This is a genomic window from Methylobacterium sp. FF17, from assembly GCF_025813715.1.
Classification (GTDB): domain Bacteria; phylum Pseudomonadota; class Alphaproteobacteria; order Rhizobiales; family Beijerinckiaceae; genus Methylobacterium; species Methylobacterium flocculans.
Map to the genome: position 1 here is coordinate 2,543,506 of NZ_CP107532.1, position 56,093 is coordinate 2,599,598.

A 56,093-nucleotide genomic window follows, 5' to 3' on the forward strand; every position below is an offset into this window, starting at 1 on the left:
CGACCGCCTGCGCGCCAACGCGGTGGAGGCGGCCGAACAATGCGGCATCCTGAGTCTTCCGGACTTCCCCGAACCGGCCAAGCTCCCGGCGGCCCTGGCCGAGCTCAACCCGTTGCGTCTGCTGGTGTTCTGCGACGAGGACGCGCCCATCGCCGATCCCGTTCTCGCCCTGCGACGCGCGGCCGGCGAGGCCACGCCGCCGCTGGCGGTGCTGGTGGGGCCGGAGGGCGGTTTCGCGCCGGAGGAGCGCGCGCTGATCCTCGCCCGCCCGAACACCGTGGCCCTGTCGCTCGGCCCCCGCATCCTGCGCGCCGATACGGCGGCCGTGGCCGTGCTGGCCCTGGTGCAGGCGGTGCTTGGGGACGCCCGGTGAGGCGACGGAACCCCGCGTTGTTCGCGCACGTCCCCTGGCCTATGAGGCTCCACATCCCGAAAGGGGCCACGCCGCTGCGGTCCGGTGCGCCTCTCCGCTGAACGACCTTCGATACGAGGCAGCGCATGGCGCGCGATACGTCCGACACGACGCCCCTGACGACGCGAGACGAACTCATCGCGTGGTTCGCGGAAGGCGAGAAGCCGCGCGAGCGCTTCGCGATCGGCACCGAACACGAGAAGGTGCCCTTCTACCGGGACGGGCACCGCCCTGTCCCGTATGCCGGGCCGAACGGCATCCGGGCCCTGCTCGAGGGCGTGGCGCGGGAGACCGGGTGGGAACCGATCGAGGATGCGGGTCACCTCATCGGGCTCGCCGGTTCCGAGGGCGGGGCGATCTCCCTGGAGCCCGGCGGACAGTTCGAACTCTCCGGCGCACCTCTGCCAAACGTCCACGCGACCGCCGACGAACTGCGCGCGCATCTGGAGGCCACGGCGCGGGTCGCCGACGCCCTCGGTATCGGCTTCCTCGACCTCGGCATGAGTCCGAAATGGACCCAGGCCGAGACGCCCGTGATGCCGAAGAGCCGCTACAAGATCATGGCCGGCTACATGCCGAAGGTCGGCACCCTCGGCCTCGACATGATGCTGCGCACTGCCACGGTACAGGTGAACCTGGATTTCTCCTCCGAGGCCGACATGGCCGCCAAGATGCGCGTCGCGCTGGCGCTGCAGCCGGTCGCCACCGCGCTCTTCGCCAACTCGCCCTTCACGGATGGACGGCCGAACGGGTTTCTCTCCCGGCGCTCCGAGATCTGGCGCGACACCGATGGGGACCGCACCGGCATGCTGCCGCGCGCCTTTGAGCCGGGCTTCGGCTACGAGGCCTACGTCGACTGGCTGCTCGACATGCCGATGTACTTCGTCAAGCGTGGCGAGACCTACCACGACGTCTCCGGTGCCTCGTTCCGGGACCTCATGGCGGGGCGCCTCGCCGCCCTGCCGGGCGAGCGGGCCACGGTCTCGGACTGGGCGAACCACGCCTCGACCGCCTTCCCGGAGGTGCGGCTCAAGCGCTTCATCGAGATGCGCGGCTCCGATGTCGGCGGGCCGGCGATGATCGCCGCGCAGGCCGCCTTCTGGGTCGGTCTCCTCTACGATCCCGCGTCCCTCGATGCGGCCTGGGACATCGTGAAGGGCTGGAATACCTGCGACCGCGAGAGCCTGCGCGCTACCGTGCCGCGCCTCGGCCTCGCCGCGCGCATCGCCGGCCGCCCCCTCGGCGCCGTGGCCGCCGAAGCCCTCACCATTGCCCGCGCGGGGCTTGCCGCCCGCGCACGGCGCGACGCCCAGGGGCGGGACGAGACGCGGTTCCTGCAGCCGCTGGAAGCCATCGTGGCCGCCGGCCGATCCCTCGCGGAGGAGCGCCTCGCCGATTACGAGGGGCCCTGGAAGCGTTCGGTGGAGCCGGCCTTCACGCACTGCATCTTCTAGGCTCTTGCGGCGCCGGCCCTCCCTCGGATCTCCGGGGACAAGGCGCCCCGTCACCGCCGAATGTGCTTGATCGCACCCGTTCTCCAGGCTTGACTGTGGCGGCTCTGGAACGGATCGCCACCTCCGCCGTTTCCAGGGATATCGCAACCCTGTGACGGAGAACGCTCGCATGACGCGCATCTTGTCCCTCGCCCTCGCGGGCGTCACCGCCGTCGGCCTCTCGGCCGGTTCCTTCACCGCGGCGCAGGCCGCGCCGCTGCCGGCCCTGGGCGCCGCGCAGGTGAGCGGCGGCAACGCGAACGTCGAGAACGTCCGCTATCGCGGCGGCTACGGCTACGGCCGGGGCTACTACGGCGGTTACCGCCGTGGTCCCGGCATCGGCGGTGCGCTGGCGGCCGGCGCGGCCCTCGGCATCATCGGCGGCGCCATCGCGGCCAGCCAGGCGCCCCGCTACGGCTATTACGACCGTGGCTACGGCTACTACGACCGCGGCTACGCGGGCGTCGGGTATGGCGGCTACGGCGCCCCGGCCTATGGCTACTACAGCGCCCCGGCCTATGGGTACGGCTACCCGGCCTACGGCTACGGATACTGAACCCTATCATCCCGGCGCCGAAGGGCGCCGGGAACTCACCGACAGCCATCCCGTCACCGGTTCACGCCGGGGGCGGGATTTTTCGTTATGGTGGGGGCACGGCGGTGCGAAGCGGGGAGCGGAGGGGGGATGACGGACGAGTCGGAGACGCATCTCGACCTCAGCGGATTGAAATGCCCGCTGCCGACCCTGCGCACGCGCAAGGCTCTGCGCGTCCTGGCACCCGGCGCTCTGCTCACCGTGACCTGCACCGATCCGATGGCGGCCATCGACATCCCCAACCTCGTGCGCGAGGCCGGCGACGAACTGGTGCGCCAGGAGCGCATCGCCGCGACCTTGTCCTTCACAATCCGTAAGGCCGTGGCCGAAATCCCGCACCCCTCGCCTCATTGATGCGACAAGGCGCTGCTAGTGCCCCGCTGTCTTGGCTGCCCTGGTGGTGGCGGCCGCAGGGGGAGAGCAGCATGGCGCCGATCATCCGCGGCACCCGGATCGTGCATGATGGCTGGAGCCGGTTCCTCGTCGCCGAGGTGACGATGACCGACGGAACCCGGCTCGCGCGCGAGATCGAGGATCACGGACGCGCCGTCGCGGTCCTGCCCTACGATCCGGTCCGCCGGGTGGCGCTCCTCGTGGAGCAGTTCCGCACTCCGGCCTTCTACGCCGCCGGCATCACGCAGGTGCTGGAGGTCCCTGCCGGACTCCTCGACGAATCGGAGCCGGAGGACGGTGCGCGCCGCGAAGCCTACGAGGAGACGGGGGTCCGCCTCGGGGCCCTGGAACCCGTGACCTGCGGCTGGAGCATGCCGGGCATCTCCACCGAGCAGATGGACCTCTACCTCGCTCCCTACGCGGCGACGGATCGGACAGGGCCGGGCGGCGGATTGGCCGAGGAGCACGAGGCCATCACCGTGCGGGAGATACCGCTGTCCGAGCTCGCGCGCCTAAGCGACCGGGGCGAACTCACGGACCTGAAGTCCCTGGTCCTCGTCCTCACCCTGCGCCTGCGGCGCCCCGAGCTGTTCATGGCGGCCTGAACCGCCCTCAGGACGAGCCGGGTGTGCCGCGTCGCGGCTCGCCGGTGACCACGGCCTTGCGCCGCCGGTCGCGCAGGGCCCTGAGCGCGATCCCCAACAGACGCCAGGAGCGCAGGAAGTAGCGGCCGAACAGCCGTCGCGGCGCGTGCAGGAACCGGAAGAACCATTCCATTCCGATGCGCTGCATGAAGAGGGGTGCGCGCGGCACGAGGCCGGCGGCGACGTTCAGGGCTTCCCCGACCGCAAGGACCACCGGCCCGCCCAGGGCCGCCCCCTGACGGGTGACCCAGATCTCGGAACGCGGCGCACCGACGCCGAGGACGAGCAGCGTGGTGCCGTGCCGGCGGATGGCCCCGGCGAGTTGCTCTCCGTAAGCCTCGTCTTCCTCGAAGCCGAAGGGCGGTACCGTTACGGCGACGGCGTCGCGCTCGAGGCCCGCCGCGACGAGGCGCTCGACGAAGTAGTCGCCGACCGCCGGGATCGCGCAGACGAGGAAGATCCGCTGTCCCGCGGGCCAGGGGGCGGCCATGGCGGCGGCGATGAGGTCGTGGCCGGTCACGCGCACCACCTCGCGGGCCCCACGCAGGCGCGCGAGCCAGACCAGGGGCATCCCGTCGAGGGTCCGGGCCACCGCCGCGTCATAGGCCTCGCGGAAGGCCGCGTTGTCCGCGAGCGTGACGACGTGGTCGAGGTTGGCGGTGACGATGAGGCGGGGCCGCGTCGGCGGATGCGCCGCGGCGAGGCGCAGGAGGTCGGCCGCGCGTCCCGGCGTGAAGGCGATGTCGAACAGGCGGATGCTCATGCGCGCCTCGCAGGCGAGGCGTTCCCATCCGGTGACATGACGCGGTGCCCTTCCGATCCCATGACGCTCCTGCCGCGGGGAATGACCCCGGTGGTACGGCAAAGGTTCCCTGGCCGATCCCATAGGCAGGGTCGGGTGGCAACACTCCGGGGCGGATTGTCCCGGGGACCGTCAGGCATCGAGGGCCCGGAAGCTGCGCGCGCCTTTTGCGCTGGTGGGGATCGGACGTGCGGGTGCACGCTGGTCGCGCCGGGACCCGAGCAGCAGTGCGAGGCCCGCCCCGAGGGCCAGGCCCACCACCAGGGCGAGAGGCAGGACTACCTTCGGCGACGGCGGCCAGGTCCGCAGGCGCGGCGGCGTCGCCGAGGAGATCACCCGCACGTTGGAGCTGTTCAGGCGCTCCTGCTCGTTGGTCTCGCGCGAGCGCCGCAGGAAGGTCTCGTAGACCGAGCGGCGCGATTCGACCTCGCGCTCGAGTTCGCGCAGGCCGACATTGGCGCGGTCGTTTCCGGCCGTCTCCACCTTGGCGCGGTCCAGGCTGCGCTGCACGGCGGCCTCGCTGGCGACCGCCCGGTCGTAATCCTTCTGCGAGGTCTCGATGATCCGCTCCTTCTCGCGCTGGATCAGGCGCTGGAGGTCGCGCTGCTGGGCGTACTGCTCGGCCATGGCGGGGTGGCGCTCGCCGAGCCGGGCCGCGAGTTCGGCGGTGTTGCGCGAGAGGCCGGCATATTGCTGCCGCAGGTTCTGCATCTCCAGGGATTGCAGCATCTCGGGCAGGGCGGTGCCGGCCTCCCCGGCCCGCATGCGCCGGGCCTGTTCGAGCCGGGACCGTGCCTCGGCGGTGCGCAGGTTGGCGGTGACGAGCTGCTGGTTGAGGTCGCTGAGCTGCTGGTCGCTGAGGAGGCGGCCGCTCGTCGTCACCAGCCGGTTCGTCTCGCGGTACTGCAGCACCTTGCGCTCGGACTCCTCCACCGCCTGGCGCAGGCCGGTGAGGCGGCCGGTCAGGGCGTCCGAGGCGCGCCGCGCCGCCTCACGGCGCGCGCCCGCCTCCTCGGCGAAGTAGGCATCGGCGATGGCGTTGGCGATCCGGGCGGATTTCTCCGGGTCCCAGGTCTGGACGTAGATGTCGATGACGAAGGTGCGCTCCGCCCGGCGCACGCCGAGCTTGAGGCGCAGGGTGTCGAGGGCGAGGTTCACGGGGTCCCGGCTCGCGGGCGGCGTCTCCATGCCGAGGAGGGCCTTCAGCCGGATGACCAGCGGGTTGGTCGAGGGCGGCGCGACGAATTCCTCGTCGGCGCTGAGGTCGAGGCGCTCCACCACCCGGCGCAGGACGCTGTCGGACTGGATCACCCGCGCCTGGCTCTCGGCGATGGAGACCCCGCTATCGGCCTGCGGCTGGCGGTTGCTGAGGTCGTTGGCGATGACGGGCAGGTCCGCCGGATCGACCAGGATCTGGGTGTTCGCCGTATAGGTCGGGCGCGCGAGGTTGAGCAGCACCACCGCGAGGATCACCGCGCCGAGGCCGCCGAGCAGGATGAAGGCGCTGCCCCGCCAGAGGCGCTGCAGGATCAGCCGGGCTTCGAGGCCGTCAGCCGAGCGCCGTTCCACGATGACCGGCTCGCCACTGACCCGGCTTCCGAAGTCGAACATCTGTGTCGTCTCCTGACTTGGCCGCCTTCAGCAATGGCTCATGGCCCTCCTGAATGCATCCGTCCCGATTCGCCTCACCCGCTGTGCCAGTTCAGGACGCGAGATCCCCGGAACGAGAGCGATGTCGTCACCTGCGCGATCTCCGTGCCAGGGACACGACCTGTCGCTGGAGATAGCCCGAATGCTTGAACCTGTCCCGTTCGTACCGGCGCTGATCTTGGCCGGTTCTTTTCCTGGCAGATGCTTTTCCTCGCACGCGCTGATTTTGGCATGACGATCGCGCGAAAGGGTAAATAGCCAGGATGCGGAGTGCTGAGAGGCCGTTTGCCGGCGCAATCGCCTGTGCACGGCGTGCGCGCCCCGCATCGCGCGTGCGGTCAGGTAGCAGCGACGACCGCATTCGGTGCCTCCGTATAAACCAAGGGCCCAATCCGGAGAAAGCGGGCGAAGCGCGCCGCATCGGCCGCCGCGAGATCGTTCCAGCGCCGGACGTTGTCCCGCGAGGCGGCGCGTGCGGCCGCGAAGGCGGGGCTGCCGGCCCAAGCCCGTATCGCGTCCGCTGCGCCGGCGGGATCCACCGGATCGATGAACAGGCCGGAGGCGCCGAGCACCTCCGAGAAGACGGGCCCCGCCGGGGCGACGATGGGCAGGCCGCCATGCTGCGCCTCGAGCAGCGGCAGGCCGAGCCCCTCCGCCTTCGAGGTCGACAGGAGGAGGTGGCAGCGCCCGGCGAGGTGGCGCAGGGCCGCGTCGTCGAGGTAGCCGTGCAGGGTCAGGAAGGGTGGCGGCGCGTCGAGGAAGGCGTGGCGCCCCCAGCCGACCCGCCCGACGATGTGCAGTTCCGCCCGCATTCCGGCGGCGTTGAGGGCCGCCACGATGGCGATGGCGGACGGATAATCCTTGCGCGGCTCGATCGTACCGATGGCGAGCAGGCGCAGGGGCTCCCCCGCCACCGGCGCCGGTGGCGGAGACAATCCGGCGAGGCCGAACACGTCGTGCACCGGCGGCCGCAGCAGGGCGACGAGGGCCTGACGCGCGCAGAGTGCCCGCACCGCGGAGCCGGTGGTGCGGGAATTCACCAGGAAGCGGCGCCCGAAGCGCATCGCGAAGGCGAAGCTCGGCGCCATGTAGAGCCGGGTCTTCCAGCTGAGATCCTCCGGGCGCGTCAGCAGGAAGGTATCGTGGATGTAGGCGATGCAGCGGTCCCGCAGCAGAAGCGTCGCCAGCGGGCCCGGCGGAAAGCCGGGAAAGATCGCCAGCGCCGTCGGATCGGCGAGCGCGCGAAGCGGCAATTCGACCTGCTGGCTCAGCATCAGGCCCGGCAGGTTCGCCGAGCGGATCGCGACGACCGGATGGGGACGCAACGTCTCCGCGCCGAAGAGATCGACCGTTACCCGCTCGATGCCGGTGATGTGGTCGCGCAGGTGGGTGTGGTCGACGTAGAGGCGCACCGGTTCGGCGCGGTGTGCGGCCGTCATCGCGAACCTCGCCGCATCCAGGCCCCGAGACGGACACCGGCATAGAGCCCCCGGCGCAGCCAGAGCGGCATGCCGCGGCCCAGCACGGCCTGCTTGATCCGGCGTGCCGTGCGGATCGCGGCCGGTGAGGGAGCGGGCACGGTGCCGCTGCGGCCGGGCGCTCGCTCCCGCGCCATGGCGAACTGCCCGAGCATCTCGGGCGCGAAGCGGATGCGCCCCGTGCCGGCACTCGGCGGCAGGAGGCCGTCCGCCACGAGGGCATCGTTGAGCCGCATCAGGGCCGCCGCGTGGCTGCTCCGCGCCTCCGCCGCGACCCGGCCGAGGGCGCCGAGGCGGTGCCGCTCGGCGGCGTCGCGGATCAGGGCCCGCAACGCAGTCTCCAGGGCCTCGGGCTCCGGGTCGGTGAGGCGGCCCGAGACGCCGTCGATCACCGCCGTGGTCAGGCCGGTCGAGCGGTAGGCGACGGTCGGCGTGCCGCACAGGGCGGCTTCCACGGGCGTCTGGCCGAGCGTCTCGTTGCGGCTCGCGGTCACGTAGATGTCGCAGGCGCCGTACCAGCGCGCCAGGGTGTCCTCGTCGCCGATCGGCCCGGCCACCACGAGGCCGGCGAGGCCGAAGGCGGCGGGATCGTCCAGGCGGCCGACCGCGACGAACCCGATGCCCGGCCCCGCCACCCGCGCCAGGATCGCGGCGAGATCGGCCGCGCCCTTGCCCGGCGCATCGGCGATGACGGCCGCGAACATCACCAGGACCACATCCTGTGGAAGGCCGAGCGCGCGGCGCAGGGCGGCGCGGTCGCCCGGCCGGAACACGCCGGTCGGGAAGGCGAGGCCGATGCGCCCGATGCGGGCGCTCTCCGGTGCGAGGCGACGCGCGATCGCCTCCGTCCAGGCCGAATTCGCCAGGAGGAGCGGCGCGTGCGGGCCGGTGAGGACCGCGCGCTTGCCCGCATGAGCCGCCGCGATCCGGTCCGGGGCGAGCTGCGGATAGGCGGTGGGAGAGGGGCAGCCGGCATCGCAGCCTCGGGCAATCACCGGGCAATCGCCCGGGAAGGCGCAGCGGCCCGTGAGCGGAAACAGGTCGTGGAGGACGGCCGCGACGGGCGCGTGCCGCCCCAGGCGCTCGAGGATCCCGGTGCTCCGCGTGGCGCCGTGAAGGTTCCCCGCCAGGATCAGGTCGTAGCCCCTCGCCGCGACTGCCGCCTCGGCGCGCGGGACGTGCTCGGTCCATTCGGCCGCCGCCGCCGGGACCTCCGCCCCGAGGGTGAGGTGCGTCACCCGGTGTCCTCCAAGGACGAGGGCGTCGGCGAGGCGACGATGACCGATGCCGGCGCCGCCGGAATAACCCCGGTCCGTCAGCATCGCGACCGAAAGGCCGGGCGGCATCGGCGCGACGGTGTCCTCGAGGGTGTGCTGGAGCAGGACGGGACGCTCGACGCGGGCGAGCCGGGCCCCCCGACGGACGAGGTGCGGCCACAGAGCCGAGACCGGGGACGCGGCTTCGGGATCGAACCCGCCGGCGGCCTGGACGCAGGCGCGCGACAGCAGCATCTCACCCCCGGTGAACGGCGCGAGCGCCCCCTCCGGCGGCGCTTCCTCCCGCAGGAGGCCGGGCGGGGCCGCCGGGGCATCGAGGCCGAGGGGCTCTGCCCCGAAGACGAGGCGCAGGCCCGCGACGATGTCGGCACCGCTCAGCGCCGCCTCCAGCCCCAGGGCGGCGAGCGCGCCCGGCGCGAGCAGGTCGCCTGCCCGCAGGAGCATCACGGCGTCGGTTTCGGGATCGGCGAGGCCGTCCGCGAGCCGTGCGCCCGCATCGGTGTCCCGGTGGACGAGGTCGCAGCGCAGGTCGCGATAGCCCTGGGCCTCGACGGAGGCGCGGGTGGCGGCCAGACCCCGGGTTCGCGGGTCGCCGAGGATGAAGATACGGATGCGGGGCCAGACCCGGTCCCCGGGCAGCGCCCAGGCGTTCGCCACAATGGCCGGCGCCCCGAAGGGCCAATCGGCGACGCCGTGCGCCGCCGGGCCGAAGGCGACGGCCTCCGGCTCCGGATCGGCCATCGCGGGGGAAGCCTCGAGCCGGTTCGTCACGCTGCGTCGATCACCCGCCATGCTCCTCCCGCCGGAACGTGTCCGGGAGTATGGCTGCCGAGGACTGAATCTTCGATGAGTCGGAATCCTCGAATGGGCGCCATGACTGCGAGGGGAACCGCTTCGGTCTCGCGGGCGAGGCCGTCCTCGCGCCGGTCGAGGCCGTCCCGGAAGTGTCCGCGCGCCGCGAGGGGCTCGGCATGCGGGGGGCGCTCCGCCCGAACGCGGACCACCCCCACGACGCGATGATGGCGGGGCGCGCTTACGGAATGATCCGCTCGGCCCGCAGGCGCGTGAACAGGTCGAAGAACGAATCGTCGCTCGCCTGGTAATCGAGGAAGCCGAGGCGCCGGCTCTTGCTCATGTCGGTGACGACCTCGATGGGCCGGCCGAGATCGGCATCCGTGTGCCAGGCCGAGGCGAGGCGTCCGAGGTCGCTCTCCTTCAATGTCTCTCGGGCGGCGATCTCGCTCCAGAGCTGCGCGGCGCCGTCCATCTGCTGCTCCAGGGGCTGGGGCGCGCCATCGAAGGGGGCGGCCTCGATGCCGAACCATTCGGCGATCCGGCCCCACATCCAGCTCCAGCGGAAGACGTCGCCGTTGACGATGTTGAAGGCCTCGTTGCGGGCGGCCGGGGTGGTCGCGGCCCAGGCCAGCTGGCGCGCCAGGATGCGGGCGTCAGTCACGTCGGTCAGCCCGTTCCACTGCGCGGCTGAGCCGGGGAAGCGGAAGGGGCGGCCGGTCTCGCGGCAGAGGGTGGCGTAGGTGGCGAGCGTCACGCCCATGTTCATGGCGTTGCCGAGCGCGTAGCCGATGATGGTGTGGGGCCGGTGCACGCTCCAGCCGAAGCCGTCCCGCGCGGCGGCGGCGAAGACCGCGTCCTCCTGTGCATAGTAGAAGTTCTCGACATCGAGCCGTCCCTGCGATTCGCGGAACGGAGTCTCGGGCAGGGTCCCCTTTCCGTAGGCCTCGAAGGGTCCGAGGTAGTGCTTGAGGCCGGTGACCAGCGCCACGTGCTCGACGCCGCCGTTCGGCCGCAGTGCGTCGAGGAGGTTGCGCACCATCGCGCCATTGACCCGGATGTTCTCGGCCTCGGTCTCCTGGCGCAGCCAGGTGGTGATGAAGACGTGGCTCGGTCGCAGATCCGTCAGGGCGCTCGCGAGGCTCGCCGGATCCAGGAGGTCGGCGGCCACCGGCGTGATGCCGGGCAGGTCGGCCGGAGGACGCCGCGCGAGGCCGGCGACCTCCCAGCCTTCCGAGACGAGGTGCTGCGCCAGGTTGTTGCCGACGATGCCGCTGACGCCGGCGATGAGTGCGGTCCTGCCCATGCGGGCCTCCTTGACTGAGGTTGCGTCGTCTTGATCCGTCGGGGAGCTATGCAGACGGTGGCGGCCCTGCCAGACGGCACCGTTCGGGGACATAGGCACCAAAGGGTAACCGGCATGGAGCGGCATGGGACGGAGGAAGAATGGCGGGAGGATTGCGCCCCGCGCCGGGTGCTCGAACTCTTCGCGACCAAGTGGACCAGCATGGTGCTGCACACCCTGAAGGCCCGCCACGGCGGCAGCGCCCGCACCGGGGTGCTCCAGCGCAGCCTGCCCGGCATCTCGAAGAAGATGCTCACGCAGACCCTGCGCGACATGGAGGCGAGCGGCCTCGTCACCCGGCACGTGGCCGGCACGGTGCCACCGGCGGTGGCCTACCACCTGACCCCGCTCGGCGAGCGCTTCGTCGAGCCAGTGGAGATGCTCTACGGCTGGGGACGCGCGAATGCCGACGCCCTCGACGCCTTGAAATCCCGTCCGACCTCCCGCCGCTGAACAGGGCCTCGCCGCCGGAACGGCGACCCTGCGCGTGCGTCCGGTCAGGCCTCGCTGCCCTGAGGCCGAGGCGGTGCTTCGTAGCCGCCGGTCTCCGGGGGTTTGTCCGATTTCGGGTAGGGGGAGGCCGGCGCGTGGGGGCCCCCGACCGCGGCCTCCATCTCGGCTTTGTCGGCCTGCCGCGCCTGCGGTGTGCCGGCGGGTTCGGGTGTCCGGTTCTGCTCGGTGCTCAAAGCGCCCTCCTGCCTGTTTCATCAGGGGAAGAAGCACCAGTTCTTCCGGTTCCCTTCGTGCGTCCGCTTCCCTTGCGTTCCCCGTTCCCCGGCGGCGCGGGCCGCCGGGACGGATCGATGCCTCAGAAGGTGGGCAGGCAGGCGGACCGGTCGGTGTGAAGCACGATGTCGCCCTGTCGCGGGTTGTTCAGTGCGAACGGCCGGGTCGTCTCGTAGGGCGCGAAGCCGCGCCCCAGTTCGTTGGCGAAGAAATCGTGGCCGAACTCGAAGTAGCAGCGGTCCAGGACCGCCTGGTAGCCGAAGGTTTCCTGTACCACCGGGGCGCCGAGGGCGGCGGGATCGCCGCGCAGGCCGGGCCGTCCGCAATAGCCGGCGAGATTGAGCGTGCCCGGGCGCGAGAGGCGGATCGACCGCGAGCCGCCGGGCCGGACGCTGAAGGACGGGCCGCCATCCTGAGAGGCGACCAGCACCAGCGGCGAGCGGTTGTGGACGGTGCGGACGCAATCGGCGGCGGCACCGGCCGCTCCCATCAGCAGCGAGGCCGCGCAGAGGGCGCCTCCGAACAGCAACCGCGTCGAACCAGACATGCGAATCTCCAAGGCGTCACCGGACGGGCCACGGCATGGGTGTGGCCGGGGCCGGCGGCGCGGATGCGCCGTCCGCTCGGCAACGCCCGACACCCCGATCGGTGCCGGATGCCCGCGACGCTTCCGCCGACGTGATGAATCGCCCCGTCCCGAAGCCGCCGTGGCCCCGTGTCAGGCGCTGTCCCGCCGGCGATCGGGACACGGGGTCGGTCCCGACGCTTCAGGAACATGAGCCGACGGAGCGCTTTGCACCAGGTCGGATGCCGTCTCGGCGTACGGCACCGCGTTCACGACAAAGGCTCGGAACGGCTTCCCATCGCAACGCGCGGGAACGGCTCCAGCCGCCCCTGAACATCGTTCCGGATCGCGCCGCATGCCAGAGACCGCCATTTCCCTCCTCGATGCGCCCCGCTGTCACCTCGGCGAGGGGCCCAGCTACGACCCGGCGACGGATACCGCCTGGTGGGTCGACATCCTGGAGCGGCGCCTGTTCGAGGCGCCCCTGGCGGGGGGCGCCGTCCGGGTGCATGCCCTGCCGGTGATGGCGAGCGCGGTGGCGGCGGTGGACGCGGACCGGCAGTTGCTGGCGGCGGAGGACGGCCTCTACCTGCGCGGCCTCGCGGACGGACAGCTCACGCGGTTCTGTCCACTGGAAGCCGAGGAGGCCGGCACACGCTCCAATGACGGCCGGGTCCATCCGAGCGGCGCCCTCTGGATCAGCACGATGGGGCGGGCGGCCGAGCCGCAGCGCGGCGCGATCTACCACGTCGCCGGAACGCGCGTGACGCGCCTCTACGGTGGCCTGACCATTCCGAACGCGATCTGCTTCGCCCCGGATGGGGCGACCGGGTACTTCGCCGACACCGACAGGGGCCTGCTGAACCGCGTCGCCCTCGATCCCCGCACCGGCCTGCCGACCGGGGAGCCGGCCACCCTCTACGACCATCGCGGAGGGGAGGGCGGCCTCGACGGTGCCACCGTCGATACCGAGGGCCGGATCTGGTGCGCGCGCTGGGGCGCGTCCTGCGTCGACGCCTACGGGCCGGACGGCGCGCGCCTCCGCACCGTGCGGGTGCCGGTGTCGCGCCCGAGCTGCCCGACCTTCGCCGGACCCGGCCTCGACCGCCTCCTCGTCACCAGCGCCTACGAGGGCATGACCCCGGCGGAGCGCGCCGCCGACCCGGAGCACGGGCGCACGCTCCTGGTGGATCTCGGGCGCCTCGTGGATTTCGACGTGCGCGGCCTACGGGCGCCGGCCTTCCGCGTTTCGGCCTGAGCGCCGGAGCCACGGCTCTCCTCACGGGCCGAAACTTCGGCGTCCGGGTCTGATAGGGATCGTACGTCGCGGCCCGGCCCGGTGCCGTCCCACAGGGAGCCGACCCGCATGCCATCCCCCATCCTGCTGGTCACCAGCCTGGAGCCCGCCGAGGAGGCGGCCTGGCGCGCCGCCCTCGTCGAGGCCATGCCCGGGGAAACGCTCCTGGGGGCCACAGAGTCGGGACACGTTGAATCCGGGGCCGCGCCTTCCGCCGAGATCGCGATCGTCGCCAATCCGCCCCCCGGCGCGCTGGCGGGACTGCCGGCCCTGCGCTGGGTCCACAGCCTCTGGGCGGGGGTGGACCGCCTGGTCCTCGACGAAACCCTGCCGCCGGTACCGGTCGTGCGCCTCGTCGATCCGGCACTCGCCGGCGCCATGGCGGAGGCAGTGGCCGCCGCCGTCCTGCACCTGCACCGCGACCTTCCCCGCTACGCCGAGCAGCAGCGCCAGGGCCTGTGGCGCCAGCACGCGGTGCGCCCGGCGCGTGAGCGGCACGTGACCCTCCTGGGGATGGGTGAGATGGGGAGCGCTGCGGCAAAGCTGCTGCAGGCCATCGGTTTCACGGTCCAGGGCTGGAGCCGCTCCGGCACGGCACGGGACGGTGTTCCCGTCCTGTCCGGTCCGGAGAGCTGGGCGCGGGCGCTCGCCTGCACCGACATCCTCGTCAACCTTCTGCCCCTGACCGTCGAGACGCGGGGGCTCCTCGATCGGGAGGCCTTCGCGCGCCTGCCCCGGGGCGCTGCCCTGGTGAATTACGGGCGGGGCGCGCACGTGGTCGAGGGCGACCTGATCGAGGCCCTGGATGCGGGCGTCCTGAGTCACGCCATCCTCGACGTGTTCGAGACCGAGCCCCTGCCGCGCGGCCACCGGCTGTGGTCGCATCCCGGCGTGACGATCCTGCCCCACGTCGCCGCGCCGACGACGCTTGCCTCGGCCGCCGCCATCGTCGCGGCGACCGTGCGCGCGTTCCGCGAGACCGGGCGGGTGCCGGCCGGCATCGACCGCGCGCGGGGATATTAGCCGCGCGTCCCCGACTCGGCCGCCCGCACGAGCGTGTGGAGCACCCGGTTCACCGGAGTCGCCACGCCTGTCGCGGCGCCCTGGCGGAGGATGAACCCGTTCAGGTGGTCGATCTCGCTCGGCTTGCCCCGGGCGAGATCCTGCGCCGTCGAGGAGAACTGCTCCGGCATGGCGGTGGCCAGGGCGAGAACGCGGCTGAGGATGTCGGCGGGGAGCGCGATCCCCGACGCCTCCGCCACCGCGGCGCATTCGGCCACCACGTCCGCCATTACGTCGGCGATGCCCGCCACCCCCAGCATGCGCCCGTAGGGCAGGCGCGTGAGGGCCGAGAGCGCGTTGTAGGCGCAGTTCATGACGAGCTTGCCCCAGAGCGCCTCGAGGGCGTTCGACGACACCGTCGTGGGAATGCCGGCGGCGGTGAAGGCGACGGCGATCCGGTCACTCGCGGGGCCGGGACCGATCACGAGGTCGCCGCGCCCGTGGTGCTTGACGTGGCCCGGTCCCGCCATCTCGGTGGCGACGTAGACCGCCACCGGCACCACCGGCCGGCCGATGACGACGCCCAGACGCTCGGCGTTGTCGACACCGTTTTGGAGGCTCAGCACCGTCGCGTCGGCGTCGAGGTGCGGGGCGATGCCCCGCCCGACCGCCTCGGTGTCCCCCGACTTCACGCAGACCAGCACGCAGGCGGCCCCGGCGACGCCCCCGGCCTCCGTCGTAGCCCCCATCGGCACGAACCCGCTCCACGCCTCGGCCTCGAGGTGCAGGCCCCGGGCGCGCACCGCCGCCACGTGCGCCCCGCGCCCGATCAGGGTGACGGGCAGGCCCGCCCGCGCCAGCAGGGCGCCGTAGTAGCACCCCACCGCGCCGGCTCCCATGATGGCGATCCGCATCCGACCCTGCTCCCCGCGACGGTGTCCCGGGTCATGCGTTAGACCCCGGCCGGCGTCCGTGCCAGCGGTTCCGCCGGACGGAATTCCAAGCCTGTTCCTCCGCGACCGATCCCGTCGCGGGTCCGGTGGTTCGAGCCGCTCGCCTCGGACCCTATAGTGATCAAATGTTAGAAACCGGCGCGCTGGGTACAGTCGTCGGGTCGTCGACGAACAGGCCAAGGCCAAGCTTGACCGGTATTCGGAGGATCAGCTTCGACCTTCGGGCTGCGCCCCCGCAGTGTCTCTGCTTCTCGACAAATCGAACCGGCAGCGGGTCATTGCCTTCGGCAGAACAGCGGCGCACGTGCGACGTATCGAAGACATGGCTGTCAATAAGTCAGATATCGCGATTTCTCTTAAAACTCGAAGATGACGCCTAAGTATTGATAGATGTCATACTTCGGCCTGCCACATTCATGACACATTGTTTTGTGTCTTTTGTATAGTAATCACAGGTCAGAGGAGGATTATATACACAAAATAGAATTCCTAATCATAGGATATCAGTCTGTAAAACCTTCAAATGTTTATGATCATCTTGTGCGATTGGAACACTCGGATTCTCCGGTGATCTGACGGGCTCGGCCGAGCCCGTCACGGTGCTGCGCGAAACGCTCCGTGACCCGCAAGGCCCGATCCAGGCGTCGGAAGGCGCGGCTTCGTCCGAGGCTGTGTCCGTTCCCCCTCGCACCTCCTCCCGCCTCACGTGGACCTGACTTCTCGAGCAACGCAACCGTCGTGCGGAAGACCTGTGCCTGTCGTGCGCCGGTCACCGTCCCCTCTACACAGCATCGTCTCCAAGTCGACGTGACGTCGTAGGCCGCCCATCGCGGCATCGACGGGTGCTGCGTCGTGGAAACTCGGGCCCATGAGATCGCTATCAAGGTCGACTTGAGATCCCGATCAAGGTCGAGCCGCGTCCGTCTTCGTTCGCGGGACGATCCAGCGTTCGGTCAAGACGACGATCCTTCCATCACAGCAGAATAACGATCAAGAAAGTTCAACACGCATGGCTCAATACGGTGTCACCGCTGCGCAGAAGCCCCCGGGCTCCATCGAACTCGCGGTCGGTGCGAATTATCAGCAGATCGTCAACCAGGCTCCGACCGGATCCACGTTCTGGTTCGCCGCCGGCACGCACCGGGAGGTGACAATCCAGCCCAAGGACGGAGACGTGTTCATCGGCGCTCCCGGCGCCGTGCTGAACGGGTCGGAGCTCGTCACGTCCTTCACCAAGTCCGGGTCGGCCTGGGTCATCGGTGGACAGACGCAGGAAGGCGTTCGTAACCTGACGGACCACGCGGCCCCCGGCGCCCAGCGCGGCGGCTACCCGGAGACCGTCTTCTTCGACGACAAGCCCCTGAAGCCGGTCGACGCGCTCTCGAAGCTGACGGCGGGATCGTTCTACTTCGATTATGCAGCCGACAAGATCTATCTCGGCAGTGACCCGACCGGGCACAAGGTCGAGACCGGACAGAGCGCGGTCGCCTTCAACGGCACCGCCAACAACGTGACCATCTCCAATCTCACGGTGGAGAAGTACAACACGCCGGCGCAGTTCTCGGCCATCGACGGTGGCAGCGGCCAGGGCTGGACCATCCAGAACAACGAGATCCGCCTCATCTACGGCGTCGGCGCGAATGTCGGCACCAACGGCAAGATCATCGGCAATTACGTCCACGACAACGGCGAGATGGGGCTCGACGGCGGCGGCGCCAACATCGTCGTCCAGGGCAACGAACTCGCGCGCAACGGGTCCTGGTCGGGGATCGACATGAGCTGGGAGGGCGGCGGCTCCAAGTTCACCGAGACCACCAACCTCCTGGTCAAGGACAATTACTCCCACGACAATGCCGGAAACGGTCTCTGGACGGACATCAACAACTACAAGGCGACCTACGACGGTAACCTCGTGGTGCACAACGCGCTCGGCGGCATCAGCCACGAGATCAGCTACGATGCCGTGATCAAGAACAACGTCCTGATCGGCAACGGCTACAACAGCATCGGCGGCGGCACCCCCGGCAACCCCGCCTGGCTCTGGGGCGGCCAGATCCAGGTCCACAACTCCCCGAACGTCGAGGTCTTCGGCAACTACGTCGATTCCACCAATGCCGGCAACGGGATCAGCCTGATCGAGGAGGATCGCGGCTCGGGCAATCGCGGCGCCTACCTGATCCGGAACGAGAACATCCACGACAACGTCATCGTGAACGGCGCGGGCAACGGCCTGAACGGGGGCGAGAGCAACATCAACAACGCCGCCTACATCAACGGCGGCAGCATCTGGAACAAGAACGCCTTCCACACGGCCGACGGGCATTTCGACTGGGGTGATGCCTCGACCACCTACGCCCAGTTCGAGGCGGCCACCACCGGCACGAACACGATGGGGTCGGCCGGCTCCGCCCCGGCGGCCCCGGACCTCAGCCACTGGATGCCGGGCACCTCAGGCGGCACGCTCCCTGTCCCCACCCCTACTCCGACGCCGACACCCGTGCCCACCACGCCGGTGCCGGTTCCCACGACGCCGGCCCCCGTGCCCGGTGCCGAGATCCGGGGCGACGCCCGCGCCAACACCCTGAACGGCACCGCGAACAGCGAGACGATCTCGGGGCTCGCCGGGAACGACATCCTCGACGGGAAGGGTGGCAACGACACCCTCCTCGGCGGCGACGGCAACGACCGCCTCACCGGAGGAGCCGGGAACGACGTGCTGACGGGCGGTGCCGGAAACGATCAGTTCCTCTTCGGCAACAACTTCGGCAAAGACAAGATCCTGGATTTCTACGCCGAAGGACGAGGAACCAGCCACGACGTGCTGACCTTCAGCCGCGACGTCTTCCAGAGCTATGCCGATGTCATGGCCCACACCGCCACCGTGGGAAATGACACCGTGGTAACGCACGGGGCCGACCAGCTCACCATCGTGGATACGGTCAAGAGCGAGCTCCACACCGACCACTTCCTGTTCGTCTAGGCTCCGCACCGACCAGGCCCCGGGCGCGGCGGGTCGATGGACCCGACGCGCCCGGGACACTCTGATCCACTGGGCGGCACCGATCTCCGGTCAGGCGTCGATCAGGTGGGGCAGGAAGCGCGCCCGGTCCGTGGTGATGAGGCCGTCCGCCTCGCGCAGGCAGAGGCCGGCCGGTGCGTCGCCCACGATCCAGCTGCCCACGAGGGCGCGGCGCCCGTCGAAGCCGGGCAGTTCGGCCAGGGCCTGTCGCACATGCCCCTCCGCGCCGTAGGGGCCTTCGCAGCGTTCCGCCACCGCGCCGTCGCGCACGATGAGGACGTTGGCGCCCTCCCGCGCGTAGAGCGGCTTCTTCACGAAGCTTCGGCCGAGCACGGCCTTGGCGGGGTCGTCCTCGAAGAAGGTCGGCAGGAGGTTCGGGTGGCCCGGCGCCATCGCCCAGAGATGGGCGAGCAACCCCTTGTTGGAGAGCACGGCCTTCCAGGGCGGCTCGAGGAAGCGGGTGGGGGTGGCGCCGACCGCGCGCCCGAACGGATCGGTGAACATCCACTCCCACGGGTAGAGCTTGAACAGGCAGGCGATCGGCTGTCGGGCCTCGTCCACGAAGCGGCCGTCCGGGGCGAGGCCGATCGACTCCACGGGCAGGAAGGGGGCGCGGGCGCTGGCCTGGACGGCGCAATCCTGCAGGTAGGCCAGCGTGCCGCGATCCTCCGGCGCGTCGGCGAAGCCCGCGAAGGTGATGCCCTGCGGCGGGGCGATCTCGGCGAGGCGCGCGATCAGCCGTTCGTGCAGCGCGTTGAACTGGTCGGAGCCCCCCGGCAATCGGCCCCGGGCCAGCCCATCCTCCAGCCACAGCCACTGGAACACTGCGCTCTCGTAGAGGGCGGTCGGGGTATCGGCGTTGTATTCGAGGAGCTTGGCCGGTCCGGTCCCGGTCCCGCCGTAGCTGAGGTCGAGGCGCCCGTAGAGGCTGGGGTCGCGCCGTCGCCAGCTCGCCCGGATCGCGTCCCACGCATGCTCGGGGATGCGCAGCGAAGCGAGGATTCGTTCATCCGCCACCGCCCGGTCGGCGAAGGCGAGGCAGAGCGCGTGGAGCGCCCGGCTCGGCTCCTCGAGGTCGTCCTCGATCTCCGCGAGGCTGAAGGCGTAATAGGCGCTCTCGTCCCAGTAGGGCGCGTCGTCGAAGGTGTGGAAGCGAAAGCCGGCCCGGGCCGCGTGGTCGCCCCAATCGGGCCGCTCGGGAAGGGCGACGCGGCGCATCAGCCGCCTCCGGAGCCGGAATGCCCGCCCGAGAAGGCCGTCGCCCGCCCCGTCCCGCCGAAGCCGCCCCGGCTGATCGTGCCGGCCGCCACCATGCGCGGGGCGGTGGCGGTGGTGCGGGCGACCGAGGACGGAACGGAGACGCGCGAGGCGCCGCCCGCATAGGCGACCCGGCCGCCCGTGCCGGTACAGTAGCCGCCCGCGTGCCCGCCCGCGTATCCTCCCGTGTCGCCTTCCGCCTCGGCCTCCGGGGCGTGTGCGTAGAGCGGCTGAACCGGGATATCCCCGTCCTCCGTCCGCCCCATCATGTAGGCGGCCATCACCGGCAGGTAGTGCCCGCGCGCGGCCTCCGTCACGTCTGCGCCGGGGAGGCATCCGCCCTTCCCGTGGTGGCGCGCGCACGTGGCCTCGGTGTCGTAGCGCGGCGCGGTCGCGGCGTAGCGCTCCCGCGCGGTGCTCTCAGCGTCGGTGCAGGCCGCGATGCTGCGCAGCCCTTCGGCGATGCAGGCCCCGAGCGTCCCGTACACGAGGGCGTCGTCCTCCCGCTGCGCCGGGTCGATGCGTCCGAGGGCGAGGGCGGCGGCGCCCGCTCCCGCCACGAGCACCAGCGAGACGGTGACAGAGCGCTTGGTGCGACGCCGCGGCTGCGCCGCTTCGGGAGGGCTTCCGGCTGGATTGGCCGCGGCAGGATCGGCAGGGGGAGCGGTTCCGGTCAACCGGGCCTCAATAGGTCATCGCGGCGGCGTTCAGGACGCCGCCCGCCAGGGAGGCCGCGCCGAGCAGGATCGCGGCCGCCGCCCGGTCCTCCTCGATCCGCCGCGACAGGTCCGGCACCGCGAGGCGGACCAGCCAATAGATCGCGATCTGCACCACGAGGGCGACGAGGCCCCAGATCAGGCAGTCGAGCAGGGAGCCAGCGTTGTAGATCGCCACGGCGAGCGGCAGGGTGAAGCCGAGCAGGCTGCCGCCGAGCGCGATCGCAGCCGCCGTCACGTCCCGCCGGATCAGCGCGACCTCGTTATGCGCCGTGGCGAGGGTGTAGGTCAGCAGGTACAGGCCGACCAGTCCCGCCGCCGTGCCGAGGTAGATCAGGAAGTCCGGCAGGCCCGCGATCGATGTCATCACGCGGCGTGAACCCATGTGACAAGAGCCGGCGAAACATAAGGCCGGTCTAGCACGGCGAGCCCAGAGGCTCGTGAGGCATTTGCGAGAAGGATCACGCTCAACCGGTAAGTCTACTTCGAATCGGGATGGAGAAAGAATAGCATCGGGCGAGCTTCGTCAAGCTTGCCTGAGCAGAATAAGTTGCTAGCCTGGGCTTCCACCACATTCGATCAACGGACTATCGGGTCGTCCCGACGCATGACTCTGACGAGCGCACAGATCCTCGACCTCGCCCCCGATGCGGCGAGCCGCAAGGCGGGCCAGGACCAGGCCAAGCCGGCGAAGTGGAGCGGCACCGGCCGGGCCGGGACGATGATCTGGGGCGAGATCAAGGGCAGCGGCGCCAGCCCCTACCGCACCGTCGCGGATCCGGCCGGCCCGGCCTCGAAATGCACCTGCCCGAGCCGCAAGTTCCCCTGCAAGCATGCGCTCGGGCTGATGCTGGTCGATGCGGCCGCAACGCTCGCCGAGGCCACGGCCCCCGACTGGGTCGAGGCGTGGGCGAAAGGCCGCGAGAGTCGTGCCACGGCCGCCGAGACCCGGGCGCGCGAGCCGGCCAAGCCCGTCGACGAGCGCGCGCAGGCCAAGCGCCGCCAGGCCCGGGAGGAGAAGGTCGCGGCGGCGCTGGACGAGCTCGACCTCTGGCTGCGCGACCTGATGCGGCGCGGCCTCGCCGGCGCCCGGAGCGAGCCCTACGCGTTCTGGGACCGCATGGCCGGGCGCCTCGTCGACGGGCAGGCGCCGGGCCTTGCCCGCCGGGTCCGGGCCCTGCCGGGCCTCGCGGCGGCGGCCCAGCCCGGCGCGCTCCGGCCCGAGGCGGCCCTCGGGCTTGGCCTCGGGCGCCTCGCCCTCCTGGTCCGGGCCGCGCGCCGCCTCGACCTCCTCGACCCCGAGCAGGCGGCGGGCGTACGCGCCGCGCTCGGCTCCCCCGTCGGCGCCGAGGAGATGGCGGTCCGGCCGGACCAGTCCGATGACTGGGCGGTGCTCGCCCACAGCGTCGAGGAGGAGGACAAGCTCACCGCCCGCTCGGTCTGGCTCGCCGGCCGCACCACGGGCGCCCTGGCCCAGGTGATCGATTACGGCACCGCCGGCGCGCCCCCACCGCCCGGTCCCATGCCCGGTCAGGACTTTCGCGGCGCGCTCGCCTTCCTGCCGGGCGACCCGCCCCTGCGCGCCGCGCTTCGGGAGGGCCGGGCCGAGACGGGTTCGTGGGACGCCCTGCCGGGCGGGGGAACCGTCGCGGCGGCGCGGGACGGCTTCGCGGCGGTCCTGGCCCGTGCGCCCTGGGCCGAGCGCTGGCCGGTGCGGCTCGCCGGTGTGCGCCTCGGTCGCCTCGCGGGGAGCGTCGGGGCGGGGGGCTTCGGAGCAGGGAGCTTCGGGGTGGGGGATGGGACCGGCTGCCTCGCCCTGCGGGCCGATTCCCATCTCCCGACACTGCTCGCGGTCTCCGCCGGCCGACCGGTCGACCTGTTCGGCCTCCATGACGGCCACGCCCTCGTCCCCCTCGCCGTGGTGGCGGGGGGCCAGCTTTTCGCGGTTCCGGCGCATGGTCCGCACGCGATCCTGCGCCGGGTCGCCTGATGACGGAGATCGAAACCCGCCCGACGGACGACGGCTGGGAGCCGGTCCTCGCCGCGGCCCTGCTGGGGGCCGAGCGCGCGCCGCCGGCCGCGCCCGGCCCCGTCGCGGACCTCGTCGCGGAGACCGATTCCGGCGGCGCGCTGCTGGCGCGGCTCGCCGCCCACGGCGCCCTGCACCGCGCCGGGACGGGGCTCGGGGCGGAGGCGCTGGTGCCCCTGCCGCCACGGGAGGTCTTCGGACCCGAATGCCCGCCCGCCGCGGCGACCCGGCTCCACGGCATCCTCGTGGGCGACTACGTCGTGCGCAAGCATCTGGCGGAGTGGTGCGAACTGGCCGCCGAAGCCGGGCTGCGCCCGCCCGCCTGGCTGCTCCCGGCGCTCGCCGCTCAGCGCAACACCCTGCCCGAGGCGATCGACCGGATCGCCGGCCCCGAGCTCGCCTGGCTCGCGCGCGTCTGCGGCGAGGCCCCCGCCACAGCGACCGAGGGGCCCGCCGACTGGACCGAAGGCACCCCGGGTGAGCGCCGCGCCGCTTTCGCGGCCTTCCGGGCCCGCGACCCGGAGCAGGCCCGCGCCGCCCTGGAGACTCGCTTCCGCAAGGAGAAGGCGGATCTGCGCGAAGCCCTGGTGTACGGGCTGGAGATCGGGCTGTCGGAGGCCGACGAGACCTTCCTCGAAGCCTGCCTCGACGACCGTGCCAGCGGCGTGCGCACGGCCGCGCAGCGCCTGCTGCCGCGCCTGCCCGGCTCGCGCTTCGCCGAGCGCATGGCGGAGCGGGCACGCGCGGCGCTCGCCATCGCGGGCGAAGGCGGCCCCGACGGCACGACGCCCACCCTCGTCGTCACCCTGCCGGAGGAAAGCCCCGCGCTCCTGCGCGACGGCGTGGAGGGGAACACCTGGAAGGTCCGGAACGGCGGCGCCCGGTCGGTGCTGCTGGAGGGCATCCTCGCGCGCACGCCGCTATCGGTCTTCGCCGAGCATCCACCCCGTCTCTGGATCGCGCTGGCGCTCGCCAGCGAGTGGTCGGAGCCGGTCCTCGACGGGCTCTCCAGCGCGGTCGGGCGCAGCCTCGACCCGGACTGGACGCAGGCGATGGCCGACGTGCTGGCCGAGGCCTACGCCGAAAAGCTCCCGGGCGTGCGCCGCACCAGCCAGCTCCTCGACCGCTGGGCACAGGCGCTCGATCTCCTGCCCGACGCGGCGTGGGAAGCGCGGGTCGCCGAACTGATCCGGGCCCGCCGGATCGAGGTGGTGACGACCATGCTCGCCCACGGGCCCGAGCGCTTCTCGGAGCCGTTCAGCGCCACGCTCCTCGATTGGCTCGCCCTGGTGAGCCGCGGCTCCGACAGCCTGCGTCAGACCCTGGCGAAGGGCTGGACCGTCGAGCGGCTCGGCGAACGGCTTTGGCCGAGCGCGGATGCGACGGCGGGTGCCGCCGCCATCCTGGCACATCTCGGCGAGGCGGAGGGCACTCGCCTGCGCAACCAGCTCACGGCGCTCGCCGAGACGCTGGCGCTCCGCGTGGCGATGCGCGGGGATTTCGAACCCGAGACCGGAACAGGGGAGGACGCCCGAGCATGACGTCGAGCAACGGACAGGAGACCGCGCGGCTGCGCGAGGCCGCCGAGGATGCCTTCGCGGAGGAGATCACGGCGCTGTCGGCGTCCGACGACCGGCCGCGCCCGCCGAACTGGCGGATGTCGCCGCAGGCCGTCGTCACCTACCTCATGGGCGGCACCCTCGAATCCGGGTTCGCCGTCACCCCGAAATACATCGGAGACCGGCGCCTGATGGAGGTCGCGGTGGCGACGCTGGCTACCGACCGCGCCCTGCTGCTGCTCGGCGTGCCCGGCACCGCCAAGAGCTGGGTCAGCGAGCATCTGGCGGCCGCGATCTGCGGCACCTCGCGGCTCATCGTGCAGGGCACGGCCGGCACCAGCGAGGAGGCGATCCGCTACGGCTGGAACTACGCGCTGCTGCTCGCCAAGGGGCCGAGCCGTGAGGCGGTGGTCGCCTCGCCGATCATGCGGGCCATGGAGGAGGGCCGCATCGCCCGCGTCGAGGAACTCACCCGCATCCCCTCCGAGACGCAGGACAGCTTCATCACCGTCCTGTCGGAGAAGACCCTGCCGATCCCGGAACTGAACGCGGAAGTCTCGGCCCGGAAGGGCTTCAACCTCATCGCGACCGCCAACAACCGGGACCGGGGCGTCAACGAATTGTCGAGCGCCCTCAAGCGCCGCTTCAACACCGTGGTGCTGCCGCCCCCCGCCACCATCGAGGCCGAGATCGCCATCGTCGAGAGCCGGGTGGCGGCCCTCGGGCGCGCCTTCGAGATTCCGGCCGAGCCGCCCGGCGCCGAGGAGATCCGCCGGGTCGTCACGATCTTCCGCGAATTGCGCGAGGGCATCACCGTGGACGGCAAGGCCCGGGTGAAGCAGCCCTCCGGCACGCTCTCGACGGCGGAGGCGATCAGCGTCGTCGGGAGCGGGTTGGCCCTCGCCGCCCATTTCGGCGACGGCCGCCTCAGCGCGCGGGACCTCGTCTCGGGGATCAATGGTGCCGTGGTGAAGGACCCGGTGCAGGACGCCATCGTCTGGCGGGAATACCTGGAGACGGTGGTCAAGGAGCGCGACGGCTGGAAGGACTTCTACAAGGCCGCCCGCGCGGGTGCCTGACGGTCCGCCACGCCCTTCCCGCTTCGTGGCGGGGGGATCGCGGAGCGGCCGGGAGCGGGGAGCGCCGGTGCCGATGCGGGCGCCGTCCTTCCCATCCGGCCAGCCGCGTCCGTCGCCATAGTCCCCCCGTCTCGACGCGGCCCAACCCTCACTTCCGCGCAGGGGGGAGGACGCGGAGGCCCGTCACGTTCCGCACAAACCCTCACGAGGACGCCAGCAGCATGAGTGTTCGCCGCATCGGTCTTCGCCGCACGGCCGCATGGGATCGCGATGCCTGACATCCGCCTCTTCGGCATCCGCCACCACGGACCCGGCTCCGCCCGCTCCCTGGCGGCGGCCCTCGACGCGTTCGCGCCGGATTGCGTGCTGATCGAGGGGCCGCCCGATGCCGATGACCTCATCGGGCTCGCCGCCCATGCGGAGATGACGCCGCCCGTGGCCCTCCTCGTCTACCGGCCGGACAGCCCGCGCACCTGCGCGTTCTTCCCGTTCGCGGCCTTCTCGCCCGAATGGGTGGCGATGCGCCAGGGGATCGCGGCGGGCGCGGCGATCCGCTTCATCGACCTGCCGCACGCGATCCAGCTCGCGGACGGGTTCGGGGTGCCGGACCAGGTTGAGACCCTCGACGGCGCCGAGACTGCTCTGGAGGTCGCGGCAGAAGCCTCACCCGAAGACGGCCCCGCCCCGATCCCCGCCGAGATCCGGCGCGATCCGCTGGGAGAACTCGCCGAGGCCGCCGGCTACCCGGACGGCGAGCGCTGGTGGGACGCCCTGATCGAGAGCCGCACGGCGACGGACGGCGACGTCTTCGCCGCGATCGCCGAGGCGATGTCGGCGCTGCGCGAGCAGGCCGAACCCGACTGCAGCGAGGCGTTCCGCGAGGAGGCCCGCGAGGCGCACATGCGCACCGCGATCCGGAAGGCCGGCAAGGACTTCGCGCGGATCGCGGTGGTCTGCGGCGCCTGGCACGTGCCGGCGCTCGCCCGCCACGACGCGCGCGGTCAGTCGGGCCTCGATGCGGCGACGCTGAAAGGCCTGCCGAAGACGAAGGTCGCCGCCGCCTGGGCGCCGTGGTCCTACGAGCGGCTGGCCACCGCCTCGGGCTACCGCGCCGGGGTGCTCTCGCCCGAATGGTACGACACGCTCTGGCACCACGGCGACCGCGTCGCCGCGCGCTGGCTCGCCCGCGCCGCCGCCCTGCTGCGGGCGGAGGATCTCGACGCCTCGCCGGCCTCTGTGATCGAGGCGGCCCGCCTCGCCGAGGCCCTGGCGGGGTTTCGCGGCCGGGCCCGGCCCGCTCTGGAAGACCTCGACGAGGCCGCGCGGGCGACGCTGTGCTTTGCCGACGATGCCCCGATGGTGCTGATCCGGCGCCGGCTCGTCATCGGCGAGCGCCTCGGCGCGACCCCGCCGGACAGTCCCGGCACGCCGGTCGAGGCCGATTTCGCCGCCCAGTGCAAGCGCCTGCGCCTCAGGCCCGGCGCGGATGCGGGCGAGATCACCCTCGACCTGCGGAAGGAGACGGACCTCGCCCGCAGCCATTTCCTCAACCGGTCGCGCCTCCTCGGCATCCCCTGGGGCGAGCGCCGGCAGGCGCGCGGGCGCGGCACCTTCAAGGAGGCGTGGTTCCTCGCCTGGAAGCCCGAATGGGTGGTGGAACTGGTGGCGGCCTCGGCCGAGGGCGGCACGCTGGCCGAAGCCGCCGCCGGCCGGGTGCGGAACCAGGCCCGCGCCGCCACCCGCGTCGCCGAACTCTCGGGCCTGATCGGCACGCTCCTCGACGCCGACCTCGCCGGGGCGACCGCCGACGTGATCCGGGCGCTGGAGGACCGTGCCGCGGTCTCGGCGGACGTGTTCGACCTCATGGACGCCCTGCCGCCGCTCGCCGAACTCGCCCGCTACGGCTCGGTGCGCGCCGCCGACACCGAGCCGGTGCTGGCGGTGGTGCGCGGGCTGGTGCCACGCGCCGCCGCCGGGCTGGTCGCCGCCTGCCAGAGCCTCGACGACGACGCGGCGGCGGTGGCCAAGGCCCGCATCGTCGCGGTCTCGGGCGCCGTGACCCTGCTGGAGGAGCCGGCGTTGAAGGCTCTCTGGGGGGAGGCGCTGACGGCGCTCGCCGACCAGGAGCACGTCCACGGCCGCGTCGTCGGCCGGGCGGTGCGGCTGCTGTTCGACCAGGGCGCGATGACGGCGGCGGAGGCCGGGGACCGGATGCGCCGCGCCCTGTCCCGGGCCGCTGGGGCGCTGGCCGCCGCCGCCTGGATCGAAGGATTCCTGGAGGACAGCGGCACGGTGCTGATCCACGGCGAGGGCCTGCTCGGCGTGGTGGACGGCTGGCTCTGCGACCTCGCGCCGGAGACCTTCATCGAACTCCTGCCCCTGGTGCGCCGCACCTTCGCGACCCTGCCCGCGCCCGAGCGCCGGACCATCGGCGAGACCCTGGCCCGACCGGGCGGCCCCGCCCTCGACGCCGCGACCGGCCCCGAGACCTTCGATGCCGGCCGCGCCGCACGGGTGCTGCCCCTCCTGCGCCTGCTTCTGGGCCCCGAGCCGGCCCGCACCACCGGAGACCCCGCATGAACGGGACCGAACGCACGACCGAGGCCGAGCGCCTGCGCCGCTGGCGCCTCGTCCTCGGCGGCGGTGCGGCCGAGGGCACGCGCGCCGACCTGTCGGAGCACGACGCGCGACTCGACCGGGCGATGGGCGCCCTCTACGATTCGGATCGCAAGGGGAGTCTCGCCGCCTCCGCCCCCTCCGTGCCGCGCTGGCTCGGCGACATCCGCGACTATTTCCCGGCCTCCGTCGTGCAGGTGATGCAGCGCGACGCCTTCGAACGCCTCGACCTCAAGCGCATGCTGGCCGAGCCCGAGATGCTGGAGGCGGTCCAGCCCGACGTGAATCTCGTCTCGACGCTCATCTCCATGCGGGCTCTGCTGGGCGGCGGCACCAAGGAGACCGCCCGCCTCGTGGTGCGCAGGGTCGTGGACGAACTGATGCGGCGACTGGAGGAGCCCCTGCGGCAGGCGGTGAGCGGGGCGATCGACCGCGCCAGCATCAACCGCCGCCCGCGCCACAGCGAGATCGACTGGAACCGCACGATCCGGGCGAACCTGCGCCACTACCAGGCGGCGTACCGGACCATCATCCCGGAGACCCGCCTCGGCCACGGACGCCGCAGCCGGGGGTCGCTCAAGGACGTGATCCTGTGCATCGACCAGTCGGGCTCGATGGCCAATTCCGTGGTCTATTCGAGCATCTTCGGCGCCGTGATGGCTTCGCTGCCCGCGGTCTCGACCCGGCTCGTGGTGTTCGACACCGCCGTGGTCGACCTCTCCGACCAGATCGACGATCCAGTGGAGGTGCTGTTCTCGGTCCAGCTCGGCGGCGGCACCGACATCAACCGGGCGGTGAGCTACTGCGCCGCACGCATCACGCGCCCCGAGGACACCGTGCTGGTGCTGATCTCCGACCTCTACGAGGGCGGGGTCGAGGCGGGGCTGCTGGCCCAGGCCCAGCGCCTCGTCGCGTCGGGCGTCCAGGTGGTGGCCCTCCTCGCCCTCTCCGACGAGGGCGCGCCGGCCTACGACCGGGCGCTCGCCGGCCGGCTCGCGGCGCTGGGCGTCCCCGCCTTCGCCTGCACGCCGGACCTTTTCCCCGACCTGATGGCGGCGGCGATCCGCAAGCAGGACCTCGCCGCCTGGGCGGCCGGCGCCGGCATCGCGGCGGTGCCGCCGACGACCGCCTGAGGCCCTGAGATGTCCGTCGTCCCCGCTGTCCGACCTTCATCCCCCGAGCCCCGATGAATCGGTCGATGCGACGCGCTCCGAGCCGCGAAGGCCCTCGCCGGGAGGAAAGCCGGTCGCATCGGCGGGATTTGAATCTGCGGCTCCCACGCGCCGAACGGCGTGAGCGTCCGATAGCCTGTCCCGAGTCGACCGGATCGATCGCGCTCCCGGAGGCGGCGCAGCCAGGGGCCGACGGGTTGCCCCCTGGCTCCCGGGCCGGGTAGATATTCTTAATCGGTCACAATGTCGCGGAGTCGCGGATGCGCGTGGGTGATCGGTGCCTGTTTCGCCGCCGCAAGGAGACACGATGTCCGCCATCATCGATCGCCGCGACGCCCGGTCCGGGCTGCCTGCATGAGGGTCATCCGCTCGGCGCGCCTCCACCTGGCGGAGGGAACCTCCGACAAGGTCTACGAGGTCGACCTCGTCGAGAACGACGCCCTCGCCGGCCCCGAGCGGTTCCTCGTCAATATCCGCTACGGCCGACGCGGTGCGATCCTGCGGGAAGGGTCGAAGACGCCACAGCCCGTCGCGCGCGATGCGGCCGAGCGGGTGTTCGACAGCGTCGTCGTGTCGAAGATCAACGGCGGATACAGCCGGAAGGACGTCCCCGGCTCCGGAATCGCTGTGGCGAGCGCCCCGGCCGAGGGCCGCGCCGGTGTGCTCCTGGCGCGCCTCGCCGGCTGCCGGCGCTGGGCCTGGCCGGAGGCGGATCGCGAACGCCTGCTCTGGCGCATCGGACAGCTCCGGCTCCCCGCAGCGGCGCCCGACCTCCTTGCGCTTGCCCGGGAACGCGGACCGTCGGAGGCGAGCTACGCCCTGGTCTGGGCCCTCGCGCGCGCCGTGGGCGCCGAAGCCGCGCCGACCCTCGAGGCCGTGGCGGCCGGCACCCGAAGCGTCGTCATCCGCGATCTCGCCCGGTTCGCCCTCGTCTGCCCGCTGATGGGCTCCGAGCGACGCGTGGCGGGCGCGGATCCCGACCTGCCCGCCATGCTCGCGGGGCCGGCCGGGGCCGGCGACCCGGATGGCCTCGTGGGGGCGCTCCTGGGCCTGGCCGAACAGCATCCGGCCGAGGTCGGGCCGGCGCTGGTGGCGCTCGGCCGGTGCGCACAGGACGACGCCGGGCTGCACGCCGCCCTCTGCGCCGCGCTGCCCCGACTTCCGGCCCGGCCGCCTTTCCTCATCGGCCTGCGCCGGCTCTTCAAGCATGCCGAGATGGCCGACGATGCCGGTCTCTTCGCGGCGACGGCCCGGCGGTTCGAAACCGCGACGGCGATGTATCGCTCCGGCAACAGCCACGTCTACCTGCCGGAGGTGAGGCGGCGCCTCGCGATCCGCGAGGAGCTTGGTACGGCGCAGGCGCGGATCGGCCTGTCCTCGGCGACCCTCCTCTACTTCAAGCGCCGGATCTGGCGGGCCCTGCGCAAGCGCGGCGAGGTTGGTGACCCCGCCTTCGCCGAGTTGGCCGCCGCCGTCCTGCTGAGCCTGCGGCCGGAGGATCTGGGACCGCGCACGGCCTCGGCGACCTGGAAGCGACAGCCGGATGGCAACTGGGGCCGCGTGCCGCGCGTGCGGGGCCCCCTCGCGGGAAACTGGACTGCGAACCACCTCCTGTACCGCCACGCCGCGCAGGCGCGTCCGTGTTCCGGCTCCGCCACGTTCTTCCTCGAGGCCGATCCCGATCCCGACCTCCGCGACGAGGCTTTTCCGGACCTCTGGAGTCCACGCCCGGACCTCGCCTTGCGCCTCGCGGCCGATGCGCGGATCGAACCCGCGGCGATGCTGGGCCTGCGCCTCCTTCGGGCCGACCCGCAGACCTGCGAAGCCCTGGTGGCGGCCGACCTGGGGCGCCTGCTCAGTGCACCCTTTCCGGCCGTTCAATGCCTGGGCCTGGACATCGCCCGCGCCCGGCTGGCGCAGGGGGAGGCGGACCCGGAACTCCTGTCGGCTCTGATCCGGGCGGCCATGCCCGAGGCGCGGAGCCTCGCCCTGCGCCGGATCGAGTCCGAGCCGGGACTGCCCTGGTCGAGCCCGTCGCTGGCCTTCGCGCTGGTGACGAGCCCCGAACCGGAGACGACGGAGGCCGTCGCCCGCCTCGCCCGCGAGCGCCGCCTTCCGGCTGACGTCGCCGGTCCGCTCACCCTTCGGCTGGTCGAGTGGTTGCGCGCGATGCCGCCGGCGCTCGACCCGACGGACAGTGCGGCAATTCGGGCCCTGCGCATGGCGCTTCCCGTCCTTTGGCCGGATCGCGACATGCCGGCGGCGGGCGCGGATGCCGCCGCCCTGATGGCGCATCCCGCCCCCGAGGTCGCCGCGGCGGGCATCGCCCTGCTGGCGCAATCCAGTATCGGGGCTGATGATGTGCCGGCAGAGCGCTGGGACGCCCTGATCGGATCGGACTCCGCAGAGATCCGCGAAGCCGTGCTCGGCCTCATGGCCCGGCTCGACGACGCGCGTCTGGCTGGATATGCCAACCGCATCCTCACCCTCGCGAGCGGTCCGGGGAGCGCCCTGCGCCGGGCGGCGCGCCCCCTCGTGCGGCGCCTTGTCGAGGCCGATTCCAGCAGCGCCCCGGATCTGGCGCAGGCCGTGATCGCGAGCCTGTTCCGCACCGCCCCCGACGATCGTTTCGCCGGCGACATGATCGCCCTCCTGCAGGGGGCGGTGCCGGGCGAACTCGCCGCCCTCGATCCCGGCACCGTGTGGCGCCTGTCGCAAGCGCGGGCGAAGGGCGCGCAGCGCCTCGGCGCGGTGGTCCTGGCCGAGCGGAGCCCCGACCTCTTCAGCGTGCGCCAGATCGCGCGGCTCGGCGGTCATCCGCATCTCTCGGTCAGAACATGGGCGTGCGCCGCCTTCGAGGCCGAGCCGGCCCGCTTTCAGGCGGAGGCGGCGGACGCGGTGCTCCTCGTCGAGAGCGACTGGCCGGACAGCCTCGCCTTCGCGCAGAGCCACTTCGCGACCTGGCCGGAGGAGGCCTGGACACCGGCTGCGCTCGCCGTGGTGACCGACAGCGTGAAGCCGGACGTGCTGGCCTTCGCCCGCCAGCTCCTGCGCACGCGGCTCCGGCCGGAGGATGCCGACGCACAGGTTCTGCGCCTGCTGGAGCATCCCTCGCCCTCCATGCACCTGCTGCTCACCGAACTCCTGACGGAGCGGGCGGTGGCGAGCGAGGATGCCTTCGCGCGCCTGGTCCCGCTCGCGCGCATCGTCCTGCTGCAGGTGCTGACCGGCCGGACCGCCAAGGACCGCATGGCCGCGTTCCTCAGGGCCGAGGCGTTGCGGAGCCGCGCGCGGGCGGAACGCCTGGTGCCCCTCTTCGCCGACCTTTCCTTGAGCGGCACCGCCCGCGACCGGAGCGCCGCGATCCTGACCCTGCGCGATCTCGCGGCGGTCTATCCGGACCTCGCCACGCCGCTCGTCGCCCGCCCGCCCGAGGCGCGGCGGACCTCAGGCGCGCGCGCGGAGGCCACCCCATGAACTTCGTCCATCGCTATCTCGGCGAGAGCCGCGCCGTCACGGAAGGCGGGGCGACCCGGCTCGGCTTCGCCCCCGACACCTTGCGCGAACCGACCTTCTTCACCGGCAGGGTCTCGCGTCATCTGCCGTTCCGGGAGGCGATCTCGGCCCTGCACCACGTCGTGGTCTCGGATCTGCGCTTCAAGCCGAAGGACCAGACCGCTTACTTCGCCTGGTTGCAGGCCAACGAGCAGCAACTCCTGGCCGAAGCGCTCACCGAGAAGGACACGATCCGCGCCGAGATCGAAGCCCTGAGCAAGGAGATCAAGGACATCGATGCGCGCTCCCAGGTCGTGATGCGGCCCTTCTACGACGCGCGCCAACGTTACTTCAATCGTCTCTACAAGGAGGATCTCGACGCCTGGATGGTACTCGACCCGGTCATCACCGTGCATCCGGACGAGATCTTCTTCGAGTGCTTCAGCCTCGACGAATCCACCTACGGGCGCCTGTCCTGCGACCACGACGTGTTCGAGCGCCTGGGCGACATGGCCTTCGGCACCACCAACATCGACTACAGCCACACCCTCTACGACGAATTCCAGAAGATCCGCAGCGACCGGCACACCGAATTGTCCATCGATCCGGACGGGTTCTCGGTGGAGACCACCGGCGAGGCGGCGTTCCGCGAGGACAAGATCGACCTGCCCGAGTCCTGGATGCGGGGCTTCCTCCAAGTCTCGAGCGCCATGGCGCAGCCGGCGCACGTGGTCGACCTGCACCCCGTCGACATGCACGCGATCCTGACACGGCTCGCGGCGCGCCGGGAGCGGCACGGCCCGCGCTCCCTGCGCTTCCTGCTCGAACCCGACCGGCCGGTGAGCGTGGTGATCGAGCCCTGGAACGAGCGCCTGACCTTTCGGCGCTCGATCTATCGCGGTGCCACGGGGGCCGAGATCCGGCTCTGGGGCCGGCGCCGGCTGGCGATCCTTGCCCGCGCCCTGCCGCTGGCCAAGGCCGTGCGCCTGCATCTCCTCGGCACCGGGCTGCCGTCCTTCGCGGTGGTGGATTTCGGGGGCCTGCGCTTCACCCTCGGCCTCTCCGGCTGGACCGCCAACGACTGGTCGCGGGCCGGGCAGTTCGACCTTCTCGCCCCGCGCGCGGATATCGATGCGGACACGGCCGCACGGGTCTTCGCGGCACTGAGCCGCCACCACTTCGCCGATGCCGGCGCCCTGGCCGCCGAGACCGGTCTCGACAGAGGAATCGTGGGAGCAGCCCTGGGGGGCTACGTGCAGGCCGGCCGGGCCATGTTCGACCTCGACAAGCGGGTGTACCGCCTGCGCGAACTGACCCGCACACCGCTGGATGCCGGGGCCCTGCGCTTCGCGTCCGCGCAGGAGGCCAAGGCCGACCGCTTCCTCGGCGCCGGCCTCGTGACCCTCGGCCCCGTCGATCGGGCTGATGGCCGGCGCAGCCTCACCGGAACGGTCCTGGACGACGGCAGGGCCGTGTCCCCCGCCATCGAGATCGACGCGGACGACCGCATGGTCGGCGGCCGCTGCGCCTGCGGTTTCTATATCCGCAACCGGCTGGCGCGCGGCCCGTGCGAGCACATGCTGGCCCTGCGCCGCCAGTTCCACGCTCAGGTCGAGGGCAGATTCGAAGCCGAGAAAGAGCCCATGGGGAGCCAGGCGTGAGTGGACGCAGCCGATTGAAACCCGTGCCAGAATCCCCTACGTTTTCGACCCTGAGGGGCGTCGGCCGGAGCGGACCTTGCACCCTGGGCGGCGCTTCGCCGTCCCTGCACCCTGCCCGGCAAAGCGTCACTGGTCCGTTCTTCACTGGGCCGGCACTGACCTCCCCGGCGCATTTTCGGTTTGGGTTCCTTGAACCCAAATGCGCCGGGGAGGTCGTGCCGGCATCGAGTGGACCGGACCAGTCCCGAGACTTGACGAAGGCTTTCCGGCCGGCGTCCCTCGCTCAAGCCATCGTCGGGGCTTCCCGCCCATGACGGTCCAGCCCGGTTCGCTGACCCGCCAGCAGCTCTACGACCGCATCCGCGAAAGTTCGAAGGACGAGGTCGTCCTCGAAGAGATGATCCGCCTCGGCTACTGGCCGGACGGGGCCGACCAGCCGAACCCGCCCGAAGACCTGAACCGCCGCCGGGGCGAGATCGTGCGTGAGCTGACCGACCTGCACCGCCGCGCAGCCTTGTGGGCAAATCCGGACGCCGCCCTCAAGGCGATGCACAAGCGCCGCAAGACAGAGGCCCTGAAGCGTCGGGGAGAGACCCGGCTGCGCAACGCCCGCGGCCGCCATGAGCGGGCGCTCGCCTGGCATGCGCGCGGCAAGTCCGAGATCCTCTACCTCGGCGAGGGCGTCTCGGCCGGGCTCTCGTCGCGCGAGACGGCCCCCGCCGCGCCGTCGGGCGGTCTCCCGGTGCTGGCGAGCCCCGCCGCGCTGGCGCAGGCCATCGGGATCAGCCTCGGCGAGCTGCGCTTCCTCGCCTATGACCGGGCGCTCACGACGGTGAGCCACTACCAGCGCTTCACCATCCCCAAGAAGACGGGCGGCGTCCGCGCCATCTCGGCGCCGATGCCGCGCCTGAAGCGGGCGCAGTACTGGGTGCTCGATGCCGTCCTTGATCAAGCCCCGGTGCACGACGCGGCCCACGGCTTCGTGCCCGGTCGCTCCATCCTGACGAACGCCGCCCAGCATGTAGGGCGAGACGTGGTGGTCAATCTCGACTTGAAGGACTTCTTCCCGACCCTCGATTATTGCCGGATCAAGGGCAAGTTCCGGGGTCTCGGCTATGCCGAGCCCGTCGCCACCGTGCTCGCGCTCCTCTGCACCGAGCCGGACGTGGACGCGGTCGAGATCGACGGGCAGCGCCTCTACGCGGCGCGCGGCCCCCGGCGCCTGCCGCAGGGGGCGCCGACCAGCCCGGCCCTGACCAACCTCGTCTGCACCCGCCTCGACGCGCGGCTCGCCGGCCTCGCCCGGTCGCTCGGCTTCACCTATACGCGCTACGCCGACGACATGACCTTTTCCGCCTCCGGCGCGGCGGCGGCCAAGACCGGCGCGCTGCTGAAATACGTGCACGAAATCGTCGAAGCGGAAGGCTTCACCGTCCATTCCGACAAGACCCGGGTGATGCGGCGGGGCCGGCACCAGGAGGTCACCGGCCTGACGGTGAACGAGCGGGTCGCGGTGCCGCGCGAGACCCTGCGCCGCTTCCGCGCCCTGCTGCACGGGATCGAGCGGCACGGGCCTGCCGGCCGGCGCTGGGGCCGGAGCGCGGACGCGGCCGTGCTGGGGGCCGCCCTCGGCTTCGCTCGCTTCGTCCGGATGGTAACGCCCGAGGCCGGCGCACCCCTGGTCGCCGAGGCGAGAAGGCTCGTCGAGCGGCACGGGACGGGTCAGCAGATCGCACAGCCCCGGATCACCGCCTTTCGCGCGCGCTCCGCGCAGGGCGTGCCGCCGCGCGAGGGCTGGTGGGTTCCGGCCGAACGGGCCGCGCCGCAGCCCGATCCGGTCCTGATCGCGGCGGAGGCGGCCCAGGACGAGGCGGATCGCCGCGCAGCGAGCACGACCGGCCGCCGCGTCGTCCCGCCGATCGGTCGCCCGCCCGTGCCGGAGCGGCCGGGTTCCGACCAAGTCTTGGAGCCCGGCGACCCGCCCGCCCTGAAGCCCTGGATGGCCTTCCTCGGCGTGTTCGTCCTGTTCCAGGCCGCCGCCCTGCTGCATCCAGGCCTCGGCCTCGTCGTGCTCGCGGCCGCGCTGGTGATCGGCGTTCGTCGCTGGCTCCGCCGGTGATCACCGGCAGTGCGGGGTTTGGAGTACGTTCCGCCGAAGCGGAGGCCGGTCGGGTCGAGGATTGAGCAAGCGGCCATGGATCGGCAGCCATCGGTCCTTGAAGTTCAGCGCCGGGAGCGAGGCCGGAGCCTCGCCCTTCGGGTTGGGCGTTGCGACGGAGGCGGTCGTTCAGGCCGTTGCGGCGTCGGGCCGTGACAGCGTGGCCGCGAAATCGCGGTAGGCGTGCAGCGGGCGGCCCAGGATGGCGGTCAGGCGCTCGCGGTCGCCCTCGGACGGGATCATGCCGTCGCTGACGTAGCGCTGGGCCATCAGGCGCATCTCGTAGGCCATCCACCTGGGCATGAACGACGCCATGGTCGCTTCGAACCCGCTCGGATCATCACCGCCGTAGGCGACCGGGCGGCCGAGGAGGTCGCTCCAGATCGCGGCGATGTCCGCGCCCGTGAGCGTGTCGGGGCCGACGAGGTCGATCGTCTCGATCGGCAGCTTGCCCGGCGCCTGGTCGCGGCGGATCAGCTCGATCGCGGCGATCTCGGCGATGTCGCGCGCGTCCACCATGGCGACGCCCTTGGACCCGATCGGGATCGGGTAGACGCCGTGGTTCACGATCACGTCCCTGATCATCACCTCATTGTCGATGAAGTAGCTCGGGCGCAGGATCGTGGCGCTGAAGCCCATCGCCTCCAGCATGCGCTCGGCACCGAACTTCACCGCGAAGTGCGGCACGTTGACGGCTCGGTCGGCACCGAACACCGACAGGTAGACGACCCGATCGACACCCGCCTCGCGCGCGACGTTGAGGGTGACGATCGCCTGGGTGAACTCGTCGCCCGTCACGGCATTCAGCAGGAACAGCGTGCGGACGCCGGCGAAGGCCGCGCGCAGCGCGTCGATGTCGAGGAGATCGCCCGTCGCCACCGCGACGCCTCCCGAAAAGCCGGCCTTGGCGGGATCGCGGGTCAGCACGCGGACGCTGGCGCCGCGCCGGGTCAACTGTTCGACGACGTTGCGGCCGACGCGGCCGGTGGCACCGGTAACGAGGATGGTCATGGAGGTCGCTCCTTCGGGTTGAGCCGTTTGGCTGACCCCACAATGAGCGATCCGAATTCGCCTCAATAGACGCTATATCGGGACGCTCCGTCTCACGGGTGGAACGATGGATCTGCTTGCCCTCGCCGACTTCACCCTCGTTGCCCGCCATGGCGGGTTCGGGAAGGCTGCCCGCGCGGCCGGGCGCCCGAAGGCGACCCTGTCCCGGCGGGTGGCGGAACTGGAGGCGAGCCTGGGTTTGCGCCTGTTCGAGCGCGGTGCACGGGACCTGAAGCTGACGGAGGAAGGGCGGGCGCTGTTCACGCGGGCCGGCCTGCTGCTCACCGAACTGGAGGAAACCGCCGCCGCGATCGCGTCGGGGAGCGCGCGGCCCCGGGGCCGGCTGCGGATCAGCGCCCCTTTGCTGTTCTCGCAGACCGCGATGGGAAAACTCGCGGCGGGCTTCGCCCTCAAACACCCGGAGGTCCGGCTCGAGGTCACGACCGAGGACCGGGCCGTCGACATGATCGAGGAAGGCTTCGACCTGGTGATCCGGGTCAACCCCAGCCCGGATGAGAGCCTCGTCGGCCGCGCGTTCCTGCGCGACCGTCTGGTGGTCGTGGCGCGCCCCGACCTCGTCCGGCCGCCCGAAGGCATGACGGTCGCGGCCGTCGTGCGCGGCGTCGGCGAGCGCACAGCATGGCCGGTCAGGACGCCGGCCGGCCACGCCACGATCACGGTCGAGCCGGTTCTCTGCCTGGCCTCGCTGATCATGGTTCGCGACGCGGTGCGCGCGGGTGTCGGCGCAGGACGCCTGCCGATCTCGCTCGTCAGCCGCGATCTCGCCGACGGCGGGCTGGTCCACTGGGGCGATGTCGACGCGCCGGACATCGTGCTGTGGACCCTCTACCCCACACGCCGACTGCTCAGCCCACGCGTTTCGGCCTTCCTCGACCACCTGAAACAGGCGTTTCCCAACGGGACGCCGGATGAACTGGCCGCCTACGTTGCGGGATGACGCCCCTCCGGCGCGTGTTCCCGTCCATTGATCGTCGCGACGTGCGCGCTCGGGGCACCCGCCTCCCGGCGCACACGACCGGGCCGGGTCGGGATCCTCAAGCCGAGATCCCGACGTCGGGACCAAAGACCCGCTGGCAGTACGCAGCCAGACGGTCGTGCCGCTCGGCCGTGTCGCGGAAGGCGATGTGTCCGTCAGGGCGGATCAGGAGGAGAGCCGCTTGGCCCTCCAGCCCGTAGGCGCCGTGGGCCTTTCCGTCGAGATCCGAGAGCACGGGCACGCCGCCCACGTCGAAGGACGGTCCGGCCAGCACGAGGCGCGGGCGCACGTTGCCCCAGGGCGCCACGGCCTCGATGGCCGCCCGCATCGAAGGCCCCGCGTTCGCTGAACGGCCGTCGAAGCACAGCAACGCCCAGCCCGTCGTGCGCCCGTCCGGATTGTAGAGGAACGGAAACAGCGAGGTTGTCCGGCCGGCATGCGTCACCTCCGCCTCCGGGGCGCGCTCGCCCGGTCCCGGACCGCGTTGCAGCAGGTGGGCCACACCGGAGAGATGATCCTCGTTCAGCGGACTGTTCGGGTAGCGCACGCTCATCTGCTGCAGGTCGTCCGTTCCCTGGAGCAGGGCTCCGAGGCTCGGCACCGCCCGGGCCGCCATCCCGAGGGCAGCGTCCGTCACCGAGCCCCGGTAGACGGTGCGGCGGAAGCCCTTCGCCTGTTGCGCGCTGAGGCGGATATGCTCGCCGCCTCGTTCTGCGTCGTAGGAGCCCAGCACCACCGACGCGGCCTCGCCCCGCAGGGTCATGGCCAGGCGCCAGGCGATCTCGACCCCGTCGTGCAGGCCGGCATTCATGCCCTGCCCGCCGATTGGGAGCGACAGGTGCCCGGCATCGCCGGCCAGGAACACGCGGTCCCGGGCGTAGCCCGGCGAGACGCCGTACTGGAAGCGGCTGTGCGTGAGCCATTGCGGGTCGCTCAGTGTCAGCGTCTCGTCCCCGGTCACCTCGCGCGCCACCGCCTGGATCTCGTCGAGCGTCGGATCCCGGTCGGGAACGCCCGCGTCGTCGGCCAGGAAGAACAGCCGATGGTAGCCGCCCCAGACCGGCAGCACGCCGCAGAAGCCGCGCTCGTAGTAGAAGAACCAGATCTGGTCCGGCTCCAGAGAGCGTCGCCAGGACAGCTTCGCGTCGACTTGCCGGTTCATGCGCCCCTCGAACCGCTCGGGCTCGAAGTCGAGATCCAGCAGCGGGCGCACCGTGCTCTTGGCGCCGTCAGCGGCCACGACGTAGCGACCGCGCAGGCGCTCCTCCCGACCGTCCTCGCCGTGCCTCGTCGTGACGGTCACGCCACCGTCGTCCTGGGTGATGTCGGTGACTGTGCGGTTCCGGGCCAGCCGTCCGCCCCAGGCCTCGAAGGTCTCGACCAGGGTCGTCTCGATGACGTCCTGCCCGCTGTAGAGAACCTGCGGGAAGGGACTGGCCACATCGTCGATTTGGATGGGCGTGGTCGGCGTCCCGTTGATGAAGAAGTTGACGAGACGGATAGGGTAGGCCTGCGCCGCCAGGGCGTTGCGAAGGCCGACGCTGTCCAACAGTTCCTGCGGCCGCGCCCAGAGGTTGTTGGCACGGGAGTAGGCCTGAAGCGCGGTGCGTTCCTCCAGGATCAGGCAATCGACGCCGTGGTGGCGCAGGCTGCAGCCGGCGGTCAGGCCGACCGGTCCGGCGCCGATCACGATGACGTCGGCATCGTACGGCTTCGCGTTCGCGTCTTCGAGCATGGTGACCTCGTCGGAAGGAAGGGGGTGGGTCACGCGGCGCAGATGCCGGGAACAGCAACCGTCCGGAACAGGTGCGGGCTCACGGTGGCGCGCGCCGGATAATCGGCCAGGCGCGCCCGGAACTCGGGGTTGGTGAAGGCCGCGCGGAACGTCGCGATGCTCTCCCAGACGGCGTAGTTCAGGAAGACGCCGCTGCCCGCGATGCCGCGGTGAAGCTGAGTGGACACGAATCCCGGCTGACGCTTCATGATGGCCGCGTCGGCGGTCCAGGCGGCCAGCAGGGCCTCCGCTTCCGCGGGCGGGACCACGAAGGTGTTGATCAGGACGACGGATCCGCCCTCGTCCTCCAACTGATCCGCCAGCGTCACGGTCGGGTCCATTTCGATGAACGTCGGCATGTCAGGCTCCTTCGAACTGGTGATCGGCCGAGGATGTCAGGGCGTTCGGTTCGTCGAGGCGGCGCTGCATCTCGCGCAGGAGTTCGCTCGCGGCCTCGAAGGACTCGGCCGGAAGGCCGGCGATGAGCGTGTCGGCCCAGCGCTCCTGTCGCGCGCTCGCCGCGCGATAGGCCGCGTCCCCCGCCTCCGTCATCACCACCAGCATGGCCCGCCGGTGATGCGGATTGGGCTCCAGGCGAACCAGGCCGTCAGTCCGCATATCGTCGACCAGGCGCTGCACGGCTTGCCGGGTCAGGCCCATGTTGCGGGCGATATGCGCCACCGGCAGTGCGACCGGCGACAGGGCGATGGCGCCCAGCACCTGCCAGCGGGCGCTCGTCAATCCGAGGTCGCCCACCAGGGCGTCACCCGCAGCGAGCAGATCGCCATTCAGGCGGAAGACGTCGAGGACGAGGCCGGTCCAGGCGCGCCGAAGGCGGGCGGGATCGGACAGGGCGTTGGGTCGCTTGCTGGCCATGACCGACGATATGGCCGTTTGGAGTTCTTCGTCAATAAGACAACACGTTGTCAATTTGCGCGGGCTTCTGACTTGGCTGCCGGTCGATCCTCGGTCCGTTGCCCCTCAACGCGTCGATCCGCGCGTGCACCGTGGCGCTCGGGGACTGGCTGAATCGAACCGAACGCGCCAGCAATTGGTGCCTCTTGGCCTGCCCACGGACTGAGACCGTTTCCACGCTCCGCGCATCAACGTTCGAGCGACCGCTTCCCGATGGGGGGTGAACGCGCTCTGATGCCTGGATCGGGTGATTTACTGCCTGACTGCTTACGGTCGACAATGCGCGGAAGCAGACGTCGTCTCTTTTGCCCGCTCTGGAGCCCAAGCGGGCATTCGAGCCGCTGCCGGCGAAGGACCGCTCGGGGTCTTAAGCAGCGATCTAGCAGCAGCGACCCTGACGTCGACTCATGGCGCAGAGCCGAACGAGAGATGCGTAAGATGCGCCTCGACAGACGTAACGACTGACATGAGATCTGCCGAAGTCGTGTTTCATGAAAGCCGAGGCCGCGGTCGCAACACACAGTGCCGATCTGTGACATCAAGCGGTGTGGACCGCAGCGATAGCCTCGATCTCGATCATCGCCGCAGGATCGTAGAGCGCCTTCACCTCCGCAATCGTGTCGGCTGGGTAGGGTTCGGAGAAGAAACGTCGCCGCAACTCGACCACCTCCTCGAAGTGGCTCATGTCGGTAACAAAGATCGTCACCTTGATGACATCCTTCAGGCTCGATCCACCAGCCTCAAGTGCGCGGCGTAGGTTGGCGAATGCCTGTTCGCCCTGTGCTCGGAAGCCGCCCTCGACGATCCTGCCATCATCCGCGGCGCCCGCTTGGCCGGAGATGAAGAGCAGGCTACCGTAGCGGATGCCTTGCGATAGCAAAAAGGGCGCATAGTTGTCCGGTTCGGTGACCACACGTTCCAACATCGTCTATCTCCTGTCGCTGCGTTGTGGCTGCGTGCCGTGCTTGAAATCTCAGCGGTCCGGCGACGGCATACGCATGCGCCGATCCGCGAAAGCGTGTGTCAGGCAGCCAACTCGCTCGGCTTGATGTTTGCGATGGGCCCGAGGACGGCGGGATCGAACGCGTTCATTTCCCGCTCGGCCCGGACGCGGTTCGGGAAGTCCGGGTTTGCGAGCGCGACCTTCCCGAGCGCCAAGACGTCCGCCCCGGCGGCCATGACCTCCTGCGCCCGCGCCGCATCCTGCACGCCGCCGTTGGCGATCAGCGGGACATGCGATGCGTAGTGGCGGGCTAGGGCGACGAGGCTGTCGCGACCGCCCTCGAAGGCAGGCTCCCACGCCTTATGCTCGGTGACGTGGATGTAGTTGACGCCGGCCTCGGCGAGCGTGCCGAAGATGGCTTCCGCGTCCTGTTCGCGGCCCGCCCACCTATGGGTGAAGTCGTTGACCTTGCCCTGCGAGATGCGCACGCCGACCGGCACGCCGGTCCCGACCCTGGCCCGCACAGCCTCGAACACGGCGCGCACAAGCGTGGTGCGTCGGCGGGTGTCGCCGCCCCATTGGTCGCCCCGCCGGTTGGCGTAGTCGGTCAGGAACTGGTCGATGAGGTAGCCGTTCGCGCCGTGTATCTCGACGCCGTCGAACCCGGCCGCGACCGCCCGTGCCGCCGAGGCGGCGAAGCCCTCGATGGCGTCCGCGATTTGCTCCTCGTTCATAGAGGCCGGCATCCTGTAGGCGCCCTCGCCGTAGTAGAAGTCCATCTGGTGACCCTTCGGCTGCACGGCCGAAGGTCCGACGGTGGTGTCGCGAAAGCGGTTGCCCTGGCTGATCGCGCCCGCATGCATGAGCTGTGCGAAGAAGCGCGCACCGTGCCGGCGCACGGCGTCCACCACCGGCCGCCAAGCCTGGATCTGGCCGTCATCGGTGATGCCGGGCTGGTGGATGTAGCCTTGGGCGAAAGCTTGGTCCGTGTAGATGCCCTCGGCAACCACTAGCCCGAAGCCGCCGCGGGCGAACCGCTCGTAGTAGCGGGCCATCGTCGCCGTGGCGGTGCCGTCCTCGGCGGCGCTAACGCGCGTCATGGGGGCGACCGCGAAGCGGTTACGAAGCGTCACGCCGGCTATATCGGTAGCGGTGAAAAGGCCGTTTGTATCCGTGCCCATGTGCGGCTCCCGGTTCACTCTCGCTGCTCGTTCGACAGCAAGGTAGCCTCCAATTCACCCGCTCAGTAGCCGAGCTGGACGATAAGCATTTTATCGTTCAGTGATATACCGATGAACCTCTCGGATGTGGCTCTTTTCTGCGCCATCGTCGCGTCCGGCAGCCTCTCGGCCGCCGGACGGCAGGCGGGACTGTCCCCGATGGCTGTCAGCCGGCGCCTGGCGGCACTGGAACGGGAACTCGGGGTACGCCTGATCCACCGCACCACGCGCTCCGTCGCCCTGACGGCAGACGGCGAGACGTTCCTGCCGCTCGCGCAGACGATGCTGGACGCGCGCGAAGCCGCGACGGCGACCTTCTCCGAGCAGCACGAGGGCTTGAGCGGGGTGTTGCGCGTGACCGCGTCCCACCGCATCGGCCGGGCCCTCGTCGTGCCACTGGCCGTCCGGCTGATGGCCGAGAACCCACGCCTCCATGTGGACCTGACCTTTTCGGACGGGATCGTGGACATCGTCGCCGCGGGAATCGACGTCGCGATCAGGGTGGCGACCCTGCAGGCCTCCGAGCTGGTCGCCGTGCCGGTGGCCGACAACCCGCGTATCCTGTGCGCCGCGCCGGCCTACCTCGCGGCGCACGGTTTCCCCGGGCGTCTCGCCGACCTCGATGCGCACGCCTGTCTGACGCTGCACGCGATGGAAGCCTGGACGTTCCGGCAAGCCGGGCATCCGGTAGCCAAGCGCATCAAGGGTCAGCTTTCCGCCAGCAGCGTCGACGCGGTGCACGCAGCCTGCATCGCCGGGGCCGGGCTCGCACTCCTGACCTACTGGGACGTGGCGCAGGACTTGGCAGACGGTACCCTGAATAACCTCGCCCTCGAAGATGCCGAGCCGGAGCATCTGGCCATCTGGGCCGTGCTCCCGACCCGACAACAGATGCCGGCGCGCGTGCGTCGATTCATCGACGGACTCAAGACCGAGTTGGTGGTGTCTCTTCCTGCCCAGGGGCGATAGGCCATGATGATCAAGCATCCTGCCTGCGCCAACCTCGCTTCTGACACGAACTGTCTAATTTAGCCCGCAGTCCAGAGGCTCATCTATGGATACACGAGCTACCGCTTCCCACTCCGAGCTGAAGTCATCGGTCGGCCGACGAATGTCTGCTTCTGGAGAACGCCGACAGTGCTTCCGGCGGCTGGGTTGCGTCGAGACCCGTCCGTCCGCTCTACGACTGGGTTAGGTGGATTTCCGCCTGACCGCTTACGGTCGACAAAGCATGGATGCGGACCTTGTCTTCGTGCGGGTTTTTGATCAGCTCGGCAGGAGTCCCGCCTCTTGGTAGCTCCTGACCAGCGAGTCGAACAGATTTATGTCCGAACGGCTTCGAGCGATGATCTGAGCTCCGGCTACGGCAGCATAGATGGCACGGGCTCTCGTCTCCCCGTCCTTCGGCTCAACCAGTTTTGCTGCAACGAGCTGCTCGCGGAGCCAAGCCGTATTGACGTCTGCAAAGGACTGGACCTCCTTCAGAACCTGCTCAGGCAACGCGTCATACTCTGTCGCCATGAAGCTGCTGAGGCACATGCGATTGTCGCGCTCCAGAGAGAGGCGGAAAATACTGGGATATTGCCGCAGCGCTTCCATCGGGCTTTGCGTGTCCGTTGAAATAGCTTCAAGAGCTCGGGTAATGTCTTCCCAATAGCGGCGCGCGACGGCCTCGCCGAGGATGGCCTTGTTGGCGAAGTAGTAGTTGATGCTGGCGGCCTTGATGCCAACCACCTCTGCGAGGTCGCGGAAATTGATGCCGCCGTATCCATAGGCCATCGCTGCTTCCCTCGCGGCCACGAGGATCGCCTCACGCACATCCCTCTTCAGCGTCGCTGCCATTCTCACCCTCCACCTGTCATATGGCAGACAGGGGTTGACGCCGCAAGATGTCGGTCCTAGCTTCCTGCCTGTCATCTGACAGACAGGCAGAATCATTGGAAAGCGAGACATCGATGTCCGACAAGCTCAAGCTCTTCACCTCGCCCTCGGCCTTCCCGAACCCGCAGCGCCTGCGGATCTTCATGCACGAGAAGGGCATTGCCGATCACTTCGACGAGACGGTCTACGACATGTCACCGGTCGGCGAGCACCGGGTTGGAAGCACCTGAAGATGAACGCTTGGGGCGAGACGCCGACCCTCGCGCTCGCCGACGGCTCTTACTTGAGCGAGACCTCCGCCATCGCCCGCTACCTCGACGACACCTTCGAAGGCCGCAAGATCATGGGCGGGACGGCGCACGAGCGTGGCCTCGATCAGATGTGGGACAGCCGGGTGTGGGTGCACATCCTCTATCCCATCGTCACTGCATTCCATGTCCTGCATCAGGGGCTGGGCCCGAAGCTCGAGCTGACCAGCAATCCGGCCTGGGGCGAGCACTCCCGCAAGGTGGCACTGGCGCATGCCGGCTTGGTCGACCGGCACCTCTCCGACGGCCGTGCGTGGCTGCTCGGAGGCGATCAGCCGACGTTCTCGGACATCACGTTGGCGACGGCCATCGCGTTCTCCAAGTTCCCCGTGAACGCCACTCCGCTCGATGAGCGTTTCGAGCATCTCGATGCCTTCTGGCAGCGCTGGCAGTCTCGGCCGACCTTCATCGCTGCCTATGCGGACAGGAGCAGCGGTGTGCCGGAGATCGACAACCGGACGTGAGCGCGCAGCGGTCGGTCCCGGTCGGGTCCGACCGCAATCCTGCCCGGGGAGGTCATCATGCCTTCTGCACGTGTCGATTCGATCCAGAAGAAGAGCCCTCGACGTGCTCTCAGACCTGTTCAGCCTGGGCGGCGTGCCAGGCCATATCCGCTCGGACAATAGACCTCAGTTCATCGCGCGATGAGGGACGACGGAGCGGTGAAGGGCTCACGCGGCGACGAGGTCTTCGACGATCCGCTGGACGTCCCACGCTTCGGCGAAGGTGGCGAGAGTGTGCGGCTCGCCGTGTGCCATCCGCACGACCCCGTCCAACTGGCGCCGGAGGGCGATCAGCCGCGCTCGGTCGTTGGGCAGCGCGTCCGGTGCGGCCTCGAAATGCCCGTCCGGCCGCAGCCGCTCCGCGATCGACCAATCGCGCAGGCGAACGGTCCCCGCATCGCCCTCCAGAGTCCAGGTGTTGTGGTCGTCCTGTCCCGTTCCGCCGACCCGCCCCCTGACCTGTACCGGAACGACGCCCGCGTGAAGCGTGGCATCGATCGTCCGCTCGGAACGACCGGGTTCCGGAAAATCGGCGATGCCCCGCAGCTCCCGCAGCGGGCCAACCAGGCGCCGGCTGAGGAACAGGAAATGCGAGACGACTTCGCGCGTGAAGCCTCCCTCGGGGCGCGCGTCGAGCCAGCCCGCCGCGTCGGCTTGCCAGGGCCGCGGCCAGGTCGCGAAGGCCACCTCGATGACCAGGCTGCGCGGGGTCCCGACAGCCCCTTCGGCGATCCAGCGCGCGAGCGTGGCGACAGCCGGCGAGGAGGCGAACGGGAAATTCACGGCGCCCACGGCGTCGGCATCGTCCAGGAAGCGGCGCGCCTCCGCCAGATCGACGGCGAGCGGCTTCTCGAGAAAGAGGCTTCGGCCCGCCGCCGTGGCCCTGCGGGCGTAGCCGAGATGGGAGGCGGGCGGCGACGCCACGTAGACGCACGCGCTGGCCGCGATGAGCGCGTCAGGGTCCGCCACAAGCGGTACCGCCGGGAATTGGGCTGCGATGCGATCCAGGGACGCCGCGGACGGGTCCCAGATCCCGGCGATGCGGATGGGGATGTCCGCATGCGCGGACACGACGCTGAGCATCCGCTCGCCCATGATGCCGGCGCCGATAATGCCGAGGGAGAGGGTTTCTCGTGACATGTGCGAAGGATCTTCGGTCGGGTGCGGCGCGGCTGTTTTGACGCGAAAGCGCGCGGTTCACAACGGGCGAATGCGAGCCGGCGCGGTGGCATCCCGGCCCGATCGCCCGGGCCTTCCCAAACGGTACGAGCGCGGACGCCTCGGTGACACGTATCCGCTCACGCTTCGCGGCCGTCCGCGATGCGGATGTCGGCGCCCGCCTCGGAGAGGCGCCGCAACTGCTCCTTCGGCTCCGGGGAATCTGTGACCAGGGTCCAGTTGCGCGGCAGGGGAGCCCAGGCGGATTGTTCCGCCCGGCCGAGCTTGCTCGTATCGGCCAGCACGATCACCTCGCGCGATTGCCGCATCATGAGGGATTTGAGGATGACCTGGTCCAGGCTGACCTCGCAGAGGCCGCGCCCCGCCACGACGCCGTCCGCGCTCATGATCGCGCGATCCGCCGTCATGAGGCGCAGCCCTTCGACGGCAAGCGGCCCGATGGTGCTCATGCTGGTCGCCCGCAGCGCGCCGCCGAGAACCACGAGTTCGAGGTCGGCCGCCTCGGCGAGGAAGGGGAGTAGCGCCAGGTTGTTGGTGATGATCCGAAGGCGCCGCCGCGCGAGCAGTTGGCCGAAAGCCGCGACGGTGGAGCCGGCATCGAGGATCAGCGTGTCACCGTCCTCCACCAGGTCGAGGGCGGCGCGCGCGATCGCCCGCTTCTCGGCGCCGTTCACGGCGAGCCGCTCGGTCAGCGTGGTTTCCGGCGGATGGCTGGCGAGGATCGCCCCCCCATAGGTCCGCCGCACGGCGCGCGTGGCGGAGAGATGCTGGAGGTCGCGGCGTACCGTCGAGGCGGAGACCTTCAGGCGCTCGGCGATCTCGTCGACGTCGATCTCGCCGACGCTCAGCGCCTCCAGCAGCAACGTCCGGCGCTCCCGGCTGCGCATCGACATGGGGCGGTCCTCCGGCTTTGGTCCCGCGTCATGGCTGAGGTCGGCGGCGCTGGCCAGCCGTTTTCGCTGTCCCTGCGACGAGCGGGGCGTCGCCCCTCAGGCCGCCGTCTTCGGCGCGAGATCGACCGCCTGACGCAGCGCCTCCATCAGGCTGCGCTCGTCGGCAATTCCGGTTCCGGCAATGTCGAAGGCGGTGCCGTGATCGACGGAGGTGCGGATCACCGGAAGGCCCACGGTGATGTTCACGCCGGCCTCCAGGCCCAGGACCTTGATCGGGCCGTGGCCCTGATCGTGGTACATGGCCACCACCATGTCGTAGTCGCCCCGACCGGCCAAGAAGAACAGGGTGTCGGCGGGCAGCGGGCCGCGCACGTCCCAGCCCTTGGCGCGGCAGGCCTCGATGGCGGGCGCGATCTTCTCGGCCTCCTCGCCCCGGCCGAACAACCCGTTCTCGCCCGCATGCGGATTGATCGCGCAGACGCCGATCTTCGGGTTCGCGATCCCGGCCTTCACCAGGACGCCGTGGCCCCGCGCGATCACACGTTCGACGAGCCCGGGTTCGATCTTCGCGATCGCGTCGATGAGGCCGATATGGGTGGTAACGTGGATCACCCGAAGCTTTGGCGAAACCAGCATCATCGAAACTTCGGGCGTGCCCGTGAGATGCGCCAGCAACTCGGTGTGGCCCGGGAACCTGTGGCCCGCGGCGTGAAGAGCCTCCTTGGAGAGCGGAGCCGTGCAGATGCCCTGGGCCTGCCCGGCCTGGACCACCTGCACGGCCTTCTCGATGTAGCGGTAGGCCGCCTCGCCCGCCGCCGGGGAGACCTGGCCGAACGGCAGATCGGCGGGCACGACCTTGAGGTCCACGCACTGCACCGCTCCCGAGTCGAAATCCGCAGCACCGGCGTCGGACAGGGAATCGACCGTCATGTCGGCCCCCACGAGCCGGCCGGCCTGCCGGAGGCGTTCGGCATCGCCGATCACCAGGGCTCGGCACAGGGTCCGGACCTCCGCATGGGCCAGCGCCTTCATGATGATCTCCGGGCCGATGCCGGCGGGATCGCCCATGGTGATCGCGATGGTCGGACGGGTCATGAGAAGCTTCCTTGGGTTCGGACGGCGCGGAGGCGCTCGCTGATGCGGATGAGACTTTCGGCGTCGCCGAAGGCACCCGCCTTCGTGGCCACCGGAATGGACAGACGCCCCAGCGTCAGGCCGAGGGAGACCCCGGGCTCGATCTCGTCGACGAGACGGATCCCGTCGATGCCGAAGCGCGCCAGGAGCGCGGCGGCCGTCTCGCCACCGGTCGCCGCGACGGCACCGATCCGCGCAGCGATCGGATCGAGGGCCTCGGCGAGGCTGCGTGCCAGTCGCGGTCCGATCGTCATGTCGAGGACATCGCCCAAGGTGATCTCCACCAGGGCGTCGTCGCCGGCCGCGATCACGGCGGCGACGCGTGCGGCGAGAGCTGCTCGGCCGGCCGGGTCGCTCAGGAGCGTTTCGGGCGAGACCGGAAGATGGGCGATCCCGTCCCGTGCGGCGAGCCTGCGCGTTGCGGCTCTCGAGGCGGCGGCAAGGGAGCCCACCACAAACAGGCTGCCGTCGGCCCTCGGCGGGATCCGCACCGTTGCGGTCGTCACCGGATCCAGGGTGCCCGCGAGGGCGTGGGCCAAGCCGGCGCTGCCGATGAAGAAGGGACACGGTGCCACGGACAGGCTCGCCACGGCGATGCGAGCGAGGTCCTCATCCGTCTCGGCATCGCAGATCGCTACGACGTCACGAGCCGCGGCGATCCGCGCGAGACAGTCGGCGAGATCGGGACCACGCACCAGGGCAAGCGAAACGGCTTTCGTCCTGATCCCGGCGGTTCCAAAAACGACGGCTAGGTCGGCGCTTGGGTAGCTTCGGTCACGCTTCCAAACCTCTGCGTCTTCCAGAGGCCGTCCGTTGACAAGGACATGGCCCGAGACCGTGGTCCGGCCAGTCGCCGGAAAGGCCGGTGCGCAAATCCCGAAAGCGGTGCCATTGCTGCGCATCAGGTACGCGATCGTTGCGGCGGCCTCGGCGGCGGGCTGTCCCCTGAGGGTCGAATCGATCTTCTTGAACAGGCTTCGGTCCGGTTCGAGCAACCGCTCCAAGAGGCAACCATGCCTCTCTGCAGCGGCTTGCGCAGAGAGGCCGCGGCTGTCCGCGTCGTAGGAAAGGACCGACTGGAACTTCGCGTCGGCGGTCGAGGCGATGTCCCAGGTCACTGCCGCCGCGAGACCGCGACGCTTGAAAGCGATGGCGCAATCTGCGGCCCCCGTCAGATCGTCGGCCAAGATGAGCCAGCGGCCGGCCATATCAGCGACCGACGATGGGCTGTACGGGCGAGGTATCCGGGCTTTCCACGACCTCCGCTTCGGACACCTCGGCGTCGCCGAAGCGTCTTGAAACCCAGGCGGTTAGGATCGGAACGAGGATTGCCGTGACCACGACGCAAGCGGCAACCAGGATGGTCGCTGGCCCGGCAGCGTCGGCATAGGCTGGATTGGCGGAGGCGACGATGGCCGGGACCGCGGCCGCATTGCCCGCGGTCGAGGCCGCGGCGACGCCGGCGACACCTGTGCCGCCCGTCAACCGATCGGCGAAGAAGAGCGGGATGCCCGTCACGACGACGACCGCCACGCCCATGGCAAGACCGAGGAGGCCGGCCTGCCAGACCTTCGAAAGGTCGAGCCCCGCCCCCAGCGCGAAGGCAAAGAACGGGATCATCACCGGGATCGCCCGTCCGAGGAAGGCGCGCATCTCGCGGTCGAGGTTGCCGATGATCATGCCGACGAGGAGCGGCAGGATCGCGCCGACGAGCGTCTGCCAGGGGAAGGCCGAGAGGCCGGCGACGCCGAGCGTCACCATGGTGAGGAAGGGCCCGCTCTCCAGGGACATGACGGTGTAGGCACCGACATCCCGAGGACGGCCATACTGGCCCATCAGAGCCATATAGAGGCCCCCGTTGGTGTCGTTCATCGCGGCGACGATCGCCAAGGTGGATAGGCCTGCGAACATGCCGGCCGCGACCGGCGCCTCCCCGAGCACTTGCCCGAAGATCAGTCCGAGGATCATGGCGATCCCGACTTTGACGATCAGAAGCGTGCCGCCCTTCTTCATGATGTAAGGCGTCGCGCGGAAGTCGATGCTCGCGCCCATGCAGACGTAGAAGACGGCCAGGATCGTCAGGGCACCCGAGAAAAGCGCGCCCGTGAAGGATCCGAAGAGCTTCGGCGTGCCGGGAAAGAAGGTGGCGATCAGCGCCCCGGCCAGCAACGGTACGACCATCATGCCGCCGGGCACCGACTCGATGGTCCGCTTGATCGGGATCTGCATGTCCGATGTCCTCCCTGCGCATTTTGCGCATTTGCCGTTTTTGATTGGCTGGCGGACGAAGAATTCCGACGGGCTCGCCAGCAGCGTTGCCTAGTATCTGCGCATTTTGCGCAATTCGTCAATTCGATTGCTCAGAACGCGCATCGATCGAGGGGCAACGATCGCCCTCGGGTGCCGAGGGTCCTCACGATGCTTGACGACGGTGGCCGCATTCCCGTGGTGCGGAGCTTGCTCTCGGAAGCAGACCGACCCCGTATGGTCGTGACTCGAACCGGCCGTCGGGCCCGGCCGGGCAAGTATCGAAGGTGGATTTCATGACGGATCTGATCGCGCGCCGCTCGGTCCTCGGCGGGATAGCCGCAGTGGGGACGCTCGCGACGCTCGGGCCGGCGAAGGCGCAGGCGGAGCGGGGTTCGATCACCGCGTCCTCAGCCAGCGAACTTGCCGAAGCGATCCGAACGAAGCACCTCAGTTCCCGCGACGTGGTTGAGGCGTACCTGGATCGCATCGCGGTCATCAATCCGAAACTCAACGCCATCGTGCAACTGACGACCGAGTCGGCGCGTCGGCAGGCCGCCGCGGCGGATGCCGCGCTCGCGCGTGGCGCAGTTGTCGGGCCCCTGCACGGTGTCCCGGTCACCATCAAGGACACCCTGGAGACGGAAGGCGTCATCTGCACGGGCGGCACGCTCGGCCGCGCGCACTACGTGCCGAAGGCCGACGCGACGGCGGTCGCTCGGCTTCGGGCTGCCGGCGCGATCATCCTGGGAAAGACGAACGTGCCCGAACTTGCGGGTGCGCTCGAGACCGACAACCTGATCTACGGGCGGACCAACAACCCCTACGACCTCACCCGCACACCAGGCGGAAGCAGCGGTGGCGAAGCGGCGATCGTTGCGGCCGGCGGTTCGCCGCTCGGCCTCGGGACGGACGCCGGTGGCAGCATCCGCGTGCCGGCCCATTATTGCGGCTTGGCGGCCCTGAAGCCCACCTCCGGTCGCGTGCCAAGGACCGGGCAGTTTCCTCGGCCCATGGGTGCCCGGAACTTCGTCTTCCATGTCAGCCTCATCGCCCGGAAGGTGGACGACCTCGCGCTTGCCCTGCCGATCGTCTCGGGCTCGGATTTTCAGGACTATACCATCACCGACATGCCACTGCTCGACCATCGCGCGGTGGCTCTGCCGAAGCTGCGCCTCGCCTTCTTCGATCATGATGGGACGAATGCGCCAACGCCTGAGATTGCTGCGGCTGTCCGCGTTGCTGCCGACGCCCTTGCCGACGTCGGCGTCGCGGTCGAGGAGCGACGCCCGCCCGATGCTGGTCGCGCTGCGACGATCTACTACGACATGACCCGTGGTGATGGGGGGGCAGGGGTCCGCGCCTTTCTGAAGTCGGTGGGCACGGAACGGATCTCACCGCTGTTCGAGCAATCGCTCTCGTCGCGCTCCGCGCCCGCGATGGCGAACACAACAGAGGCTCTGGCGGCCTTCACGCGTTGGGACGCCTATCGCAACACCATGCTGGGCTTCATGCAGCGGTACGACGCCCTGCTGTCGCCGGTTCTTCCCTACGTGGCCCCGCGGCACGGGACGAGCTTCGACCCGCTTCTGCAGGCCGGCACGGGCTACGCTCAGATGCACAACCTCACGGGATGGCCTTCGGCCACGGTTCGCGTGGGCACATCGCCGGAAGGCCTGCCCATCGGTGTACAGGTTGCGGCGCGACCCTGGCGCGAAGACGTCGCGCTCGCGCTCGTCCGGCACCTCGAGGAAAGGTTCGGCGGCTGGGTCGCCCCGGCGATCTGACCGGGACTGCAAAGGTGCTTCCAGCATAGGTCCCGCCGTGCGGACGGCGTCACCGGAACACGGCACAGTCCCGGTGAAACGCCCAATTCGCTCGAATGGCGTAGCAAATGTCCGCTTCTGAGCGACGAGCCGATCCCTCCCGACGGCGTTGTCGGGTCGGGACGTGTTTGTCCGTTCTACGACCGGAATGGGTGGATTGCGGTCTGTCCGCTAACTGGCGGCGGATCGACAAAGCGGTCATCCAGCATTGCCGATCTGCCCCAGGATGAAGAACCCCGGCGGAGACCAGCCAGGTCCACGTAATTATGAGGAAAGGCATCACCGAGGAGGGTTCGGACTATCTCCTCGGCTACAATCCCGACTTAGTCGATGCAACGAGGTCCACGTCGCCCTCCGCAATCTCCAGCGTCGTCGTTCCATGACCAGACGCTTCAACTTCGAGGACCAGAATGCGCAGCACAGCCTCCACGAGAAAGCTCGGCATGTCTCACCGTTCGGCCTGTGCGCTGGCCCTCCTGTGGGGGATCTCGGCCACCCCCGTGGTGGCGGTCACGCAGGTGACACCGGTGGGCGTCGAGAGCTGCGACGCCTTCCTGGAGGCTTATGCCCAGTGCGCCGCCAGCCCCGGCGTACCGGAAGCCGCTCGCCCCGGCATCCGCCAGGGCATCAACACGATGCGCGAGAGCTTCCGCGACTCGGTCCTGCGCAACGAGGCGGCGCGTCCGACCGTGGCCTATCAGTGCGCCCAGGCTCATGAGGCCGTGCGCAAAAGCTTGGTCGACGCATTCAAATGTGATTTTCCCGCCGCACCCGCGGCCTCACAGGCCGTATTGCAGAGCCCGCCGCCACCGCCGGGCTCGGCTCGGGCGACCGCCCGCCCGGCGCCGGCGCAGACGCCCGAGGCTCAGGCGCTGGCGAAGGCCAATGCCTACACCGAGGCCCAGAACCACCTCGTCCGATCGCATCCCCTGGAGCAGCAGTTGGCCGACTACCGGCGCGACAACGAGCGGGTGCTCAAGCTCGGAACGAAACTCGGCGCCAACGCCTGGTACCACTTCGGCATCGTGGATTTCGATGGGGTCATCGACGAGTTGGAGAAGGCCGTTGCCTTGCCGGGCGTCGTGCCAGAGGTGGATGCTCAGGCCTCCCAGCTGCTGGCAGCCCTGCGCGAGGTCAATCCCATCCTGAAGGCGCTCACGCGCTATCAGACCACGCGCGAATTCAAGGAGGATGGCTTCAAGTTCGCCCGCGAGCAGCACGCGATCCTCGTCCCCCGCGTCGAGGCGGCCGCCAAGGCGATGGACGCGTATGGCACGGCCCTGTTTGAGCGCGAGATCGCCCGGGATGAGCGCCGCCTGGCAACTCTGCCGGAGGATGCGCCGGCACGGCGCCTCCTCTCCACCAGCCTCACCCTGCGCCGCGCGGTCCGGCGGTTCGAGGCACTGGGACCGAAGGCGGATGTCGCTCCCTTCCTGGCCGCACTCGGCGAGGTCTCGAACGCCAACCGCCACCTCGGCACGGTCCTCGACGGCATGAGCCCGAAGGCGAACTCATCCTGCACCGGCTACACCGACACGGTTGCAAGCGTGATTGGGCACGGCCGGGACGTCGCCCGGGACATTCGCGCCAAGAGTGATCCGAGCCAACCGGCGCAACGCTTCAACGAGACCTACAACCGCTCGGTACGCGATCTAGAATCTTGCCATAAGAATGAGAGTCGGGTGCGTCCAGGCTGAGGTCAGCTGAAGATCGCTGAAGACAGGACTGATGTCTCCTTCAATGTAAATGCTCGTCCTTACGCCTCCGCAAGTCTGCGGGGAGACGAGCAGGCCGATGTCAAGGAGCGTGCGTTCCACGGGTAGCATCGGCGTCTCTTGATGAGGACGGACGGAGAGCGATCGCTGAACCTTTGCGCGGGATCGCGATCGCGTCGTCCGCTCCTCATCGGGGCCAGTCGAAGTAGCGCCGGGCGGCGCCTCGGCCTTCCGCCAACGGCCTCGTCAGCCGGCCGCGCCGGTCGATCAACCCCCATCGGCCCCCGATCATGGCGGATGGCTGGCGCCCGTCCGAGCGGCAGCCCTGGCAAACCAGGGCCTCGCCGCGGGCGTTGAACGGGAACGACCAGTCGAAATCCGTGGCCAGGACCCGGCGCAGGCGCCGATCGTGGAACGCAACCTTGCCGGCGTGACGCGCGCGCACCAACCCCTGCGCGAACGGGTCCGGCCCGTTGTCGAGGGGGAACACCGCCAGCGCCAGCCCGTCGCGGCGCGCCCAGAGCCAGCCGATTCCGTCGACGACGATCTCCGTCACCCCGCCCCGGAACGGCATGCGCGCGAGGCGGGCGGGATCGATGCGGACGAAGTCCCCCGCGCGGCGGGCACACCCCTCATGGCGGGCGAAATCCGCGTGGACGTCACGGCAGGCCAGCGGGTAGGCGCCCCCGTCGCGCGCCTGCACGGCCTGCGGCGCGAAGCCGGACGCAAGCCCCAGGAGGGCGAGCGCACCGAGCGCTCTTCCCCGTGCCGTCGGGCTCACCTGAGGCCCCAGCGCCCGAGCGGGCCGGGCGCGCCCGTGGCGTCGTCTACGAACACGCGCCAGCCGCTGCCGTAGGCGACCTCGCAGACATCCCAGACGAGGCCGGTGTCCGTCCGGGTCGGCACGGCCGTGCCGGTGGTGGCGGTGCCCGTTCCCGCCGCGGCGCGCGCCGCGATCGCCGCCGCCTGCTCGGGCGTGAGGCGGCCCGTCGCGGGGGCAGGCCTGGCGGATCGGGAGAACAGGCGGTCTAAGATAGCCAGCACGGTTCGGGCTCCTCGCATCGGCGAACGAGCATGGGCGTCCGGCCCCGAGATGTCACCCGCCCCGGTGCAGGTTGCGGAGCGGCCGCCTGTCAGCCACACCTCCCGGACCGTATCAGGCGGAAGAACCGCATGTGAGGAACCTGGATGTCCCTGAAGCTCGACCACTCCTCCGTGGAGGAACTCGACTTGGCCCTGCGCCTGTATCGGCGCCTGCTGGTCCGCCTGCTTCTGATCCTCGTCCTGGGCTTTGCCGGGGTGATCGGTCTGGCCAAACTCAGC

49 protein-coding genes (2 of these 49 only partly in view) are annotated in these 56,093 nt (G+C 70.5%); 24 read left to right on the forward strand and 25 right to left on the reverse strand.

Features of this window, described 5'->3' with window-relative positions:
* The 5 genes from OF380_RS11855 to OF380_RS11875 all read left to right on the forward strand — a co-directional run.
* Positions 1 to 373, forward strand: the end of a protein-coding gene (locus OF380_RS11855; RefSeq protein WP_264051300.1) for a 16S rRNA (uracil(1498)-N(3))-methyltransferase. The gene continues 377 nt to the left of window position 1, outside the view; the window shows 373 of its 750 coding nt (coding positions 378–750); the start codon falls outside the window, past its left edge; the stop codon is at positions 371 to 373.
* A 125-nt stretch (positions 374 to 498) separates the two neighbouring features.
* Positions 499 to 1,866 carry a glutamate--cysteine ligase gene (locus tag OF380_RS11860; RefSeq protein ID WP_264050957.1) on the forward strand — a complete coding sequence of 456 codons (1,368 nt, stop codon included), beginning with the start codon at positions 499 to 501 and terminating at the stop codon, positions 1,864 to 1,866.
* 169 nt (positions 1,867 to 2,035) lie between these two features.
* Complete coding sequence (locus OF380_RS11865) at positions 2,036 to 2,461, forward strand: hypothetical protein (RefSeq protein WP_264050958.1); 426 nt, start codon at positions 2,036 to 2,038, stop codon at positions 2,459 to 2,461.
* Positions 2,462 to 2,590: 129 nt separating this feature from the next.
* A complete protein-coding gene (locus tag OF380_RS11870; RefSeq protein ID WP_264050959.1) occupies positions 2,591 to 2,854 on the forward strand; it encodes a sulfurtransferase TusA family protein in 264 nt (87 codons plus the stop codon).
* 71 nt (positions 2,855 to 2,925) lie between these two features.
* On the forward strand, positions 2,926 to 3,498 hold the full coding sequence (locus OF380_RS11875) for an NUDIX domain-containing protein (RefSeq protein WP_264050960.1): 573 nt from the start codon (positions 2,926 to 2,928) through the stop codon (positions 3,496 to 3,498).
* Positions 3,499 to 3,505: 7 nt separating this feature from the next.
* Here OF380_RS11875 and OF380_RS11880 read toward each other — a convergent pair whose 3' ends face one another.
* From OF380_RS11880 to OF380_RS11900, 5 genes are all read right to left on the reverse strand, one after another.
* Positions 3,506 to 4,300 (reverse strand): WecB/TagA/CpsF family glycosyltransferase, encoded by a 795-nt coding sequence (locus tag OF380_RS11880; protein ID WP_264050961.1) that lies wholly within the window; start codon positions 4,298 to 4,300, stop codon positions 3,506 to 3,508.
* Positions 4,301 to 4,471: 171 nt separating this feature from the next.
* Positions 4,472 to 5,950, reverse strand: coding sequence for a GumC family protein (locus tag OF380_RS11885; protein ID WP_264050962.1), 1,479 nt, complete (start codon positions 5,948 to 5,950; stop codon positions 4,472 to 4,474).
* 377 nt (positions 5,951 to 6,327) lie between these two features.
* A complete protein-coding gene (locus tag OF380_RS11890) occupies positions 6,328 to 7,428 on the reverse strand; it encodes a glycosyltransferase (protein WP_264050963.1) in 1,101 nt (366 codons plus the stop codon).
* On the reverse strand, positions 7,425 to 9,536 hold the full coding sequence (locus OF380_RS11895; protein WP_264050964.1) for a glycosyltransferase: 2,112 nt from the start codon (positions 9,534 to 9,536) through the stop codon (positions 7,425 to 7,427). The genes OF380_RS11890 and OF380_RS11895 overlap by 4 nt, the downstream gene beginning before the upstream one ends.
* A gap of 241 nt (positions 9,537 to 9,777) precedes the next feature.
* The gene (locus OF380_RS11900) at positions 9,778 to 10,842 is read right to left on the reverse strand and encodes an SDR family oxidoreductase (protein WP_264050965.1); all 1,065 of its coding nucleotides are present in this window, start codon (positions 10,840 to 10,842) and stop codon (positions 9,778 to 9,780) included.
* Positions 10,843 to 10,956: 114 nt separating this feature from the next.
* Here OF380_RS11900 and OF380_RS11905 point away from each other — a divergent pair, with 114 nt between their 5' ends.
* Positions 10,957 to 11,334, forward strand: coding sequence for a winged helix-turn-helix transcriptional regulator (locus OF380_RS11905; RefSeq protein ID WP_264050966.1), 378 nt, complete (start codon positions 10,957 to 10,959; stop codon positions 11,332 to 11,334).
* 44 nt (positions 11,335 to 11,378) lie between these two features.
* On the opposite strand, the gene OF380_RS11910 is transcribed toward OF380_RS11905, so the two are convergent.
* Both OF380_RS11910 and OF380_RS11915 read right to left on the reverse strand, forming a co-directional pair.
* Positions 11,379 to 11,567 carry a hypothetical protein gene (locus OF380_RS11910; RefSeq protein WP_264050967.1) on the reverse strand — a complete coding sequence of 63 codons (189 nt, stop codon included), beginning with the start codon at positions 11,565 to 11,567 and terminating at the stop codon, positions 11,379 to 11,381.
* 122 nt (positions 11,568 to 11,689) lie between these two features.
* Positions 11,690 to 12,154: a hypothetical protein gene (locus tag OF380_RS11915; protein ID WP_264050968.1), complete on the reverse strand. Its 465-nt coding sequence runs from the start codon at positions 12,152 to 12,154 to the stop codon at positions 11,690 to 11,692.
* A gap of 373 nt (positions 12,155 to 12,527) precedes the next feature.
* Here OF380_RS11915 and OF380_RS11920 point away from each other — a divergent pair, with 373 nt between their 5' ends.
* Together OF380_RS11920 and OF380_RS11925 are read left to right on the forward strand one after the other, a co-directional pair.
* Positions 12,528 to 13,430 (forward strand): SMP-30/gluconolactonase/LRE family protein, encoded by a 903-nt coding sequence (locus OF380_RS11920; protein ID WP_264050969.1) that lies wholly within the window; start codon positions 12,528 to 12,530, stop codon positions 13,428 to 13,430.
* 108 nt (positions 13,431 to 13,538) lie between these two features.
* Positions 13,539 to 14,492, forward strand: coding sequence for a 2-hydroxyacid dehydrogenase (locus OF380_RS11925; protein WP_264050970.1), 954 nt, complete (start codon positions 13,539 to 13,541; stop codon positions 14,490 to 14,492).
* On the opposite strand, the gene OF380_RS11930 is transcribed toward OF380_RS11925, so the two are convergent.
* On the reverse strand, positions 14,489 to 15,385 hold the full coding sequence (locus OF380_RS11930; RefSeq protein WP_264050971.1) for a ketopantoate reductase family protein: 897 nt from the start codon (positions 15,383 to 15,385) through the stop codon (positions 14,489 to 14,491). The genes OF380_RS11925 and OF380_RS11930 overlap by 4 nt on opposite strands.
* Before the next feature lie 1,048 nt (positions 15,386 to 16,433).
* Between OF380_RS11930 and OF380_RS11935 the strand changes: the two genes are divergently transcribed.
* Entirely contained in the window at positions 16,434 to 18,404 is a 1,971-nt protein-coding gene (locus OF380_RS11935) for a right-handed parallel beta-helix repeat-containing protein (RefSeq protein ID WP_264050972.1), read from the forward strand.
* A 90-nt stretch (positions 18,405 to 18,494) separates the two neighbouring features.
* Here the strand turns inward: OF380_RS11935 and OF380_RS11940 are convergent, their stop codons facing one another.
* The 3 genes from OF380_RS11940 to OF380_RS11950 are packed head-to-tail and all read right to left on the reverse strand — an operon-like array spanning position 18,495 to position 20,783.
* Positions 18,495 to 19,661, reverse strand: coding sequence for a glutathionylspermidine synthase family protein (locus OF380_RS11940; RefSeq protein WP_264050973.1), 1,167 nt, complete (start codon positions 19,659 to 19,661; stop codon positions 18,495 to 18,497).
* Positions 19,661 to 20,377, reverse strand: coding sequence for a DUF1190 domain-containing protein (locus OF380_RS11945; RefSeq protein ID WP_264050974.1), 717 nt, complete (start codon positions 20,375 to 20,377; stop codon positions 19,661 to 19,663). Before OF380_RS11945 ends, OF380_RS11940 begins: the two co-directional genes overlap by 1 nt.
* A 7-nt stretch (positions 20,378 to 20,384) precedes the next feature.
* Complete coding sequence (locus OF380_RS11950; protein WP_264051301.1) at positions 20,385 to 20,783, reverse strand: DUF350 domain-containing protein; 399 nt, start codon at positions 20,781 to 20,783, stop codon at positions 20,385 to 20,387.
* Between the two features lie 240 nt (positions 20,784 to 21,023).
* Between OF380_RS11950 and OF380_RS11955 the strand changes: the two genes are divergently transcribed.
* From OF380_RS11955 to OF380_RS11990, 8 genes are all read left to right on the forward strand, one after another.
* A complete protein-coding gene (locus OF380_RS11955) occupies positions 21,024 to 22,406 on the forward strand; it encodes an SWIM zinc finger family protein (RefSeq protein WP_264050975.1) in 1,383 nt (460 codons plus the stop codon).
* Entirely contained in the window at positions 22,406 to 23,986 is a 1,581-nt protein-coding gene (locus OF380_RS11960; RefSeq protein ID WP_264050976.1) for a DUF5691 domain-containing protein, read from the forward strand. Before OF380_RS11955 ends, OF380_RS11960 begins: the two co-directional genes overlap by 1 nt.
* A complete protein-coding gene (locus OF380_RS11965) occupies positions 23,983 to 25,083 on the forward strand; it encodes an ATP-binding protein (RefSeq protein ID WP_264050977.1) in 1,101 nt (366 codons plus the stop codon). Before OF380_RS11960 ends, OF380_RS11965 begins: the two co-directional genes overlap by 4 nt.
* 270 nt (positions 25,084 to 25,353) lie before the next feature.
* Positions 25,354 to 27,663 (forward strand): DUF5682 family protein, encoded by a 2,310-nt coding sequence (locus OF380_RS11970; RefSeq protein WP_264050978.1) that lies wholly within the window; start codon positions 25,354 to 25,356, stop codon positions 27,661 to 27,663.
* A complete protein-coding gene (locus OF380_RS11975) occupies positions 27,660 to 28,832 on the forward strand; it encodes a VWA domain-containing protein (RefSeq protein WP_264050979.1) in 1,173 nt (390 codons plus the stop codon). Before OF380_RS11970 ends, OF380_RS11975 begins: the two co-directional genes overlap by 4 nt.
* Before the next feature lie 393 nt (positions 28,833 to 29,225).
* A complete protein-coding gene (locus tag OF380_RS11980) occupies positions 29,226 to 32,348 on the forward strand; it encodes a hypothetical protein (RefSeq protein ID WP_264050980.1) in 3,123 nt (1,040 codons plus the stop codon).
* Complete coding sequence (locus OF380_RS11985) at positions 32,345 to 34,027, forward strand: SWIM zinc finger family protein (protein WP_264050981.1); 1,683 nt, start codon at positions 32,345 to 32,347, stop codon at positions 34,025 to 34,027. Before OF380_RS11980 ends, OF380_RS11985 begins: the two co-directional genes overlap by 4 nt.
* A 310-nt stretch (positions 34,028 to 34,337) precedes the next feature.
* Positions 34,338 to 36,146 carry a reverse transcriptase family protein gene (locus OF380_RS11990; protein ID WP_264050982.1) on the forward strand — a complete coding sequence of 603 codons (1,809 nt, stop codon included), beginning with the start codon at positions 34,338 to 34,340 and terminating at the stop codon, positions 36,144 to 36,146.
* Between the two features lie 168 nt (positions 36,147 to 36,314).
* On the opposite strand, the gene OF380_RS11995 is transcribed toward OF380_RS11990, so the two are convergent.
* Positions 36,315 to 37,196 carry an SDR family oxidoreductase gene (locus OF380_RS11995; RefSeq protein ID WP_264050983.1) on the reverse strand — a complete coding sequence of 294 codons (882 nt, stop codon included), beginning with the start codon at positions 37,194 to 37,196 and terminating at the stop codon, positions 36,315 to 36,317.
* A gap of 106 nt (positions 37,197 to 37,302) precedes the next feature.
* Here OF380_RS11995 and OF380_RS12000 point away from each other — a divergent pair, with 106 nt between their 5' ends.
* Positions 37,303 to 38,193: a LysR family transcriptional regulator gene (locus OF380_RS12000; RefSeq protein ID WP_264050984.1), complete on the forward strand. Its 891-nt coding sequence runs from the start codon at positions 37,303 to 37,305 to the stop codon at positions 38,191 to 38,193.
* 97 nt (positions 38,194 to 38,290) lie between these two features.
* Here the strand turns inward: OF380_RS12000 and OF380_RS12005 are convergent, their stop codons facing one another.
* From OF380_RS12005 to OF380_RS12025, 5 genes are all read right to left on the reverse strand, one after another.
* A complete protein-coding gene (locus OF380_RS12005) occupies positions 38,291 to 39,967 on the reverse strand; it encodes an FAD-dependent monooxygenase (RefSeq protein ID WP_264050985.1) in 1,677 nt (558 codons plus the stop codon).
* Positions 39,968 to 39,996: 29 nt separating this feature from the next.
* Positions 39,997 to 40,365 (reverse strand): antibiotic biosynthesis monooxygenase family protein, encoded by a 369-nt coding sequence (locus tag OF380_RS12010; protein ID WP_264050986.1) that lies wholly within the window; start codon positions 40,363 to 40,365, stop codon positions 39,997 to 39,999.
* Between the two features lies 1 nt (position 40,366).
* Positions 40,367 to 40,882 carry a MarR family winged helix-turn-helix transcriptional regulator gene (locus OF380_RS12015; protein WP_264050988.1) on the reverse strand — a complete coding sequence of 172 codons (516 nt, stop codon included), beginning with the start codon at positions 40,880 to 40,882 and terminating at the stop codon, positions 40,367 to 40,369.
* A 577-nt stretch (positions 40,883 to 41,459) separates the two neighbouring features.
* Positions 41,460 to 41,846: a RidA family protein gene (locus OF380_RS12020; RefSeq protein ID WP_264050990.1), complete on the reverse strand. Its 387-nt coding sequence runs from the start codon at positions 41,844 to 41,846 to the stop codon at positions 41,460 to 41,462.
* 98 nt (positions 41,847 to 41,944) lie between these two features.
* Positions 41,945 to 43,045 carry an NADH:flavin oxidoreductase gene (locus tag OF380_RS12025; protein ID WP_318784626.1) on the reverse strand — a complete coding sequence of 367 codons (1,101 nt, stop codon included), beginning with the start codon at positions 43,043 to 43,045 and terminating at the stop codon, positions 41,945 to 41,947.
* 105 nt (positions 43,046 to 43,150) lie between these two features.
* Between OF380_RS12025 and OF380_RS12030 the strand changes: the two genes are divergently transcribed.
* Positions 43,151 to 44,053, forward strand: coding sequence for a LysR family transcriptional regulator (locus tag OF380_RS12030; RefSeq protein ID WP_318784666.1), 903 nt, complete (start codon positions 43,151 to 43,153; stop codon positions 44,051 to 44,053).
* A 297-nt stretch (positions 44,054 to 44,350) separates the two neighbouring features.
* Here the strand turns inward: OF380_RS12030 and OF380_RS12035 are convergent, their stop codons facing one another.
* Positions 44,351 to 44,926, reverse strand: a complete 576-nt coding sequence (locus tag OF380_RS12035) for a TetR/AcrR family transcriptional regulator (RefSeq protein WP_264050993.1) — start codon at positions 44,924 to 44,926, stop codon at positions 44,351 to 44,353.
* A 113-nt stretch (positions 44,927 to 45,039) separates the two neighbouring features.
* Here OF380_RS12035 and OF380_RS12040 point away from each other — a divergent pair, with 113 nt between their 5' ends.
* Positions 45,040 to 45,195: a thioredoxin domain-containing protein gene (locus OF380_RS12040; protein WP_264050994.1), complete on the forward strand. Its 156-nt coding sequence runs from the start codon at positions 45,040 to 45,042 to the stop codon at positions 45,193 to 45,195.
* 2 nt (positions 45,196 to 45,197) lie between these two features.
* Positions 45,198 to 45,737: a glutathione S-transferase family protein gene (locus OF380_RS12045; RefSeq protein WP_264050995.1), complete on the forward strand. Its 540-nt coding sequence runs from the start codon at positions 45,198 to 45,200 to the stop codon at positions 45,735 to 45,737.
* A 207-nt stretch (positions 45,738 to 45,944) separates the two neighbouring features.
* Here the strand turns inward: OF380_RS12045 and OF380_RS12050 are convergent, their stop codons facing one another.
* From OF380_RS12050 to OF380_RS12070, 5 genes are all read right to left on the reverse strand, one after another.
* A complete protein-coding gene (locus OF380_RS12050; RefSeq protein ID WP_264050996.1) occupies positions 45,945 to 46,871 on the reverse strand; it encodes a Gfo/Idh/MocA family protein in 927 nt (308 codons plus the stop codon).
* A gap of 203 nt (positions 46,872 to 47,074) precedes the next feature.
* Positions 47,075 to 47,848: a DeoR/GlpR family DNA-binding transcription regulator gene (locus OF380_RS12055; protein WP_264050997.1), complete on the reverse strand. Its 774-nt coding sequence runs from the start codon at positions 47,846 to 47,848 to the stop codon at positions 47,075 to 47,077.
* A gap of 96 nt (positions 47,849 to 47,944) precedes the next feature.
* The gene (pdxA, locus tag OF380_RS12060; protein ID WP_264050998.1) at positions 47,945 to 48,943 is read right to left on the reverse strand and encodes a 4-hydroxythreonine-4-phosphate dehydrogenase PdxA; all 999 of its coding nucleotides are present in this window, start codon (positions 48,941 to 48,943) and stop codon (positions 47,945 to 47,947) included.
* On the reverse strand, positions 48,940 to 50,190 hold the full coding sequence (locus OF380_RS12065) for a four-carbon acid sugar kinase family protein (protein WP_264050999.1): 1,251 nt from the start codon (positions 50,188 to 50,190) through the stop codon (positions 48,940 to 48,942). Before OF380_RS12065 ends, pdxA begins: the two co-directional genes overlap by 4 nt.
* A 1-nt stretch (position 50,191) precedes the next feature.
* Positions 50,192 to 51,211: a 2-keto-3-deoxygluconate permease gene (locus tag OF380_RS12070; RefSeq protein ID WP_318784627.1), complete on the reverse strand. Its 1,020-nt coding sequence runs from the start codon at positions 51,209 to 51,211 to the stop codon at positions 50,192 to 50,194.
* A gap of 314 nt (positions 51,212 to 51,525) precedes the next feature.
* Here OF380_RS12070 and OF380_RS12075 point away from each other — a divergent pair, with 314 nt between their 5' ends.
* The gene (locus OF380_RS12075) at positions 51,526 to 53,016 is read left to right on the forward strand and encodes an amidase (RefSeq protein ID WP_264051000.1); all 1,491 of its coding nucleotides are present in this window, start codon (positions 51,526 to 51,528) and stop codon (positions 53,014 to 53,016) included.
* Positions 53,017 to 53,498: 482 nt separating this feature from the next.
* A complete protein-coding gene (locus OF380_RS12080; RefSeq protein ID WP_264051001.1) occupies positions 53,499 to 54,752 on the forward strand; it encodes a YiiG family protein in 1,254 nt (417 codons plus the stop codon).
* A 205-nt stretch (positions 54,753 to 54,957) separates the two neighbouring features.
* Here the strand turns inward: OF380_RS12080 and OF380_RS12085 are convergent, their stop codons facing one another.
* Together OF380_RS12085 and OF380_RS12090 are read right to left on the reverse strand one after the other, a co-directional pair.
* Positions 54,958 to 55,551, reverse strand: a complete 594-nt coding sequence (locus OF380_RS12085) for a hypothetical protein (protein WP_264051002.1) — start codon at positions 55,549 to 55,551, stop codon at positions 54,958 to 54,960.
* On the reverse strand, positions 55,548 to 55,814 hold the full coding sequence (locus OF380_RS12090; RefSeq protein WP_056088195.1) for a hypothetical protein: 267 nt from the start codon (positions 55,812 to 55,814) through the stop codon (positions 55,548 to 55,550). Before OF380_RS12090 ends, OF380_RS12085 begins: the two co-directional genes overlap by 4 nt.
* A gap of 144 nt (positions 55,815 to 55,958) precedes the next feature.
* Here OF380_RS12090 and OF380_RS12095 point away from each other — a divergent pair, with 144 nt between their 5' ends.
* Positions 55,959 to 56,093: the 5' portion of an ABC transporter ATP-binding protein gene (locus OF380_RS12095; protein WP_264051003.1), read on the forward strand. 264 nt of this gene lie beyond the right edge of the window; the window shows 135 of its 399 coding nt (coding positions 1–135); the start codon lies at positions 55,959 to 55,961; its stop codon lies beyond the right edge, outside the window.

Excerpts from the sequence above, each read along its gene's own strand:
- OF380_RS12005 (WP_264050985.1), bottom strand. The coding sequence starts at position 39,967 with ATGCTCGAAGACGCGAACGCGAAGCCGTACGATGCCGACGTCATCGTG.
- OF380_RS11995 (WP_264050983.1), bottom strand. The coding sequence starts at position 37,196 with ATGACCATCCTCGTTACCGGTGCCACCGGCCGCGTCGGCCGCAACGTC.
- OF380_RS11870 (WP_264050959.1), top strand. The coding sequence starts at position 2,591 with ATGACGGACGAGTCGGAGACGCATCTCGACCTCAGCGGATTGAAATGC.
- OF380_RS12040 (WP_264050994.1), top strand. The coding sequence starts at position 45,040 with ATGTCCGACAAGCTCAAGCTCTTCACCTCGCCCTCGGCCTTCCCGAAC.
- OF380_RS11905 (WP_264050966.1), top strand. The coding sequence starts at position 10,957 with ATGGAGCGGCATGGGACGGAGGAAGAATGGCGGGAGGATTGCGCCCCG.
- OF380_RS11925 (WP_264050970.1), top strand. The coding sequence starts at position 13,539 with ATGCCATCCCCCATCCTGCTGGTCACCAGCCTGGAGCCCGCCGAGGAG.
- OF380_RS12055 (WP_264050997.1), bottom strand. The coding sequence starts at position 47,848 with ATGTCGATGCGCAGCCGGGAGCGCCGGACGTTGCTGCTGGAGGCGCTG.
- OF380_RS11880 (WP_264050961.1), bottom strand. The coding sequence starts at position 4,300 with ATGAGCATCCGCCTGTTCGACATCGCCTTCACGCCGGGACGCGCGGCC.
- OF380_RS12010 (WP_264050986.1), bottom strand. The coding sequence starts at position 40,365 with ATGCCGACGTTCATCGAAATGGACCCGACCGTGACGCTGGCGGATCAG.
- OF380_RS11980 (WP_264050980.1), top strand. The coding sequence starts at position 29,226 with ATGAGGGTCATCCGCTCGGCGCGCCTCCACCTGGCGGAGGGAACCTCC.
- OF380_RS12025 (WP_318784626.1), bottom strand. The coding sequence starts at position 43,045 with ATGGGCACGGATACAAACGGCCTTTTCACCGCTACCGATATAGCCGGC.
- OF380_RS12075 (WP_264051000.1), top strand. The coding sequence starts at position 51,526 with ATGACGGATCTGATCGCGCGCCGCTCGGTCCTCGGCGGGATAGCCGCA.
- OF380_RS11930 (WP_264050971.1), bottom strand. The coding sequence starts at position 15,385 with ATGCGGATCGCCATCATGGGAGCCGGCGCGGTGGGGTGCTACTACGGC.
- OF380_RS11975 (WP_264050979.1), top strand. The coding sequence starts at position 27,660 with ATGAACGGGACCGAACGCACGACCGAGGCCGAGCGCCTGCGCCGCTGG.
- OF380_RS12020 (WP_264050990.1), bottom strand. The coding sequence starts at position 41,846 with ATGTTGGAACGTGTGGTCACCGAACCGGACAACTATGCGCCCTTTTTG.
- OF380_RS11960 (WP_264050976.1), top strand. The coding sequence starts at position 22,406 with ATGACGGAGATCGAAACCCGCCCGACGGACGACGGCTGGGAGCCGGTC.
- OF380_RS11950 (WP_264051301.1), bottom strand. The coding sequence starts at position 20,783 with ATGACATCGATCGCGGGCCTGCCGGACTTCCTGATCTACCTCGGCACG.
- OF380_RS11875 (WP_264050960.1), top strand. The coding sequence starts at position 2,926 with ATGGCGCCGATCATCCGCGGCACCCGGATCGTGCATGATGGCTGGAGC.
- OF380_RS11990 (WP_264050982.1), top strand. The coding sequence starts at position 34,338 with ATGACGGTCCAGCCCGGTTCGCTGACCCGCCAGCAGCTCTACGACCGC.
- OF380_RS11985 (WP_264050981.1), top strand. The coding sequence starts at position 32,345 with ATGAACTTCGTCCATCGCTATCTCGGCGAGAGCCGCGCCGTCACGGAA.
- OF380_RS11965 (WP_264050977.1), top strand. The coding sequence starts at position 23,983 with ATGACGTCGAGCAACGGACAGGAGACCGCGCGGCTGCGCGAGGCCGCC.
- OF380_RS12035 (WP_264050993.1), bottom strand. The coding sequence starts at position 44,926 with ATGGCAGCGACGCTGAAGAGGGATGTGCGTGAGGCGATCCTCGTGGCC.
- OF380_RS12045 (WP_264050995.1), top strand. The coding sequence starts at position 45,198 with ATGAACGCTTGGGGCGAGACGCCGACCCTCGCGCTCGCCGACGGCTCT.
- OF380_RS11940 (WP_264050973.1), bottom strand. The coding sequence starts at position 19,661 with ATGCGCCGCGTCGCCCTTCCCGAGCGGCCCGATTGGGGCGACCACGCG.
- OF380_RS11920 (WP_264050969.1), top strand. The coding sequence starts at position 12,528 with ATGCCAGAGACCGCCATTTCCCTCCTCGATGCGCCCCGCTGTCACCTC.
- OF380_RS11915 (WP_264050968.1), bottom strand. The coding sequence starts at position 12,154 with ATGTCTGGTTCGACGCGGTTGCTGTTCGGAGGCGCCCTCTGCGCGGCC.
- OF380_RS11865 (WP_264050958.1), top strand. The coding sequence starts at position 2,036 with ATGACGCGCATCTTGTCCCTCGCCCTCGCGGGCGTCACCGCCGTCGGC.
- pdxA (WP_264050998.1), bottom strand. The coding sequence starts at position 48,943 with ATGACCCGTCCGACCATCGCGATCACCATGGGCGATCCCGCCGGCATC.
- OF380_RS12000 (WP_264050984.1), top strand. The coding sequence starts at position 37,303 with ATGGATCTGCTTGCCCTCGCCGACTTCACCCTCGTTGCCCGCCATGGC.
- OF380_RS11935 (WP_264050972.1), top strand. The coding sequence starts at position 16,434 with ATGGCTCAATACGGTGTCACCGCTGCGCAGAAGCCCCCGGGCTCCATC.
- OF380_RS12070 (WP_318784627.1), bottom strand. The coding sequence starts at position 51,211 with ATGCAGATCCCGATCAAGCGGACCATCGAGTCGGTGCCCGGCGGCATG.
- OF380_RS11885 (WP_264050962.1), bottom strand. The coding sequence starts at position 5,950 with ATGTTCGACTTCGGAAGCCGGGTCAGTGGCGAGCCGGTCATCGTGGAA.
- OF380_RS11890 (WP_264050963.1), bottom strand. The coding sequence starts at position 7,428 with ATGACGGCCGCACACCGCGCCGAACCGGTGCGCCTCTACGTCGACCAC.
- OF380_RS11955 (WP_264050975.1), top strand. The coding sequence starts at position 21,024 with ATGACTCTGACGAGCGCACAGATCCTCGACCTCGCCCCCGATGCGGCG.
- OF380_RS11970 (WP_264050978.1), top strand. The coding sequence starts at position 25,354 with ATGCCTGACATCCGCCTCTTCGGCATCCGCCACCACGGACCCGGCTCC.
- OF380_RS11860 (WP_264050957.1), top strand. The coding sequence starts at position 499 with ATGGCGCGCGATACGTCCGACACGACGCCCCTGACGACGCGAGACGAA.
- OF380_RS12065 (WP_264050999.1), bottom strand. The coding sequence starts at position 50,190 with ATGGCCGGCCGCTGGCTCATCTTGGCCGACGATCTGACGGGGGCCGCA.
- OF380_RS12050 (WP_264050996.1), bottom strand. The coding sequence starts at position 46,871 with ATGGGCGAGCGGATGCTCAGCGTCGTGTCCGCGCATGCGGACATCCCC.
- OF380_RS12015 (WP_264050988.1), bottom strand. The coding sequence starts at position 40,882 with ATGGCCAGCAAGCGACCCAACGCCCTGTCCGATCCCGCCCGCCTTCGG.
- OF380_RS11900 (WP_264050965.1), bottom strand. The coding sequence starts at position 10,842 with ATGGGCAGGACCGCACTCATCGCCGGCGTCAGCGGCATCGTCGGCAAC.
- OF380_RS11895 (WP_264050964.1), bottom strand. The coding sequence starts at position 9,536 with ATGGCGGGTGATCGACGCAGCGTGACGAACCGGCTCGAGGCTTCCCCC.
- OF380_RS12080 (WP_264051001.1), top strand. The coding sequence starts at position 53,499 with ATGTCTCACCGTTCGGCCTGTGCGCTGGCCCTCCTGTGGGGGATCTCG.